51 protein-coding genes, 3 tRNA genes and 1 pseudogene are annotated in these 50,418 nt (G+C 70.0%); 31 read left to right on the forward strand and 24 right to left on the reverse strand.

The genetic code is table 11. The features are described from left to right. Positions 1-325: 325 nt before the first annotated feature. Both ABZ793_RS29110 and ABZ793_RS29115 read right to left on the reverse strand, forming a co-directional pair. Positions 326-958 (reverse strand): MBL fold metallo-hydrolase, encoded by a 633-nt coding sequence (locus ABZ793_RS29110; RefSeq protein WP_357462708.1) that lies wholly within the window; start codon positions 956-958, stop codon positions 326-328. Beyond that, a complete protein-coding gene (locus ABZ793_RS29115; RefSeq protein ID WP_357462839.1) occupies positions 955-2,040 on the reverse strand; it encodes an S-(hydroxymethyl)mycothiol dehydrogenase in 1,086 nt (361 codons plus the stop codon). Before ABZ793_RS29115 ends, ABZ793_RS29110 begins: the two co-directional genes overlap by 4 nt. Positions 2,041-2,157: 117 nt before the next feature. Here ABZ793_RS29115 and ABZ793_RS29120 point away from each other — a divergent pair, with 117 nt between their 5' ends. Beyond that, the gene (locus ABZ793_RS29120) at positions 2,158-3,393 is read left to right on the forward strand and encodes a LuxR C-terminal-related transcriptional regulator (RefSeq protein ID WP_357462711.1); all 1,236 of its coding nucleotides are present in this window, start codon (positions 2,158-2,160) and stop codon (positions 3,391-3,393) included. A gap of 122 nt (positions 3,394-3,515) precedes the next feature. Here ABZ793_RS29120 and ABZ793_RS29125 read toward each other — a convergent pair whose 3' ends face one another. Continuing rightward, on the reverse strand, positions 3,516-4,274 hold the full coding sequence (locus ABZ793_RS29125) for a hypothetical protein (protein ID WP_357462714.1): 759 nt from the start codon (positions 4,272-4,274) through the stop codon (positions 3,516-3,518). Positions 4,275-4,283: 9 nt separating this feature from the next. Continuing rightward, entirely contained in the window at positions 4,284-4,736 is a 453-nt protein-coding gene (locus ABZ793_RS29130; protein WP_357462717.1) for a hypothetical protein, read from the reverse strand. Positions 4,737-4,878: 142 nt separating this feature from the next. Here ABZ793_RS29130 and ABZ793_RS29135 point away from each other — a divergent pair, with 142 nt between their 5' ends. Both ABZ793_RS29135 and ABZ793_RS29140 read left to right on the forward strand, forming a co-directional pair. Continuing rightward, a complete protein-coding gene (locus tag ABZ793_RS29135; protein ID WP_357462720.1) occupies positions 4,879-6,060 on the forward strand; it encodes a sensor histidine kinase in 1,182 nt (393 codons plus the stop codon). 5 nt (positions 6,061-6,065) lie between these two features. Next, on the forward strand, positions 6,066-6,713 hold the full coding sequence (locus ABZ793_RS29140) for a response regulator transcription factor (RefSeq protein ID WP_357462723.1): 648 nt from the start codon (positions 6,066-6,068) through the stop codon (positions 6,711-6,713). Between the two features lie 197 nt (positions 6,714-6,910). Here ABZ793_RS29140 and ABZ793_RS29145 read toward each other — a convergent pair whose 3' ends face one another. From ABZ793_RS29145 to ABZ793_RS29165, 5 genes and pseudogenes are all read right to left on the reverse strand, one after another. After that, entirely contained in the window at positions 6,911-7,273 is a 363-nt protein-coding gene (locus tag ABZ793_RS29145) for a YbaB/EbfC family nucleoid-associated protein (RefSeq protein WP_357462726.1), read from the reverse strand. Then, positions 7,273-7,686 (reverse strand): hypothetical protein, encoded by a 414-nt coding sequence (locus ABZ793_RS29150; protein WP_357462728.1) that lies wholly within the window; start codon positions 7,684-7,686, stop codon positions 7,273-7,275. Before ABZ793_RS29150 ends, ABZ793_RS29145 begins: the two co-directional genes overlap by 1 nt. Beyond that, the gene (locus tag ABZ793_RS29155; RefSeq protein WP_357462730.1) at positions 7,683-8,411 is read right to left on the reverse strand and encodes a hypothetical protein; all 729 of its coding nucleotides are present in this window, start codon (positions 8,409-8,411) and stop codon (positions 7,683-7,685) included. Before ABZ793_RS29155 ends, ABZ793_RS29150 begins: the two co-directional genes overlap by 4 nt. Before the next feature lie 59 nt (positions 8,412-8,470). After that, positions 8,471-8,773 (reverse strand): hypothetical protein, encoded by a 303-nt coding sequence (locus tag ABZ793_RS29160; protein ID WP_357462732.1) that lies wholly within the window; start codon positions 8,771-8,773, stop codon positions 8,471-8,473. A gap of 538 nt (positions 8,774-9,311) precedes the next feature. Continuing rightward, a pseudogene (locus ABZ793_RS29165) lies at positions 9,312-10,328 on the reverse strand (IS701 family transposase). Positions 10,329-10,645: 317 nt separating this feature from the next. Between ABZ793_RS29165 and ABZ793_RS29170 the strand changes: the two are divergent. The 3 genes from ABZ793_RS29170 (at position 10,646) to ABZ793_RS29180 (ending at position 13,073) form a co-directional block, all read left to right on the forward strand. Continuing rightward, on the forward strand, positions 10,646-11,449 hold the full coding sequence (locus ABZ793_RS29170; protein ID WP_357462734.1) for a hypothetical protein: 804 nt from the start codon (positions 10,646-10,648) through the stop codon (positions 11,447-11,449). A gap of 193 nt (positions 11,450-11,642) precedes the next feature. Next, positions 11,643-12,317 (forward strand): uridylate kinase, encoded by a 675-nt coding sequence (locus tag ABZ793_RS29175; protein ID WP_357462736.1) that lies wholly within the window; start codon positions 11,643-11,645, stop codon positions 12,315-12,317. 405 nt (positions 12,318-12,722) lie between these two features. After that, on the forward strand, positions 12,723-13,073 hold the full coding sequence (locus ABZ793_RS29180) for an Lsr2 family protein (protein ID WP_357462739.1): 351 nt from the start codon (positions 12,723-12,725) through the stop codon (positions 13,071-13,073). A gap of 1,090 nt (positions 13,074-14,163) precedes the next feature. Here ABZ793_RS29180 and ABZ793_RS29185 read toward each other — a convergent pair. From ABZ793_RS29185 to ABZ793_RS29200, 4 genes are all read right to left on the reverse strand, one after another. Beyond that, positions 14,164-15,159, reverse strand: a complete 996-nt coding sequence (locus tag ABZ793_RS29185) for a hypothetical protein (RefSeq protein WP_357462742.1) — start codon at positions 15,157-15,159, stop codon at positions 14,164-14,166. Beyond that, positions 15,156-15,521, reverse strand: a complete 366-nt coding sequence (locus ABZ793_RS29190) for a helix-turn-helix transcriptional regulator (protein WP_357462744.1) — start codon at positions 15,519-15,521, stop codon at positions 15,156-15,158. The genes ABZ793_RS29185 and ABZ793_RS29190 overlap by 4 nt, the downstream gene beginning before the upstream one ends. A gap of 853 nt (positions 15,522-16,374) precedes the next feature. Further along, a complete protein-coding gene (locus tag ABZ793_RS29195; RefSeq protein ID WP_357462747.1) occupies positions 16,375-18,417 on the reverse strand; it encodes an NACHT domain-containing protein in 2,043 nt (680 codons plus the stop codon). 831 nt (positions 18,418-19,248) lie between these two features. After that, positions 19,249-19,623, reverse strand: a complete 375-nt coding sequence (locus tag ABZ793_RS29200) for a nuclear transport factor 2 family protein (protein WP_357462749.1) — start codon at positions 19,621-19,623, stop codon at positions 19,249-19,251. A gap of 69 nt (positions 19,624-19,692) precedes the next feature. Here ABZ793_RS29200 and ABZ793_RS29205 point away from each other — a divergent pair, with 69 nt between their 5' ends. Then, positions 19,693-20,289 (forward strand): TetR/AcrR family transcriptional regulator, encoded by a 597-nt coding sequence (locus ABZ793_RS29205; RefSeq protein WP_357462752.1) that lies wholly within the window; start codon positions 19,693-19,695, stop codon positions 20,287-20,289. Between the two features lie 1,023 nt (positions 20,290-21,312). Here the strand turns inward: ABZ793_RS29205 and ABZ793_RS29210 are convergent. Beyond that, positions 21,313-21,385, reverse strand: a tRNA-Arg gene (locus ABZ793_RS29210). A gap of 36 nt (positions 21,386-21,421) precedes the next feature. After that, a tRNA-Ser gene (locus ABZ793_RS29215) sits at positions 21,422-21,512 on the reverse strand. Between the two features lie 758 nt (positions 21,513-22,270). On the opposite strand from ABZ793_RS29215, the gene ABZ793_RS29220 reads away from it, so the two are divergent. After that, a complete protein-coding gene (locus tag ABZ793_RS29220; RefSeq protein WP_357462755.1) occupies positions 22,271-23,392 on the forward strand; it encodes a hypothetical protein in 1,122 nt (373 codons plus the stop codon). Between the two features lie 131 nt (positions 23,393-23,523). On the opposite strand, the gene ABZ793_RS29225 is transcribed toward ABZ793_RS29220, so the two are convergent. Next, positions 23,524-24,294: a CPBP family intramembrane glutamic endopeptidase gene (locus ABZ793_RS29225; RefSeq protein WP_357462757.1), complete on the reverse strand. Its 771-nt coding sequence runs from the start codon at positions 24,292-24,294 to the stop codon at positions 23,524-23,526. A gap of 143 nt (positions 24,295-24,437) precedes the next feature. On the opposite strand from ABZ793_RS29225, the gene ABZ793_RS29230 reads away from it, so the two are divergent. Beyond that, positions 24,438-25,556, forward strand: a complete 1,119-nt coding sequence (locus tag ABZ793_RS29230) for a globin domain-containing protein (RefSeq protein WP_357462760.1) — start codon at positions 24,438-24,440, stop codon at positions 25,554-25,556. Positions 25,557-25,821: 265 nt separating this feature from the next. On the opposite strand, the gene ABZ793_RS29235 is transcribed toward ABZ793_RS29230, so the two are convergent. After that, on the reverse strand, positions 25,822-27,339 hold the full coding sequence (locus tag ABZ793_RS29235; protein WP_357462763.1) for a peptide deformylase: 1,518 nt from the start codon (positions 27,337-27,339) through the stop codon (positions 25,822-25,824). A gap of 285 nt (positions 27,340-27,624) precedes the next feature. Here ABZ793_RS29235 and ABZ793_RS29240 point away from each other — a divergent pair, with 285 nt between their 5' ends. Beyond that, complete coding sequence (locus tag ABZ793_RS29240; protein ID WP_357462766.1) at positions 27,625-28,404, forward strand: ferric iron reductase; 780 nt, start codon at positions 27,625-27,627, stop codon at positions 28,402-28,404. Between the two features lie 22 nt (positions 28,405-28,426). Here ABZ793_RS29240 and ABZ793_RS29245 read toward each other — a convergent pair whose 3' ends face one another. Beyond that, positions 28,427-30,247 (reverse strand): hypothetical protein, encoded by a 1,821-nt coding sequence (locus tag ABZ793_RS29245; protein WP_357462768.1) that lies wholly within the window; start codon positions 30,245-30,247, stop codon positions 28,427-28,429. Positions 30,248-30,458: 211 nt separating this feature from the next. On the opposite strand from ABZ793_RS29245, the gene ABZ793_RS29250 reads away from it, so the two are divergent. Beyond that, complete coding sequence (locus ABZ793_RS29250) at positions 30,459-31,169, forward strand: class I SAM-dependent methyltransferase (RefSeq protein ID WP_357462771.1); 711 nt, start codon at positions 30,459-30,461, stop codon at positions 31,167-31,169. Between the two features lie 118 nt (positions 31,170-31,287). Here ABZ793_RS29250 and ABZ793_RS29255 read toward each other — a convergent pair whose 3' ends face one another. After that, positions 31,288-31,821 (reverse strand): YbhB/YbcL family Raf kinase inhibitor-like protein, encoded by a 534-nt coding sequence (locus tag ABZ793_RS29255; protein WP_357462773.1) that lies wholly within the window; start codon positions 31,819-31,821, stop codon positions 31,288-31,290. Between the two features lie 153 nt (positions 31,822-31,974). Between ABZ793_RS29255 and ABZ793_RS29260 the strand changes: the two genes are divergently transcribed. Continuing rightward, positions 31,975-32,682 carry a hypothetical protein gene (locus ABZ793_RS29260; RefSeq protein ID WP_357462776.1) on the forward strand — a complete coding sequence of 236 codons (708 nt, stop codon included), beginning with the start codon at positions 31,975-31,977 and terminating at the stop codon, positions 32,680-32,682. Positions 32,683-33,072: 390 nt separating this feature from the next. After that, positions 33,073-33,597, forward strand: coding sequence for a hypothetical protein (locus ABZ793_RS29265; RefSeq protein ID WP_357462779.1), 525 nt, complete (start codon positions 33,073-33,075; stop codon positions 33,595-33,597). Here ABZ793_RS29265 and ABZ793_RS29270 read toward each other — a convergent pair. Beyond that, positions 33,586-34,338 carry a glycosyltransferase family 2 protein gene (locus tag ABZ793_RS29270; protein WP_357462842.1) on the reverse strand — a complete coding sequence of 251 codons (753 nt, stop codon included), beginning with the start codon at positions 34,336-34,338 and terminating at the stop codon, positions 33,586-33,588. The genes ABZ793_RS29265 and ABZ793_RS29270 overlap by 12 nt on opposite strands. Continuing rightward, the gene (locus ABZ793_RS29275; protein WP_357462782.1) at positions 34,338-35,129 is read right to left on the reverse strand and encodes a GntR family transcriptional regulator; all 792 of its coding nucleotides are present in this window, start codon (positions 35,127-35,129) and stop codon (positions 34,338-34,340) included. Before ABZ793_RS29275 ends, ABZ793_RS29270 begins: the two co-directional genes overlap by 1 nt. A 404-nt stretch (positions 35,130-35,533) precedes the next feature. Here ABZ793_RS29275 and ABZ793_RS29280 point away from each other — a divergent pair, with 404 nt between their 5' ends. From ABZ793_RS29280 to ABZ793_RS29345, 14 genes are all read left to right on the forward strand, one after another. After that, positions 35,534-35,782, forward strand: a complete 249-nt coding sequence (locus ABZ793_RS29280; protein ID WP_357462785.1) for a DUF6284 family protein — start codon at positions 35,534-35,536, stop codon at positions 35,780-35,782. Next, on the forward strand, positions 35,782-36,156 hold the full coding sequence (locus ABZ793_RS29285; RefSeq protein WP_357462788.1) for an RRQRL motif-containing zinc-binding protein: 375 nt from the start codon (positions 35,782-35,784) through the stop codon (positions 36,154-36,156). Before ABZ793_RS29280 ends, ABZ793_RS29285 begins: the two co-directional genes overlap by 1 nt. After that, on the forward strand, positions 36,153-37,022 hold the full coding sequence (locus ABZ793_RS29290; RefSeq protein WP_357462791.1) for an ABC transporter permease: 870 nt from the start codon (positions 36,153-36,155) through the stop codon (positions 37,020-37,022). The genes ABZ793_RS29285 and ABZ793_RS29290 overlap by 4 nt, the downstream gene beginning before the upstream one ends. A 91-nt stretch (positions 37,023-37,113) precedes the next feature. Beyond that, positions 37,114-37,545 (forward strand): DUF3307 domain-containing protein, encoded by a 432-nt coding sequence (locus tag ABZ793_RS29295; protein ID WP_357462794.1) that lies wholly within the window; start codon positions 37,114-37,116, stop codon positions 37,543-37,545. After that, on the forward strand, positions 37,542-37,949 hold the full coding sequence (locus ABZ793_RS29300) for a hypothetical protein (protein WP_357462797.1): 408 nt from the start codon (positions 37,542-37,544) through the stop codon (positions 37,947-37,949). The genes ABZ793_RS29295 and ABZ793_RS29300 overlap by 4 nt, the downstream gene beginning before the upstream one ends. Before the next feature lie 32 nt (positions 37,950-37,981). After that, positions 37,982-38,149 (forward strand): hypothetical protein, encoded by a 168-nt coding sequence (locus tag ABZ793_RS29305; protein WP_357462800.1) that lies wholly within the window; start codon positions 37,982-37,984, stop codon positions 38,147-38,149. A 97-nt stretch (positions 38,150-38,246) separates the two neighbouring features. Then, a complete protein-coding gene (locus ABZ793_RS29310; RefSeq protein WP_357462803.1) occupies positions 38,247-40,442 on the forward strand; it encodes a cell division protein FtsK in 2,196 nt (731 codons plus the stop codon). A 141-nt stretch (positions 40,443-40,583) separates the two neighbouring features. Then, positions 40,584-40,835 (forward strand): hypothetical protein, encoded by a 252-nt coding sequence (locus ABZ793_RS29315; protein WP_357462806.1) that lies wholly within the window; start codon positions 40,584-40,586, stop codon positions 40,833-40,835. Continuing rightward, a complete protein-coding gene (locus tag ABZ793_RS29320; protein ID WP_357462809.1) occupies positions 40,832-41,134 on the forward strand; it encodes a hypothetical protein in 303 nt (100 codons plus the stop codon). Before ABZ793_RS29315 ends, ABZ793_RS29320 begins: the two co-directional genes overlap by 4 nt. 197 nt (positions 41,135-41,331) lie before the next feature. Then, the gene (locus ABZ793_RS29325; protein WP_357462812.1) at positions 41,332-42,318 is read left to right on the forward strand and encodes a bifunctional DNA primase/polymerase; all 987 of its coding nucleotides are present in this window, start codon (positions 41,332-41,334) and stop codon (positions 42,316-42,318) included. Continuing rightward, complete coding sequence (locus tag ABZ793_RS29330; protein ID WP_357462815.1) at positions 42,315-43,874, forward strand: hypothetical protein; 1,560 nt, start codon at positions 42,315-42,317, stop codon at positions 43,872-43,874. Before ABZ793_RS29325 ends, ABZ793_RS29330 begins: the two co-directional genes overlap by 4 nt. A gap of 447 nt (positions 43,875-44,321) precedes the next feature. Beyond that, complete coding sequence (locus tag ABZ793_RS29335) at positions 44,322-44,489, forward strand: hypothetical protein (RefSeq protein ID WP_357462818.1); 168 nt, start codon at positions 44,322-44,324, stop codon at positions 44,487-44,489. Further along, positions 44,486-44,692, forward strand: coding sequence for a helix-turn-helix domain-containing protein (locus tag ABZ793_RS29340; RefSeq protein WP_145774200.1), 207 nt, complete (start codon positions 44,486-44,488; stop codon positions 44,690-44,692). The genes ABZ793_RS29335 and ABZ793_RS29340 overlap by 4 nt, the downstream gene beginning before the upstream one ends. Continuing rightward, positions 44,689-46,098 carry a tyrosine-type recombinase/integrase gene (locus ABZ793_RS29345; RefSeq protein ID WP_357462821.1) on the forward strand — a complete coding sequence of 470 codons (1,410 nt, stop codon included), beginning with the start codon at positions 44,689-44,691 and terminating at the stop codon, positions 46,096-46,098. The genes ABZ793_RS29340 and ABZ793_RS29345 overlap by 4 nt, the downstream gene beginning before the upstream one ends. 122 nt (positions 46,099-46,220) lie before the next feature. Here the strand turns inward: ABZ793_RS29345 and ABZ793_RS29350 are convergent. After that, positions 46,221-46,309, reverse strand: a tRNA-Ser gene (locus tag ABZ793_RS29350). Positions 46,310-46,406: 97 nt separating this feature from the next. On the opposite strand from ABZ793_RS29350, the gene ABZ793_RS29355 reads away from it, so the two are divergent. Then, positions 46,407-46,946: an AAA family ATPase gene (locus ABZ793_RS29355; protein ID WP_357462824.1), complete on the forward strand. Its 540-nt coding sequence runs from the start codon at positions 46,407-46,409 to the stop codon at positions 46,944-46,946. Between the two features lie 9 nt (positions 46,947-46,955). Next, complete coding sequence (locus ABZ793_RS29360; protein WP_357462827.1) at positions 46,956-47,933, forward strand: NAD(P)H-quinone oxidoreductase; 978 nt, start codon at positions 46,956-46,958, stop codon at positions 47,931-47,933. On the opposite strand, the gene ABZ793_RS29365 is transcribed toward ABZ793_RS29360, so the two are convergent. Next, positions 47,920-48,114, reverse strand: coding sequence for a hypothetical protein (locus ABZ793_RS29365; protein ID WP_357462830.1), 195 nt, complete (start codon positions 48,112-48,114; stop codon positions 47,920-47,922). The genes ABZ793_RS29360 and ABZ793_RS29365 overlap by 14 nt on opposite strands. Positions 48,115-48,134: 20 nt before the next feature. Beyond that, a complete protein-coding gene (gene soxR / locus ABZ793_RS29370; RefSeq protein ID WP_350712442.1) occupies positions 48,135-48,599 on the reverse strand; it encodes a redox-sensitive transcriptional activator SoxR in 465 nt (154 codons plus the stop codon). A 46-nt stretch (positions 48,600-48,645) separates the two neighbouring features. On the opposite strand from soxR, the gene ABZ793_RS29375 reads away from it, so the two are divergent. Both ABZ793_RS29375 and ABZ793_RS29380 read left to right on the forward strand, forming a co-directional pair. Further along, on the forward strand, positions 48,646-49,389 hold the full coding sequence (locus ABZ793_RS29375; RefSeq protein ID WP_357462833.1) for a transketolase: 744 nt from the start codon (positions 48,646-48,648) through the stop codon (positions 49,387-49,389). Positions 49,390-49,391: 2 nt separating this feature from the next. Continuing rightward, positions 49,392-50,294 carry a transketolase gene (locus ABZ793_RS29380; protein WP_357462836.1) on the forward strand — a complete coding sequence of 301 codons (903 nt, stop codon included), beginning with the start codon at positions 49,392-49,394 and terminating at the stop codon, positions 50,292-50,294. Positions 50,295-50,418 lie beyond the last annotated feature (124 nt).

A 50,418-nucleotide genomic window follows, 5' to 3' on the forward strand; every position in this document is an offset into this window, starting at 1 on the left:
ACGTGGAAGGACGGTGTCGAGGCGCTCTGGATCCTCGGCCGCGAGCGCACCCGCCGCCGTCCCCTCGGGGCCCCGACCCGCTGACCCGCCGCCGAGACGGGGCTTGACCCCTGATCTTGAAGACGGTCTCGGCGGCTGGGCCAGCGTGACCGGTGCCGGTCGGGTGTTTCTCTTAGGTGATCGGGGATTGCTGTCCGAGCCGGGAGTGGCGTCGGACGGTGTTGTAGCGGTACGGCCGGCGGAGCGCCGCCTGGTCGACAACGGCGAGCGCACCGGCAACGTCGACCCGGTGGCCCGGTGGCCCCGGTGGGCCGACGTGCCCGAGTCAATGACCGCGGGCGATCCACTCGTCCAGGTGCGGGGCTTCGGCGGCGATCGTGGTGCCGTCACCGTGACCGGTGTGGACCCGGGTGTCGCCGGGCATGGTGAGCAGCCGTTCCCGGATCGAGGAGATGATCGTCGGGAAGTCCGAGAACGAGCGGCCGGTGGCGCCGGGGCCGCCGGAGAACAGGGTGTCGCCGGTGAACAGGACCCCTGCTTCGGGCAGGTGCAGGCAGATCGACCCGGGCGAGTGCCCCGGGGTGTGGATCACCCGCAGTTCCGTGCCCGCCACGGCGATCCGCTGCTCGTCGGTCGCCGGCCAGAACTTCTCGTCCGGGTGGCTCTGCCGCCACAGCTCCTCGTCGCCGGGGTGCAGCAGGACCGGCGCGTAGCACTCCTTGCCGAGACGCGGCGCGGCGGTGACGTGGTCGTTGTGCCCGTGTGTGCACACGACGGCGACGACGGCACGGGAGCCCACGGCCTCGATGATCGGCTCGGCGTCGTGAGCGGCGTCGACGATGACGACCTCGTCGTCGTCGCCGACGAGCCAGACGTTGTTGTCCACCTCCCACGTGCCGCCGTCGAGCTGGAACACCCCGGAGGTGACGACGCGGTCGATCCGCAGCGTGCCGCTCACAGCATCACGACCGAGCGCAGCACCTCGCCGGCGTGCATGGTGTGGAACGCCTTCTCGACGTCGTCGATCGCGATGCGTTCGGTGACGAACTTGTCCAGCGGCAGCCTGCCTTGCAGGTACAGGTCGATCAGCATGGGGAAGTCCCGCTCAGGCAGACAGTCGCCGTACCAGGAGGACTTCAGCGCGCCGCCGCGGGAGAAGAAGTCGAGCAGCGGCATCTCCAGGCGCATGTCCGGGGTGGGCACGCCGACGAGCACGACGGTGCCGGCGAGGTCGCGGGCGTAGAACGCCTGCTTCCAGGTCTCCGGGCGCCCGACCGCGTCGATCACGACGTCGGCACCGAACCCGCCGGTCAGCTCCGTGATCGCCGCGACGGCGTCGGTGGCTGAGGCGTCGACGGTGTGGGTGGCTCCGAGTTCTCGGGCCCACTCGAGCTTGCGTGCGTCGCGGTCCACGGCGATGATCGTCGAGGCGCCGGCCAGACGAGCGCCGGCGACGGCGGCGTCGCCGACTCCCCCGCAGCCGATGACGGCCACGGAATCCCCGCGTCCCACCGCACCGGTGTTGATCGCCGCGCCGATGCCGGCCATGACCCCGCAGCCGAGCAGGCCCGCGACGGACGGGTCGACGGACGGGTCGACTTTCGTGCATTGGCCGGCGTGCACGAGCGTCTTGTCCGCAAATGCGCCGATGCCCAAGGCGGGGGTGAGCTGCGTGCCGTCGGTCAGGGTCATCTTCTGGGTCGCGTTGAACGTGCTGAAGCAGTACTGCGGGCGACCCCGCTTGCAGGCCCGACACTGACCGCAGACCGCTCGCCAGTTCAGGACGACGAAGTCGCCGGGTCGCACCGACTCGACGCCTTCGCCGACGCTCTCGACGGTGCCCGCGGCCTCGTGGCCCAACAAGAACGGGAACTCGTCGTTGATCCCGCCGTCGCGGTAGGTCAGATCCGTGTGACACACACCGCAGGCGGCCACCGCGACCACGACCTCGCCGGGACCGGGGTCGGGGATGACGATGTCCGTCAGCTCGACCGGCGCACCCTTGGAACGGGCGATGACACCGCGCACCTGCTGTGGCATGGGGATGGTTCCTCTTTCGATCGGTGGTTCATGCGACAGCGACATTAGCTGCGCTTTCCCTGTACGCGCCCTGGCCGGCGGACGAGAGAAACCTGGTCTTCCGGCTAGGGTGTTCGAATGGGAACGGAACTTGCCGGGCTGCGTGAGGTGATCGAGGGGCCGCTGCACGAGATCGCCGGGCGGTTCTCCCGGTACCTGGCCGACCGCTGGCCGCATACCGCACTGATCATCTTCACCCGCGAGTGCACCGGCCGCCCTCGCAAGGTGGCCGGGGCGATCGAGACGATCAACAAGGTCACTCTCGCGGAGTTGGAGGACCTCAAGGCGCGCACCGAACCCGGCCGTCCGCTCCGCACCACGGCGACGATAGCCGGAGAGGCCCGCGCGGTGTGGGTGGTGCGGGATCCGGTGGACACGCTGCTCGTCCTCGTCGCCCGCAGCGCGGCCAGGCACTTTCCTCAGTCCGAGGTCCTGGCGGAGGTCTTCGGTATCGTCGCGACGTCGATCCGGCAGCAGGTTGCCCAGGCCAGTCCGGACTACCTCGCTGAATCGCGCGCGGCGTCGACCGAGCGGGCACGCACGATCGCGGAGATGGCCGCGGCCCACGAGACCGCGCTCGTCACCATTCTCACGACGCTGCGTTCCACCGGCCTCGACGATCGCCGCGCCCGTCTCGCCGCCACCGACTCGGCGTCCGCCGCGCTCGTCGCGTTGCGCACCGCTCAGGAGTCCGACCTGGCCTCGTCCGAGGAACCAGCGCCGGCCGTGTTCGCCAAGTTGCGCAAGGAGATCCGCCAGGTGCTGCGCCACCACGACGCGCAGCTGGATTTCGTGCCACCGCCCAAGGACGTACGCCCGGTGCCCGGCGAGATTGCCCGCGCGGCGCACGCCATGACCCGTACGGTCGTGCTGGCCTTCACCGCCCAGCCGGGACTCGCCCGGTTGCGTATCGCCTGGGACTGCGACGGCACGTCGCTGCGGGTCGATGTGCGCGACCAGGGCGGCGGCCGCCTCGACACCCACGCCTTGCGCCGCGAGCTCGACGGCCGGGCCCGTACGCTGGGCGCCACCGTCGAGTTCGACGCCGTGCCCGACTGGGGCAGCCGCGCCACCATCAGCCTTCCACTCGCTCCAGCTCCCGACCGTTCCGGCGGACGCAAACTGAGCAGCCTGAACCGGCGGGAACTCGAGGTACTTCGCCTTGTCACCCAGGGGAAGCGCAACAAGGCCATCGGCATCGAACTCGGCATCACCGAAAGCACCGTGAAGTTCCACGTCGCCGGTCTGCTGAAGAAGTTGGAAGTCAGCTCCCGCGGTGAGGCGACGGCGCTGGCGCTCGACGCGGGCATCTAGTACCAACGCCGTTCGGTCAGGCCGGTGGGTGGCTTGTCAGGGCGCGTCGGATTTCCATGACGCGTACGACGATGGTGGTGGCGGGCCGGTCCGTTGGAGGAAGACGCCCGCTCGGCCGCCCCCTACTCGGCTGGAGGCTGGGCGGCTCGGCGTTTGGCGTTCCGCCACATGAGGCGGCCGAGGACCATGAGCCAGAGGGATTCCAGCGGTAGGACCATCACGAAGAGAAACAGGTCGGTGCCGCCGGCCGGCGCCAACCCGATCCCGGCGAAGGCCAGCAGGCCATTGGTGAGCACCAGCGCGCCGGCGATCGCCCCGGCGACCGCGAACCAACGGGGATAGCGGGCATCGAGGGCGACCGCCAGCCCGGCCAAGAGCATGGTCAACCCGTAGAACACGACGATTTCGCTGTGGAAGGTGCCGTTGAGGAACCAGATTCCGGTTTCGGCCATGCGTAGCAGCGCCTCTTGTTCCGGGCCGGTAGCGGTTGCCCACTCGTCGGCCAGGACCTTGAGCGCGTAGCCGTCCACGCCGTAGTCAAAGACGACGAAGAGGCTCCCCACGATCGCGCTGGGTATCAGGAACCGGCCGACCGCGCGGGCGGCGCCCGGCATCAGGGTGTTCGCGAGTGCGACGAAAGCACCGAGCCAGATGAGCCCAGCCACGATCGTGCCCAGATGGATGAGCAGCCAGGTCTGGTGATCGGCGATGAACCGCAGGGCCACGGCCTCGCCTACGAGACTCTCCTCGCGCGTGGGGAGATCACCGTGCGGGGCCAACGACGCGCCGAGCACAAGTGGCCCGGCGATCGCGCACACCGCGCCGATCCGGAGCAGAATCCGTTGCTCGGAGTTCACCGACCCCGCCGTCGAGAGCGTCATACCTGTCTCCTACGGGTGGGTGCGTCGGTCTTCGTGGCCTGGGGCATGCGCGGTGGCGTGCCGGCCGTCGCGCAGCCGCCGTACGAGCACTGCCAGCCCGCCCGCGATGAGGCCCCACATCATGTTTGTGACGAACAGCGGGATGACCGCGAACGGCATGGCGAGCGGGCCCTGAAGCTCTCCGGTGAGAATCGGCGAGAGCACTGCGCTGAGCAGGATCGCCGCGGCCGCGTAGGTGAGCCCGGCGGCCACGAGGGTCAGCAGCGGCTCGCGTACCCGGCTCAGGCCCACGATCAGCACCCAGGCCGAGGTGATGGCGATGGTGAGGATGAGCGGTGTTGCCGGCTTCCCCAACACATCGCTCAGGCCGACGATGGAGAAGAGGGGCCGGACGAGCGCCAGCGCGGCAAGGCCAATCACCAGCGGCCAGTTGAGGCGTCGAAGAACTGAGGCAGGTTCCATGTCTTCACGCTAGGGTCGCCTGCTCGGCCGGCCTGTCGGTCGAGTCTCGTCACTTTCCGGTGGGCGCTACACCGTGGGGCGACATGGGACGTCGTTCCTCGACGTACACGTCGCCCGGCAGACGGATGCGATCATGTCGTTCATGTCCATGACCCGTGGCGCGGGCGACAATGAGGTGCCACCGTGGGTCCTCACCGCTCTGGTCGCCGCCGGCCAGGCCATCGCGGTCGCGCTCATCATCGCGATCGGCTCGCACGACGGTGGGCGACACGACGTCGGGGCGTACGTGTTCGCGGCCGGCTTCGGTGCGCTGCTGCTGCTCCGCAGCCGGCTGCCGGTCGCCGTGCTGATCACCGCGGTTCTGCTCGTGTTCGCCTACTACGCCGGCGGGTACCCACCGATCGGCATGGCGCTGCCGCTGGTCGGGGCCTTCTACAGCGCCGCCGAGCGGGGGCACGCAGCCGTGGCCTCCGTTGTCGGAGCGGTCCTGCTCGCGGTGTCGTTGTACTTCCGCACCACCGACGGCGAGTCCAGCGCCGTCCTGGCCTACGACCTGATCACGAACGTGGCCCTCATCGGCTGCGCGATCGCCCTCGCCCTCGCTGTCCGCAGCACACGCGCCCTGCGCAACCAGCAACGCCGCGTGGTCGCCCTGGAACGTCACCAACAGCAGGAACGGGCAGCCCGCCACCTTGAGGCAGAACGCCTGCGTATCGCACGGGACGTCCATGATTCGATCGGCCACGCGCTGTCCCTGGTCTCCGTCCAGGCACGCGTCGCGCAGCAGTCGCTCGGCACGGACGACGCAGCCGTCGCGCGGGCCCTCGACAACGTCGTCGACGCCACCCGGTCATCCCTGGCGGATCTGCGCCGCACCCTGGCGATCCTCCAGTCCGATCGCGAGGACGCGGGCCGGGCCCTGCTCACCCTGACCGGCATCGAACGCACGGCGCAGGCGGCCCGCGACGCCGGACTCGACGTGACGGTCTCGATCGACGTCGACGAGGCCGCCATTCCCGCGCCGACGGCAAGCACAGCCTTCCGGATCGTGCAGGAGTCGGTTACCAACGTGCTCCGCCACGCGAGCGCCAACCGTGCCACGATCACCGTCCGGAGCAGCGAAGACGAGCTGCGCGTACGCGTCACCGACGACGGTCACGGCGCGCGGACGGAACCCGGTCTCCGGTCCACCCGGGGCGACGGGGGGCGGGGAATCGACGGCATGCGGGAGCGGGCGGCACTGCTCGGCGGCACCCTCACGGCCGGGCCCACCCCCACAGGATTCAGTGTCGAGGCGGTACTGCCGATCGGAGGAGCACGGTGATCAGGGTGGTCATTGCCGAAGACGAGGTACTGCTGCGCGGCGGCCTGAAGGCACTGGCCGAACATGACGGTGACATCCAGATCGTCGCCGAGGTGGATCAGGGCGGGGCTGCCGTCGCCCGCGTACGCGAGCTGCGACCGGACGTGGTTCTCATGGACATCCGCATGCCCGGCCTCGACGGCATCGCAGCGACCCAGATCATCACCGAGTCCCCCGCTCTCGCTGATGTCGCCGTGCTGGTCCTGACCACCTTCGCTGAGGAGCAGACCGTGCTGGAGGCGCTGCGGGCGGGCGCGGCCGGCTACGTACTCAAGGACATCGCCCCGGAGGAGTTGCGCGAGGCGATCCGGGCGGTCGCTGCGGGGCGGCCGGTCCTGTCCCCCGATGTCACCACGACCGTCATGCGGGCCGCCGTCAGGTCCCGGTCCGGGCCCGACCCGGACCTCATCGACCGGCTCGCACCACGGGAACTCGAGGTCCTCGCCGAGATCGGCCTCGGACTGAACAACGCCGAGATCGCCGAGCGGCTCTTCATCAGCCCGGCGACCGCTCGGACCTATGTGAGTCGGCTGCTCCACAAGCTGGACGCCCGTGACCGTGCCCAACTGGTCGTGATCGCGCACCGCGCCGGCCTCGTCGACACCCCTCGATGAGAAGTGCTGAGCAGAAGATACGTGCGAGTCGGGGTCGCCCCGCCGCGGATCCGGTGTCGAACTCCGCCAGCCAGCCCTCGGCGTTAACGCCGTGCAGCGGCCGCCGCACGACATCCGATCGTCTCCACAAGTCATCGAAATCATCCGGCAGCCGTCTGAATGCTCGTGGACCGCGCCGTCCCGCGGACGGGTGCGGCTCAGTGCCCGGGCTGGAAGCGGGACAGCAGTTGGCCGGGGTCGCGCAGGACGTCACCGACCGCGAACCCGCCGATGGACGTTCCGTCGAGCAGCTGCGCCCGCGCGTCATCGGCCCGCAGCTCGGCGGCGCGGATCGTCTGCGTCACCAGTTCGCCGAGCGTGAGGTTGTCGACGGTCCGTTTCGCCCGCGTGTCGATCCAGATCTCCAGCAGCTCCTTCGCCCCGGACACCCGGACGGTGACCTCCCCGCCCGGGGAGGTGGCCTCGTACTCGGCGTGCGGCGCCCGTTCGGCGAACTCGGCGGCCCGGGTCATCGCCGCCACCATGTCGCCGCAGATGCGGCGCAACGAGTCGACGTCCATCACCGGATCCGCTCGACGGCGAGTCGCATCTGGTCGAGCGCCGCGCTCAGGTCCATGGGCGGCGGGACGTCCGCGTCGCCGGAGATCCCGGCCAGGCGCTGGGTCAGCCGCTCGCCCATGTTGGTACGGGCTGCGGCGATTGCCTCCTGGCAGGCTGCGCCGAGCTCCGTGGCGTCGAGCGCGGCCATCGCCTGCGGGCTGATGTAGACGTGTTCGACGCGATAGTCGCCGGTGACGCGGGCGGCGACCAGCTCCAGGCTGTCGCAACCCTCGGCCGACTCGTCGGTCAGCGCCGCGATCTCGGCGGCGAAGCCGTCAACCGCCTCGGTGACGCGCCGCATCGACTCCCCGGCGTAGCCCTGCCGCTGAGCCTCCCGCGCCGAGCCGCCGATCTCCCCTATCCAATCCGTCACTGCTGCTTCTCCCACTCCTGCGGCTTCGAGATCGCGATCCGAACCGGTTCGGGCAGGGTGAGGCTGCCCGCGTCGATCTGCCCGTCCTTCTCGCCGAGCTTGTTGGCCAGCGCGTCGTACGCGTCGCTCACGGTCTTGGAAGTCGACCAGAGCACCGCGACGAACGAAACGAACAGGCCGATCAGGCCGGCGACGAAGGCGGCCCAGGCCGCGAAAATCGCCATCTTCACCGCGGGCGAGGCCGGGCCGGAGGCGTTCGCCGCCATGGCCGCGACCGCCGCGCTGGCGGCGGCGACGAGGTAGGAGGCGATGACGCCCGCCACGCCGGCGCCCATCTGGAAGCAGGCGGAGTCCATCAACGCGCAGGTCTCGGAGAGTCTCTTCAGGATCGGCTGCAACTCGCCGGTCACGAACCCGTTGAACTCGTTGGCCGCGCTGTCCTGCCAGCGGCTCTTCGCCTCGGCAATCCTGCTCTCCAGGTCGCCGTGCATGCGATCGTAGGCGTTCTTGAGCTCGCCCCACGAGCCCGAACTGCGGAACCACGCCTCGGGATCGACCACGTTGGGCAGGACCAACGCGTGTCCGACGGTGAACGTCGCCGCCGACGCGGCGATCGCGTCCGGAAGGAAGGACGCGGCCAACACCCCGTTGACCCCGAACAGCACGGACTGCCAGGCCTTGCTGTCGTCAGCGTCGTCGTCCAGCAGTTGTTTGCCCTCGTGCACGGGCAGGTCCCTCCCCTGTTCAAGTCCTCGTGGTCCGAATCTCAAGCCCCGCTGAGCTCTTAACCGTCGCGGTAGCTGAATCCGCTGCCCTGCTGCTCTTCCATCTCCTCGTAGTGGGCAGCGACCCGGGTCAGCGCGACGCCGATGGTGTCGAAGATCTTTCCCATGGCGACGGTGACGTCCTCGACGCCGGAGCGCACCTGCTCGTAGTCCGTCGGCGCGCCCACCGCGTACGCGGGGAACACCTCGGAGGGGAGGGCCAGCCCGAGAAGCACCTGCTTGGTGTCCCGGTCCAGTTGGTCGGAGTGCCTGGTGAACGCCTCACCCAGCCCCCGCAGGGATGTGATGTGTATCGACGGCATGCTGCGCTTCCTTGATCATCGCCTGCCGGGGCAGCTTGGCAGTGATCTTCATCTGGCCCGGACGGGTGCCAGGATAGGGACGCGTGGCCGTCGCGAGCGCTGGCTCGGCCTGTCCGAATGTGGCCATGGCCGCAGCCGGACAGCTCATCAGGCCTGGCGTCGCGCGGCGAGAAACACACCACCTCGTGGGCGCCTTGCAGCGCGTCGGACCGCGCCAGATCGCCACTCATGTTCCACAACTGGTCGAGCGCCGCCTGGGCGCGGGCAGCATCCCGGTTGGCCAACGCCCGTCCCGCTGCTATCAGCTGCTCCGACAGCCGACTCATCGCGGGTGCTATCACGGTGCCGAGACCTACGCCGGCGATGAGTTCGACGACCGACGGAGGCGTTGCCCCACCGCCGCGGCCCACCGTGGCGACAGCGGCGACCGGCGCGAAGACAGGATTACGCATACTTGTCCCGATCTGGCACGCCACGATCCATGCCAGGCCAGCAGCCAGCCCCGCCTGCACGGCGATCACCGACTAGTACTCCAACGTCACTTGACCTTCCGGCTGCCGTGGTGACCGAGTCTGCGCTGGTAGTGGGATCGTCGGGCTCGGGCTTGGGATGTTCGTCGCCAGGTTGACCAGTGCAGGGTGCGCTCTGGTGGGAGTGGTAGGGCGAGGACGAAGGCGTTGAGGAGTCGGCGGATCTCGGCGACGGTCAGCGCGATGATTTCCGGGTCGGTGTCGGGCTGCCGGGCGGCGAGGATGGTCAGGACGGCCAGGGCCAGCATGGCCAGGGTGACGTGCCGGTGCCAGCCGGTCCAGCCGCGGACCTGGTAGTGGTCCAGGCCGACCTGGCCCTTGCCGGTCTGGAACAGCTCCTCGATGCTCCAGCGTGAGCCGGCAACGGTCACGAGGGTGTGCAGCGGCACCGGGCGGGGTGACCAGCACAGGTAGAAGGCGAACTCGCCGGTGGTCCGGTTGCGGCGGATGAGCAGCCACCCATGCTCACTGTGGCTGGTGGCGGTGGTGATCCAGGCCCACAGGTAGTCGCGGGGGCCTTTCGCACCCGGCCCGCAACTGTGCAGCTGCCACTCGCCGGTGGGGATCCGCTCGGCGAGGTCGTCAACGCGGATCAGGGTGCGGCCGTTGTTGACGTGCACGCGTCGGTCGCAGCCGACGGCCAGGACGTAGCCGATCCCGTGCTGTTCCAGGTCGGCGCGCAGGCCGGGGTCGGCGCCGTAGACCTCGTCGCCGGTTACCCAGCCGACTGGGACACCTGCGTCCACTGCGGCGGTGATCATCTGCCGGGCCAGGGCCGGTTTCGTGGCGAACTCGACCTGGTCGGGGACACCGGCGGCGGCCAGGCGGTCGGGGCGACCGCATCAGGTCGTCTCGGGCAGGTAGAGCCGGCGGTCGATCAGCGCCCGGCCCGCGGGTGACACGTAGGCCAGGAACACCCCGACCTGGCTATTCTCGACACGACCGGCGGTGCCGCTGTACTGCCGTTGGACCCCGATCGAGCACACGCCCTTCCGACTACCGCCTGGCGCGGATGCGGCCGGCATCTACATGCCACGGTCAACGCGCGGTCATGGTGCGAGCCCGGCAGCGACCGTGAACCCGACCCGGGCCGCCGTGCTACACCGGCACCTCAAACCCCGTTTGCCCTGGACGGCCGACACCACAAGGCGTACCGGTTCGCGTCGGCGCCTACGCACAGCGGCCACCACTCGCGTGCAAGTGCGGCGAAGAGGTCGCCGCTGCGGAAGAAGTTGCCAACGATCGGGAAATGAGGTGGCATCGGTGCTGCACTGCCGGACCTCTATGCTCTGCCTGCCTCCCGACCGCGAGGCCCTTTCCGCTCCTGTGAGGTGACTCGGCTATGCAGACACGACGTTTTGCCGCCACCATGCTCGCCGTGGCCACCAGCGTGGGCCTCGGTGTCACCGGCTGCGGGCCGGCCACCTCGAAGAACGACAGTAGCGGCCCGCTGCCCACCTGCAGCCCCACCAATCCGAACGCGGCGGGACGGCAGGCCGAGGGAAAAGCGGAACTGACCTCCGCCGCCGGGTGGGTCACCGAGCAGACCGTTCGCGTCGCCACCGAGGATACGGAAACTACCGGCGGGGCAGTGACCCATGCGCAGGAGCGCAGCGGGTCGGTGCACTTCAAATTCCGCAAGACTGACCGGACGATCCTCATCACGGTGTTCGGGGACGACGTCTACTTCAACATGCACAACGTCCCGGGGATCAGCTTCGGAACGAGCTACACGCTGTCCAGGTCTCAGGTGCCGGTGGGCAGCCGCCTTGACTTCGCGCCGGAAGACCCCGGCAACGTCAGCCGGCTCGTCAACGCGGTAGTGGATGTATGCCGTGACGGCGCAGGCAAGGCCGGAGGGAAGAGTGGCTTCGCCGGTGAGCTCGACCTGATGGCCACCCCACACGCCGATGAGGCCCTCTGCCGGAAGTACGGCCGCAAGGTCCATGCCGTCCCGTTCACTGCGGCCACGGACGACCAGGGCCGACTGGTCGAGTTCGCCATCCAGATGAACGCCCTCGGACCCGACCTGGGCACCGCGCGCACGACCTGGCACAAGGTCGACGGACAAACCAGCCCACTAAAGCCAAGAAACATCGAACCGGCTGGCGACGTACTCGCCCTACTCAAGGCGCTAGAAAGCTAGCGCCGCAAAGACACATATTTAACACCAACCACGGCGAGTCTCATCGGATAAAGAATTCGCCGTCGTACGCATGCTCATTTCAGCATCGAGCAGCGGCGGCCTCCGCCGATTGTTGATCACGTCGGCGGCCTGCGGCGTTGTGAGCCGCTCGGCGCGACATCGCGACCTTCGTGAGACTTAGGAGCGAGAGGACATGGACCAAGGCACCCGCGACGAGTTGCTCGGCCGCCTGACTGAGGCAGTCGGGTCGGTCACCGTTGCCCACCCGACGCGGGTTGCCATTGACGGACCCCCCGCCGCAGGCAAGACCACCCTCGCCGACGAGCTGGCCGACGTCTTGCGCAAACAAGGCCGCGACGTCATCCGCGCGACAATCGACGACTTTCTTTTCCCCCGGGCACAGCGCTACCCGCGCGGCGAGTACTCGGCCGAAGGCTGCTACTTCGACACCCACGACTACAGCGCGCTGAACCGGGTTCTGCTCGATCCGCTCGGCCCAGGCGGAGATCGACGCTTTCAACACGCGGTCTACGACCGCACTGCGGACACTGCCCTGTCCCAACCGGTCAGGACCGCCCCCGCCGACGCCGTGCTGGTCTTCGACGGCGTCTTCCTCATGCGCCCGGAACTGATCGATCGGTGGGAACTGCGCATCTTCGTGTCGACCGCGCTCGACAAGACCGTAGATCGTGCCGTGATCCGAGAACGCCGGGTGTCATCTCCGGCCGAAGTCGAACGGCGCTGGCGCGAGCGCTACATCCCCTCCCAACAGCTCTACTTCGCTACGGTCCGCCCGACCGATCACGTCGACATCATCGTGCACAACGACGAGCCCCAACAGCCGGCCTGGGAGATACAAACACACTGACCGCACTCGACTCGACAGATCCGGATGCCGACGCAAGTCCGTCGCAGCTACGGTGCGTGACGCGCCCCTACGGCGGCCGGCCTGCCCGCGGGAACTCACATCGGACGAGTACGCACTCCTGCCAGTCAAGGCCACTGAAGGCCACCACAGCATGGAGGCTGCCATCCTGCGAATCGAACAAGGGCAGGTGATGGCAAGGTTCAGCCCTTCAGCCAACTCAAAGTGGTCATCCGCCTACTCGGCAGTGACCCTCTTGCCAGGGGTTCCAGAAACGATTCTCCCATCGGACTGCCGGGGAGTCGTCGCTGTCGGCTCTTTACCGCGTCCTGTTGATGCGGCAAGTGTCTGACGGGCTATCGTGCTTGCGGGTTCGTAGGCACACCCTGCCCGGAAGGAATGTGGGACGTGGCCAAGCAGATCATTCATAAGCTGGTCGATGACCTGGACGGCGGGGACGCTGACGAGACCGTCAAGTTCGCGCTCGACGGCGTTCAGTACGAGATCGACCTGTCGAGCTCGAACGCCGAGAGATTGCGGGACGTTTTCGCTCCGTACGTCGCCCACGGTACGAAGGTGGGCCGGGGCGGCGTGGTCGTGGGCGGCCGGGCCGCCCAGCGTCGGGGCGGCACGACCGTCGACCGTGAGCAGAACAAGGCGATCCGGGCCTGGGCCAAGAAGGTTGGCAAGGAGATCTCCGACCGGGGCCGGATCCCGCAGGAGATCGTCGACGAGTACCACTCGAAGGCAGGCCGCTGACTCGATCAAGCAATCGCGGCCAGGGCCTGTGTTGAGTCGGCGATAAGTACGGGTGAGGAAAATCGAGTCGCCATTCCCAGGGCCTGGGTGGATGGGGCGGCGCCGCAGCGGTGATCTGGTCGGTCGCATGACGCGGAACTGCAGCGAAGCTCACCGCCGTGGGCGAGTTTCTTGGAAGAGAAGTTCTATCGAGGAAGCCGCGCGCGACAGCCGTTGGGTGGGCAGGACGCGCTGCCACCGAACGGTGCCCATGCGCGCTTGCGAAGGAGGGAGTGGCGCCGCAGCGGAGGAGGCATCGCCGGGTCGGCCTTGTCAGTCGGTCGCCTTGTCGGTCTCGGGCCAGATCCGAACTGCCCGCGCGGCGGCGTCGAGTATCAGCTGGCCGTCGATTTCCACCCGTGACTCGGGGACGCCGTATCCCGGCCACTCGCAGACAAAAGGTGACCGGCCCAATCGGCGGGAGCGGCCAGACCCAGTAGCGCGCTACCCGTCGCCGGTCGTCCGCCTCGGCGCTGCCCGAGATCAGTAACGGGCCAGCTGGCTTGGCCTCCGGCGGCGGTAACGCGTGCCGGTCGATGTTAGTGATGCTGTTTCCATCCGCGAATTGCACTCCCACCCGGAGGAATTCGGCCGGCAGAGGTCGGCCGGTCCCGCGCCACGTGCTGTGAATGCCGTGGTGCGGAAGGTCGGGCCGGCGGGCCGGCTTCCGGAGCACCGCGGTCACGGTGAACTCGAAGCCAGTGGGGTAGGCAAGTAGGCCATTGATCGCAATTGCGACGCTGCCGGTGTGGGCCAGCACGTGGTGCTCGGCCACAACGCCGGGGAACACGGCCTCGGGTTTCATCCAGGCGGGACGGGGCGGGGTAGACGGTTCCGGCTCGGGGACCAGCGCGGCGACCTGACGGTCAAAGAAACCCATACGGCCACCTTCGCACAGTCCCGTCCGTCGCGACCCCACACCGCAACCAGCGGCCAACCACCCATCATTAGGTTGACCAACCTCCCTGGGCAGTACACCTAGGCCGTGACCCGCCGTCGGCTGCGCCCGCTCGGTACACCGCGCGCCCCAGTAGCCACGATTAGTGGACCGCTACTTGCCGCAGGTTGGGCAGCGGTCGTGAACAGAGATTGTCGGAATGCTAGCCGTCGCGCTGGAACGTGCGCGGATCGCGAGTGCCGCAGCCAGGGTCATCCCGCCCAGGATGAATGTGGCGGCGGTGGTCCCGGTGATGACGCGGTAGTCGGCGTATCCGGCGCCCACGACCGGGGCGACGTTCTCGGTCAGTGGGTACAGAGCGAGTAGTCCGATTGGGGTGAGCAGGACAAGAAGAGCCCACAGCCCTCGGGCGTCACCGCGCAGAGACAGTACGGCGGCGGCGAGCATGGCGGTCAGCAAGAGGACCGCGCCGGTTTCCGGGAGGATTGCGGCCCCATAGCTGAACCGGTAGAACCAACTGCTTCGCCCGGACAGGGCTCCGACTGCGATGAGGGCCGCCGCCGGTGCGATTGCCAGGGGTATGAGGCGATGGTGCTGCGCCGTGTGGGATGGAATTGCCAGTGCCAGCAGGCCCAGCGTTGCCTGGGGAAGCAGAACGAACATGTACGGGCGGGGCAGGTCGGCCAGAGCGGCGACCGGCACCACGGCGACGGTGAGAAACAGTGCCAGCCCGATGGCACCGCGAGCCCACCGGGCCGGGGCGAGGATATGAACGACGGCGGCCAGCAGCCAACTGGCCCATACGACGATGCCGGTGGTAGCGAATGGCCCGAATGCCGGCGAGCCCCACGCACCCGAAGTGGTGACCACTTCGGCGGCGGCCCAGAAGCCAGCGAGAGCGGTCGCGGTGATGTAGCTGAGGAAAGCGGCGAGACGTACGCCGGGTATGAGGTCGGCAGCGCCGGCGGCGCGGAGGCGCTCACGGCCACCCCCGGCCAGCACGTCCGCCACGTCGAGGATTGACGGCCAGCGGCGGTCGGTTCCGGCCAGGTCGAGATACGTGCCCACGATTTCGGCGCTCCGTGCCTGGCGGTAGCCGGCGGGGTAGGCCCGCAACAGTCGCCGGTAGCGGCGTTCCAAGTCCCTCATGCCAGTCCTCCCACGGCGCGCGGGGCGATGGGCCGGGCGGCGGGCGGCGGGTTGCCCAGGCGGGCGGTCGCTGCCTCCACGTTGCGTCGCAGGCGTTCGGTCTCACCAGCGAGGGTGGCACTACCGGTGCTGGAGAGGCGGTAGTAGCGGCGCAAGCGGCCGTCAACGACCTCCTCCCGGTCGGCCTCAATGAGGCCCGCATCCACCAACCGGTCGAGCGCGCCGTACAAGGTGCCAGGCCGCATGGACAGCCGGCCCTCGGACAGGGCAGCCACCTCCCTGATGATCCCGTAGCCGTGCAGTGCCGGACCGGCGAGAGCGGTGAGTATCCAGAAGGTCGGTTCCCGCAGCGGTGTGTCCACTCCCGGAATATATCGACTGCGAAGGTATAGAAGGGGCAAACCGCCAATCAGGGCCTAATCCAGCTGGTCTAGGTCGCCATGCCAACCACGTGCCGGTAACGCTCCAAACGATCGCGTCCCGGTGAATGCCGCGGCCACTACATCGGTGCTCGCGTTGATCCGGTGATCATCTGCCCCGGGCTCCGATGGACCGGACCGGACGCCATGGAACCCACCGGACAGGGCAGGACGTAGGGGATGCTCGTCGGACGAGCAGCCACCGAGCAGCCACGCGTCCACAAGGGACAGACAAGCGAAGGGCCTGACCCGCGTGTCCGCAGGTCAGGCCCTTCCAAACTTGTGCGCCCGAAGGGACTCGAACCCCTAACCTTCTGATCCGCAGTCAGGTGATCTTGCGGGGAGTGGCAAGCATGCGATTGCGTCCGGTCGCTGTCCGAGCCAGTCCGGCAGTATCCCCCGCAGACCCTGCCACATATCGGTCATCTTGGATTTCTTGACTCCGCGCCCGGACAGGTGAAATCCAGCTCAGTCCCGACATGTCCGTGCCAGTTCGTCGACGTTCGACCAGCCACGGAGCAGCCAGGAGCTATATCCCCGCATGCTTCGGCATCCCCAGCGCGTCACCGTCCGCCCCGCCGTCGATTGTTGGGCCGGACCGCGAGCAGGGGGAACCTCATCAGAAGCAGGCCCGCGACACGTGGCGGCGCGGCTGGCGGGAGCACTTCGGTCTTGCCAGCTCCGGCACCTGGATATTCATCGAATGGTTGGGTCCATTTCTAAATCGTCATGATCCGGAGCGTCCGTCCACCCACCGTCCACAACTGTCATATCCCTGCCTTACCGGAGCCCTGGATCAGGCCCGGTCAACCCTTGACAAGTAATGCTGGAGCCGTGCATGGCGGAATTGGTAGACAGCTCCAATCTGACGCAGCACACCGCGGTCTCGCGCGTCTGAGAGGAAGGCGAATGTACGCCACGGCAGTCGGCCTTGCAGGGGCAGCCAGAACCGAATCAAAACCAGCCATTGTCCCCACGCACTCGTGAGCGCCCACATGAGCCCGGTCGCGAGCCCGACCATAATACCATAGATAGGTCCGGATATGAATGAAGCGAAGACGGATACAGCGCAGCCCAGAGAGATTCCGGTTATGATTGTGTGTCTCCGATCGCCAGACAGCGCGCTTGCGGGACTGGCCTCCGTGTCGATGTCGATCCAGCTGTGCGATGCGACCGTGACTGCCATGGACAGCCCGAGAGCCAACCCGAATGCGATCACGAATGAAAACCCAATCGGGGGTCCGACTAGCCATCTGAGAGTGATGCCGGACGTCAGACCTACTATGAGCCCAAGCCAGAGCATCCTCACAATGTGCGAGAGGCGATGGCGGAAGTCGAAATGAGTGCGGGCGGGGTCTGGTCCTTCCGCGGGCCGACAAGTAATATTGGCCAGCACTTGTGCCACCAAGCCCCCAGTCAGGATTCCTACGAATGTAGCTGGCTCGAAGTGAAGCGCCAGCGACAGCCCGACCCCGCCGAAAACCGCTACGGGAAAGAACGCGACAAGGAAGGCCCAAAAGCGGTGAACTTTGGGTATGCCGTTCCGTAGCCGCCACCAGGCAATGTCGCGGCTATCGGACTGTTCGAGGTGCATGACGAGGTGAGCCAGCCAATGGTGGGCGCGCTCGGGGGGCCATCTATGGCCATTCTTGCCAGTGTGTTCGTATACGGCGGGCAGGTAAGCAGCGATCAGGTGTCGTTCGATGGTCTCGCGGTCAGGAAACTGGGCTACGTCTAACAGATCAAGCGGATTGTGCTCAGGTGTATCCCCATAGACAGTGCGGGCTAGGGAGATCATGAGTGGCGTGGACAACGCCTGTCGTAACGCGCTGTTCGCGCCGTGCAGCGGCTGTTCGCGAAGCCTAGCTAAGACTGGATCCCACACTCCACAGCGGCCCCCATCATGGAGGAACTCTCGGCGGGTGCTGCGGGAGAGGTAATCCTCTATATCGTGAAGATCGAGTTCGGCCAGCTTGATACCGGCCGCCCCACTGAGAACGCGACCTCTAGTGATGGCCGCGGTGTACTCGTCGGGCCGGCTAGTGAGGACCAGGGGCATACCTGGGGTAGCGTTAAGTCGCTTCAGAGCACGGTTGTGCAAACCCTTGGAGATCTCATCGAATCCGTCCAGGATCGGCAGAATCATGCGGGCGTTGAGCAATTCAGCGGCCAAGTTTGGGAGCCCCGCCCGTGCTGGAGCCAAACCTGGATAGTCACGTGCAAGTTGCGCGGTCAACCAACTGAACAAATCCGTGGTAACCGGGTTCCAGGCGGCGACGCTAACGATGACCGGCACTCGGTCGCCGGGTTGGCGCACCTTCAGTAGCTCCAACGCCAACCGCGCGGCTAGGACCGTCTTCCCCGAACCGTCGGCACCCAGAATGACCAGCCGTCTGGACGGAATGCTCAGGTATACCTGTGCGATCTCACTAAGTCGCCCATCGAGCTTGATCGGCCGAGGTCGTGCGCCTGCGGGAGACCGGCCGATGTTCTTCCTGTGGTCAAAGAAAGTGTCGACGGTCTTCCAGCGCAGGGATAGGGCTACCGGATCGTGGATTCGACGACGTTCTTCCTCCCCTTCCCACTGACGCTGCACCGCCTCGGCGAGTTGTTCGGCGACGTCGGCTGTCGAAGGCACGCTCAACGTTGCCGAACGGGATACCTGCCGGTGCTGCACCCAGACACCGATGCTGGACACCAGCAGGCTCGCAATGGCGACCCAGAGGGCAGCCACGCTGCTCATCTGGTCACGTGTAGGCAAGTCTGCGTTAAAGTAGCCGCCGACAACTGGCCCCATCAAGTACCAAGCCAGCGCCACCATGCCGACACCAGCGAGCACCCAGGGCCACCGTCGCGCCGCCCCCTTCCGGTGTGGACCTTCTGTCGATCTCATCGCTGCCTACGGAGTGTGCGCCAGATAGGGCGCGTCCCTGACAAGGCGCACACGGGTGCCGACATGTGGTGTCGCATACCAGCAACGCTCTCCTTGACCGCGACGGAGCTCACGACGAACTATGCCGAGCACGACAGCCAGAGCAAGTCTACGAACAGGTTAGTCGAGACATCTCGTCATCCAAAGGCCCGGGCCGCAGGGCTCCGGCAAGGTAGGGGTATGACCGTCGTGCACGGTTGAGTGTGGACGCTCCGATCAGGGCGGTATGGAGAGGGGCATGACCCTTTGACGATCACCAGGTGTCGAGGCTGGGAAGATCAATAAGAACCGCGCCCGTTGGGATCATGACCGCTGATTGATGCGTTGGCCACGCACACGGACGGTCTAGGTGACTGGTGTTAAACGATGACTGCAATCGGCGCGACGGTCATCGCCGCACATCCATCCATAGTAGTTTGCTGGGATGACGTTGGGCAGAGCGTCGCAGCAGTTGGACCTCCTCGATCCGGTCAGCCGGTTCTGCGCTGGGCCGCTTCGGCTTCTGACGTCGACGGATGGCGGCTCTACGAACCTAGTGGGGGGAGTCCGCCGGTCCGGTAGCTGTCGTGTGTGGACCCGGGCGCGTAGGCGCTGGTTGTTGGGGCCGCGGAAGCCGTAGGCGTCGCGGGGACGGTTTTGATCACTCGGTTGGTGCCTTCCAGCCAGAGCCCCAATTGGGCGGGCACGAACCTCACTGAGGTCATCAGCGTCGAGGCGCCGCTTGACGTACCTGTGGAACTATTCGGATGGGATCGTCCGGGTGGCTTGGATGGCCCGGCGCAGCCGACCGTCAGCAGCCAACTCTCCGAACATGTAGATCTCCGTGGTGATGGTGCCGCCCTTACGCAGCTCCGCGATGAGCCGGTACCGGGCGGCGACATGGTCGCCGTCCACCAGCGCCTGCTCCACCTCGACACGGAGACCAGCTGCCCGGTTGCGGGCCGGACAGATGTGATCCAGCAGCCGCTTCCGGTCCAGCAGCACGCCGTCGTTGACCAGCTCATAGTCCGGCGTGTGGTAGCGGTCAAGCACAGTCGCCGGATCCTCGTCGCCCAGCCCCGCTTCCTGCGGATAGTGGATTAGATAGCTGGTCAGATCGGTACGGGGCGTCATTTGATCTCCCTGAAACGACCTATCTTTGACAGGGTGTCCACGATAACGGCGTGCGGTAGATTAGACAACATGTCAGAGATAACGGGTGGTCGGCGCCGCCGGCGGCGTTCGGACGCCGAGCGCAGCGCCGCCGCTGTACTCGACGCCGCCGTCCAGGTGCTCGGTGGGCATCCGGACGCGAAGGTGGAACAGGTAGCCGCCGCAGCTGGCGTCACCCGCCAAACCGTTTACGCCCACTACCCGTCCCGGCCGCTGCTGGTGGCCGCGGTCATCGACCACATCACCGCCGAAGCCGTCGCCGCCCTCGACGCCGCCGACGTTGACAGCGGCACCGTCACCGAGGCGCTGCTGCGCTGGCTGGACGTCACCTGGCGGCTGTTCGACCGGTACCCGCTGCTCCTGCACCCGTCGGTGACCGCCGTTAACCAGGCGGACTCCGAACGTCAGCATGCCGCAGTCAACGAGCGCCTGGAGCGGCTGATCAGGCGCGGCCAGGCCACCGGCGAGTTCGACGGCACCCTCAGCCCGGCCTGGTTGGTCTCCGCGACCATCGCGCTCGGACATGCGGCCGGCGGCGAAGTCGCCGCCGGGCGCATGACCACCGCGCAGACCGCGGCAGCGCTACGCCACAGCATCCTGCGCCTCTACGGTGCCCGCGAGCCCTGATCAGCGACGGTCTCCTGCCACTCCCGGGTCCACTCGATGTTCACCGGTGCACCCAGCCCGCCAGCACACGAACCTCCATGCCGCGGTCGAGGGGCCGCGGACCGCCGCTCACGCCAAGGCCCGGCCGCGACGGTTACCGAAGCCCGCGACAGATAGCTGCAGAACTGGCTGACACCGTTAACTTCGCAGAGCCATCATGGCGGCCGCGGATGCCCCGTAGTAGATCCAGTGAGACGTTGCCGCTCCACTGGCCGCGGCCTCCGCAGCGAGGCACCCCTGCGCAACGGCGGCGAGGACAGCGAGGAACGCTGCGGCCACCGTACGCAGACGAGGGGTGCACAGCGAGCGGCGGGCCTGAACCCGCGACTTCGCCCCCAGCGCAACCCATCAACACCACTCGTCCATCATGGCTCAACACATCAAGGCCAGGACCCCGCCAGGGCCGACCGGGACCGAGCGCACTGAGATCGACAAGCTTGCTCTGCGGAGAATTCTCCGAGTCGTCCAGGCCCAGGCCCAAGACGGCGGTGCTGTCGCGGGTGACCGTGATGACGGCCTCCCAGTAGTTGCGGGCGCGAACGTAGAACGAAAAGCAGCCTGCCGCGTCTCCGTTCCGGGCGAGGTCCGCGAGCGCTCCTGCTTCCCCACTCCTAGGACCGCGCCAGAGTGGTGTACCGGTGACAACTGCGACTGAAAGTAACAACACAGCACTATCCCCCAGGTCGTAGCACTGCACCCGCACCCTGATGCTGCACCCGACGGCGGGCCGAACCACCGGACGCGACCCGCAGAAGAAACATCCGCGCCACCCAGGCCAGCACCATCGGCAGTCAACGAATGGCCCGGTGATCGTCAACGCCGGTGCCCGTCGGACCGAACCGGACGCCCCGGGATCCACAGGGATCGCGCGGGACGGAGGGGATGCTCGTCGGACGAGCAGCCATCGAGCAGCCAAACGTCCACAGGGCCAGACAAGCGAAAGGCCTGACCCGCGTTTCCGCAGGTCAGGCCTTTCCGATCTTGTGCGCCCGAAGGGACTCGAACCCCTAACCTTCTGATCCGTAGTCAGATGCTCTATCCATTGAGCTACGGGCGCTTGGTGCTCGGCCAGTCTACACAACCGGCTTTCGCGCGGAGACTCCGGGATTCGAACCCGGGAGGGGCTTTAAGACCCCAACCGCATTAGCAGTGCGGCGCCATAGACCAGACTAGGCGAAGTCTCCCTGGTGGCCCCTGCAGACCACCGCGCCCGAGGATACATGCCCGCAGCGATCAGGAGCAAAGCGACTTCCCCGTACGACCGGCCGCCCGGTGTGCCGGAGCGCGTGGGGCCCGGCCGGGTCTCGGCTTTCCCGGCTGTGCGCGAGCCTGATCGGGACTAGGCTTCATCGATATGCAGGAGCAGCCGCCGCGGGAGCCGACCCGACGAGAGCCTGCTGAGGGGGCGCGGCGGCGCTCCCCGAAGCCGACCTTCACGCCGCCGCCCGCGCCACCGGAGCCGGCACCGCCCGCGCCATCGCCGCCGGCCCGGCGACCGGAGGATGCCGAGGAGCGCCCCCGGCGGGTGAAGCCGGCCCCGGCGGTGCTCTTCCAGCCACCTGCGGACGACCCGCCGCTGCCTCGCCAGGCCGATCGTTCGGGCGGTCCGGCGCCCCGGGGGCGCGCCGACCGGGCCGGGGCGGTCGGGCGGAGTGACGTCCCGCACACGAGCGGCGCGGATCCCGTGACCACCGGAGCCCGTCAGGGGGCACCGACCGACGTCCCTGCCGGGACGGCGGGGACGAACGGTCCGGGCGAGGGCGAGGGCGAGTCAGCGGGGCCGGTGGCGGCGCAGGCGCGGAGCGCGCCGGGCGAGGGGCCGCCCGCGCCGGCCGCCGCGGAGCGAACGCGCCGCGCCACCCCCGCCAGCAAGACCCCTGCGAGGAAGGCCGCCGCCGGGACCCCGGTCGAGGAAGTCGCCGCAGCGCGGGCCATCAGCCCAGTGCGGGAGGCCGCCGCGGGCACCGCCACCCCGGCCAGGAAGACCGGGGCCAAGAAGACCACCGCCAAGAAGACCCCTGCGAGGAAGACGGCCGCCATGAAGGCCCCGCCGGCCGAGCAGCCGCGAGAGGCCGTCGACCTGCCGCCGGCCGCGACGGCAGACACGTCCGCCGCGACGAAGGTCACACCCGCTCGGAAGGCGACGACCGCGAGGAAGGCCACACCTGCGCGTACCGCAGCCACCGGCACGAACGCGCGGGAGGTGAGCAGCACAGGCGTGGGCACGAACGCGGAGGAGACGAGCACCGCGAACGTGGGCGCGAGCACCGCCGTTCGCAGCGCCGCGACCCCCGACATCGCCGAGGCCGGGACCGGGAGCGCCGACACGCCGACCGCCGCCCCCGGCGCCCTGGTCGAGAGCGCGAGGGCCGGTGTGCCGAGCACCACAGCCGACGCCGGGCCGCCGAGCACCCCGTCGGACCGTACGCCGGAACCGGCCCTGCGGGGGATCACCTCGCGGGTGCTCGGCCATCCCGGGTTCGCTCCGGAACTGCTGGCCCTGGCCGCCGTCGAGGTGCTCGGCCCGCGTGCCCGTGACTGGGCGCAGGGGCTGCGTGACGCGTACCCCGATGCGGGTGCCGACGGGCTGGCCCGGCTCGCGACCCGGCGGTTCGTGCGACAGGCCGGGGCGGGTGGGGCGACGGCCGCGCTGGCGGGGCTGTTCGCGCCGCTGGCCGAGCTGGCGGCGGTGCTGTGGACCCAGGCCAACCTGGTGCTGCACCTGGCCGCGGCGTACGGCCGGGACCCGGCCCATCCGGACCGGGCGGTGGAGCTGCTGGTGCTGACTCGCGTGCACCCGGATGCCGGGAGCGCGAAGGCGGCGCTGGCGGCGGCCCGGGCGGCGGACGGGCCCGGTGAGGCGCCGTGGCCGCGGGCGGCGGAGGCGGCGTGGCGGCTGGCCGCGCCGCTCGCCGCCCAGGCCGGTGGCTGGCTGGCGCTGCGGGCGGCGTCCCGGCTGCTGCCGGGCGCGGCGGTGCTCGCGGCAGCGGCCGGCGACGCGGCGGGGGCCGAGCGGCTCGCCGCCCGCGCGATCAGCACCTACCGGCGGACAGCGGCCGGCTGAGCCCGCGCGATCAGCGCCCACCGGCGAACGGCGGCTGGCTGAGCCGATGACGGCCGGTCGGGTGCCGGCGGAAGGGCGGAAGCTGGCGGGCAGGCGGCGGCGCGGACCGGCTCACAGCCAGCGGACGGGGCTCACAGCCAGTCGAACCACTCCCTCGGCAGCAGGGAGTAGCCGACGAAGGCGAACACGTCGAGCAGGGTGTGCGCGACGACCAGCGGCATGACCCGGCGGGTGCGCAGGTAGAACAGGCTGAACACGACGCCCATCACCACGTTGCCCACGAAGGCGCCGAAGCCCTGGTAGAGGTGGTACGAGCCGCGCAGCAGAGCGCTCGTCGCGATGATGGCACCGAGTCGCCACCGGAGCTGACGCAGCCGGGTGACCAGGTAGCCGACCACGATCACCTCCTCCAGCACCGAGTTCTGCACGGCGGCCAGGACCAGCACCGGCACCGTCCACCAGAGTTCGGGCAGCGCGGCCGGCACCAGCGTGGCGTTGACGCCGAGCTGGGCCGCCACCCAGAACAGCGCCAGGCCGGGCAGGCCGATCAGCGCGGCCAGCCCGGCGCCCCGGGCCAGGTCCTGGCCGGGCCGCCGGGCGTCCAGGCCGAGCGTCCGCGCCGGGTCACCGGGGTCCCGCGCCAGCAGGTGTACGGCGAGCAGCACCGGCAGCAGCGCGAAGCAGATCCCGAGCAACTGGTACGTGAGGTCCAGCCACGGCCGGGGCGACACCGAGGTGTTGAGCGCGGCGGTCTGCTTCGACAGCGGCCCGTCGGCGGTCAGCTTCGCGACGATCGACACCGTCGCGTAGACGGCGGACTGGCCGAGGGACAGGCCGAGCACCAGCAGCGTCTCGGTGCCGAGCATCCGGTGGGTCGCCGGGCGGTCCAGCTCAACGGTCACCGCACCACTGTGCCCGACGACGACGCTCGGCGGCAGCGCCGAACCAACCTCACGAGCCGGTCGCACACTCTGTGCGACCGGTCGACACGCTCCGTGGACATTCTATGGGCGCCCGATCCGCCGTCAGGAGAAGGAGCGCGCCTGTGGACGACTTCGCACGGCTGCTGAAGGAGAGCTGGACCCTGGTCGAGGAGCACCGGGAGCGGCTGGGCGGTCACTTCTACGCCCGGCTCTTCCTCCTCGACCCCGAGCTGCGGAAGCTCTTCCCGGTGCAGATGACCGGGCAGGGCGACCGGATCCTGGAAGCGATCGTCACCGCCAGCCAGACGGTCGGCGACCCGGAGAGCTTCGACGAGTACCTGCGCTCGCTGGGCCGGGACCACCGGAAGTACCACGTCGAGGCGGCGCACTACGAGACCATGGGCGTCGCGCTGCTGGACGCGCTGCGCAGCACCGCCGGCGACGGCTGGAACCTGGAGTACGACCAGGCGTGGCGGGACGCGTACGCGGCGATCTCGGAGAAGATGCTCGCCGGAGCGGCAGCCGACGACAACCCGCCGTTCTGGCACGCGGAGGTGCTGACGCACGAGCGGTACGGCACGGACACGGCGGTGCTCACCTGCCGGGCGTTGCAGCACCCGCTGCGCTGGAGGGCCGGCCAGTACGTGAGCGTCGAGGTGCCCCGTCACCAGCCCCGGGTGTGGCGCACCTACTCGATCGCCAACGCGCCGAACGACGACAACGTGCTGGAGTTCCACGTCCGTACGCCGGCGGGCGCCGGCTGGGTCTCGGGGGCGCTGGTCCGCCGGGTGAAGCCGGGTGACCTGCTCCGGGTGGCGGCGCCGATGGGGTCGATGACGCTGGACCGCTCCTCCGAGCGGGACGTCCTCTGCGTGGCCGGCGGCGTCGGGCTCGCCCCGGTGAAGGCGCTCGTGGAGGAGCTGGCCAGCTACAACCGGACCCGGTGGGTGCACGTCTTCTACGGCGCCCGCACGGAGGCGGACCTGTACGGCCTCGCCGCGCTCCGGGAGTTGGTGGCGGCGCACCCGTGGCTGTCGGTGACCCCGGCGTGCAGCGACGACCCGGACTTCGACGGCGAGTTGGGCGACATCTCCGACGTGGCCAGCCGGTACGGGCCGTGGACGGCGCACGACTGCTACGTCTCGGGTTCCGCCCGGATGGTCCGGGCCACCCTGCGCGTCCTCGCCGAGGACGACGTCCCGCCGGAGAACACCCGCTACGACACTTTCGGCGGCCTCTAGAAGCGTTCCTCCCCCCAAACCGGGGCGCGTGCCCCTGCCCCCTGGGGCACGCGCCCCGGTCCCCGACGGGCGGACCGGCACCGCCCCGCCCGACCACGTCCGCCCGGCCGTCCTTCCCACCCGGGCGGACGTGGTCGCGCACCCGGGGAGCCGACCGGCACGCCAGCACGGCACGAGAGCACGGCGGCGGGAGGACACCGGGTTGTCGTTCGCGGTGCGGGAGGCGGAGGACCTCACCCTGCCGGCCACGACGCGTGGACGGGCGTCAGTAGCGCCAGGGGTGGCCGGTCTCGCGGTACTCCTCGACGGGCACCAGCGGCACGCCCGGCGCCATCCGGTCCACGTAGAGCCGCCCCTCCAGGTGGTCGATCTCGTGCGCGACGAGCCGGGCCATGCCGAACTCGAACGAGGTGATGATCCGGCTGCCGTCGTACTGGGCGTGCTCCACGTCGATCCGCAGTGGCCGGGGCACCAGGCCACGGTGGTCGAAGAAGGAGAGGCAGCCCTCGTACTGCTCGTCGGTGTCCGGGGAGGTGTCGACCACCCGGGGGTTGAGCAGCACGACCGGCTCGGCCGACCGGTCGGGTGGTCGGACCACCGCCGCGGCCCGGCCTAGGTCGAGCTGCGGGGCGGCGATGCCCACGCCCTTGCTGAACGGGTGCAGCTCGTCGAGCCGGACCAGGGCCGCGCAGAGGCGGTCGACCACGTCCCGGGCCGCCTGCTCCTCGCCGGGCAGGTCGAACGGGCGCGCCGGCTGGCGGAGCAGGTCGCTGCCGCGCTGCACGATGCCGATGCCGCGCATCCGGTCGCTGGGCCGGACCCGCCCGGCCTCCTCCGGCTCGGCGTCGGGCCGGCCGCGGAACCGCCACTGCAACCGGTAGCGCGCGTTGAGCGGCGGATCGTCGGTCGCCCAGTCGAAGATCACCCGGTCGGCGTCGTCGCGGCGGGTCACCGGCGTGCGCAGCGGGCCCTCCTCCGCCGAGAGCGAGGTCTCCGCGCCCCAGACCTGCGGGTCGAGGGCCGCCGGGAGGTCCAGGCGTACGGCCATCTGCCGGGTGGGCAGCCGGACGGCCCGCTGGAACCAGGGGCCCCACTTGTCGTGCCCGACGCAGTACGCGTACTCGATGGTGGCCCGGTCGCCGGGGTAGAGCGGGAAGCGTCGGTCGGCGTTCTCGAAGAGCAGCCAGATCTCCTTGAAGGCGTCCCGGTCGTGCTTGGCCCGCCAGTGCATCGCCTCCTGCTCGCCCGCGTCCTCCCGGACGGCCCGCAGCCGCAGCTCGGCGAAGGTGAGCGGATGCTCCCGGTGGTGCCGGTTGGACCGCCCCGGGTCGTTCGGGTAGCGGTCGACGGCGACCCGCACCAGGTAGCGGGTGACTGGCTCGGTGCCGGCGTTGTAGAGCTCCCGCCGGATGACGCAGCGGTACTCGTCGCCGAGGTGGGTGAGCGTGGCGAGTTCCCGCTCGACGATGAGCCCGGTGCCGGGCGGCATCCACTGCCCGGGGACGGGCGGCTCCCGCAGGGCCCGTTCGGCGCGGGCGTGGCGCAGCTCGTCGTACTCCCTGAAGCGCTGCCAGATCGCGCCGCTGGCCTCCAGCACGGCCTCGGCGCGGCGCGCGAAGTCCTCGGTGGGGCGGTGCCGCCGCCCCTCGACGTGGCTGACGTACGACGGGTCGAACCCCATCAGGGTGGCGAGCTGCTTCTTGGACAGCCCCCGCCCCGTACGGTGCCGGGCGAGCTCGGCAGCGAAGGAGTCGGCAGCCCGATCGAGCGGTGAGGTCGTCATCAGCTTCCTCGTGGCCGGGAGTATCAGTTTCACGTTCTGTGGCCACGCACACACGGGAAGTGCCGTCTTGCCGACACGAGCCTTGACATCGAGCGATGTTCTTCGATACTGTGCGCCGGCGTTTCCCGCCCCGGCCCCCGGGTAGTACGCCGCACGCGGCGGAGTGATCCGCACCTCCCGATCCGGCGTAGGTGAGGCTTCCCTTAGCCCGCGAGCTGTGGTTAGGCTAGCCTTAGCTCGGCGACGGGCGCTTCGAACGGGGGGATGAGTCGGATGACAGCGGTGATGCCTGGGCGTCAGGTCGCCGCCGCGCCGCTGGCCCCGGTCACCGCCGCCCTGCGGGCCATGTTCGGCACCGACGACGTTCCCGGCCTCGCGCCCGGCCTGCTGGTCGCCGACGAGTTCGGCTGGGGCCGGGCCAGCACCCTGGTCGACGGCACCCGGCTGCCGGAGTTCCTGCACTCGGCCACCCGGCGCTGGGGTGGCACCCCGCACGCCTGCGCCGCGCTGGCCTGGAAGTCCTACAGCTACTGGACGGCGCTGCCCGTGGTGCTCGGCTGGGCCTCCGCCCGCCGGGTGCCCCTGCTCGACCCGGCCGACGTGCTGATCCACTTCGAGGACCACCGCCCGCTGCTCACCCTTGGCCTGCGCCGCTCGACCACGGTCGCGGTGCTGCCGGGCGACCCGCTGGCGCTCTCCGGGCTGCCCGAGGTGCGGGTCGTCGCCGACGAGGCCGAGCTGCTCCGGGTGCTCCGCGCCTCGCTGCTCGACGCCCACCTGGCTCCGATGATCGCCGCGATCCAGGCCGAGGTCCGGATCGGCGCGCGCACCCTGCTCGGGTCGGTGGCCTCCGGCATCGCCCACGGCATCCTCCGGGCCGCCGACGGCCTGCCCGGCTCCTCGGTCGAGACGATCGAGACCCTGCTCGGCGCGCTGGACCTCGCCGACCTGGTGGAACTCGTCCCCGGCCCGACGGGCGAGCCGACCGTGCAGCGCCGCACCTGCTGCCTCGCCTTCACCCTCCCCAAGCCCAAGATCTGCCAAGGCTGCTGCGTCCGCCCGTAGCGCCCGACCTCCCGGTCCCGCCTCAATCGGTGAGCGTACGGACGTCCCAGAGCCAGACCCCTCCGGTGTACGTGGGGCGGATGCCGGTCAGCTCGGTCATCCCCCGGCGCAGCGCGTCGGCGTGCCGGTGCGGGCCGAGGACCACCGCCCCCGCCCGCCAGTACCGCAGGTCCCCGACCGCGTCGACCCGCGCCTGCGGGGTGATCGGCGGCACCGCGCCGGTGCGCCGGATCTCGGCGAAGAACTCGCTGGTCGGCCGGGGCGGGGCGGAGAACAGCGCGACCCGGTCCCGCCCGGGACGGGTGTCCGGGCCGAGGAAGTAGCCGCGGGCGATGGGCATGTCCAGCCCGGTCCGCGCCGACCAGCGCAGCGGGTCGGCGTAGTGGGTGTCGGGCAGGGGCAGCGCCACGATGCTCCGCCCGCCGGCCGCGTACGGCCGCCAGGCGCCGGAGGTGACGAAGGCGGGGACGGGGTCGAGCCGGGTGGTGGGCAGCGGGGTGGGCAGGATCGGCAGCAGCGCCATGGCGAGCACCGTGGCGGCGGCGAAGCGGATCTGCGGTCGGGCCCGCGGGTGCCGGGCGGCCAGGACGCGCACGTGCTCCGCCCCGTAGGCGAGCAGCACCCCGACGATCGGGGTGATCGCCAGCGCCCACCGGGTCGGCACCACCGAGTGCAGGATCGGCAGGCCCTCCAGCGCCGCCCACGGGCCGGGCACCCCGGTCCCCCTCCCGTTGAGCTGAATCTCCCGCCCCAGGGAGAGCAGGCCGAAGAGCAGCGTGAGGGCGGCCAGCCCGCGCACCACGACGTGCCGGCGCAGCCACCAGAGCAGGGCGACGACCAGCACGACCAGCGGCCAGCCGAAGAAGGCGTTCTCCTCGGTCGGGTTCTTCGCCAGCCCCTGCGCCGTGCGCGCGTCACCGGCGAGGGACTCCCGGGAGTACGCCACGAACGAGGCGAGGTCCGTGGAGTAGCCGCGGATCAGCCACGGCAGTCCGTGGTAGGCCCCGGGCCCGAAGAACTGGACGTACAGCGGGTACGCCAGCAGGGCGAGCGCCACCACGGCGGCGGTGCCCAGGCCGGCGAGGAAGGGCCGGGCCCGGCGGCGCAGTTCGGGCCGGCCGAGGGCGAGCGCCCCGACGACCACGCCCAGCCCGATCGCGGTCATCAGCAGAACTTCGAGGTTGATGAAGGCCTGCCAGACGATCGCGAGCGCGAGCAGCAAACCGTTGCGCAGCCAGCGCCCGGGCTCGGCGAGCCGCAGCGTGCGCCAGATGATCAGGGGCACGACGAACTGCGAGACGATGTTGGGGTGCGCGTTCGCGTGCGAGACCATCGCCGGGGCGTACGCGCAGAACGCCGCGCCGAGCCAGGCCGGCCCCCGGGAGCCGACGACCACCCGGGAGAGCAGGAGGTACCAGGCCGTCGCCGTGGCGATCATGCCCAATGTGAGGAACAGCAGAAACGACGCCCGCGTGCCGAGCAGCAGCGTGAGAGGCGTCATTGGGATAGATACGGATAATACGGACGTATTTGCCATCAGATTGACGCTGTCCGGCACGTTCATCCGGTCGGAGGTGAACGGATAAACGAAATCGGTCACCACCCGCGCGCCGTGCGCCATCATCCACTCGAACTGGGACTGGTCCGTACGGTTGTCCCGGATGCCGTGGGCCGGGCGCAGCCACAGCCGCGCGGTCACCCAGAGGCCGAGCAGGACGAAGCTCGCCGCGGCGGCGAGGTCCGTCCACCACCCCTTCCAGGGGCGTACGCCCCGGTCGGACCCGCTTTCCGGCGCTCCGCGTCCCGGCACGCCGGCGGGGAGGTCCGATTCAGGAGTAGTCATAACGATTCGTAGAGTAGTCAGGCTATGGCACCGCCGTGACATGTTTCGGGGTACTGGCGTACCATGTGCCGGGTTCGCCGACCGCCGATCACGTGCCCACCCCCCGACCGCAATTCGGCCACCCAGGTGCCCCGATTCTTCTGCCGTCAGCGCGGATGATTCACTCTGTCGGTCCAGGCGCGGGTCGAGTCATATCGTGAGGAATCGACGCATGGCAGAAATCACTGGGGATCAGCGCGTGCAGTCCGAGGTCCTGGAAGGCCTCGCGACCGCGGTCAACCACCGTCGCTGGTTTGTCGAGCTGGCGGTGCCGCACCTCGGTGACAACCCGATCGAGATCGGCAGCGGGCTCGGCGACTACGCCCTGGAGTGGGCGGAGCAGCTGCCCCGGTTCACCGCCACCGAGGCCGACCCGGACCGGCTCGTCTCCCTGAAGGAGCGGCTGGCCGACCAGCCGAACATCGAGGTCCGCCAGATGCTGCTGCCGCACTCGGAGCGGGGCGACTACAGCGCGGCCGTGTCGTACAACGTGCTGGAGCACATCGAGGACCACGTGGGCGCGCTGCGCAGCATGCGCGACCTGGTCCGGCCGGGCGGCAACGTCATCATCATCGTGCCGGCGTTCCAGTTCGCGATGAGCCCGGCGGACATCGCCACCGGCCACGTGCGCCGCTACACCAAGAAGACCCTGGCCGACGCGATGACCGCCGCCGGCCTGACGGTGGAGAAGATCCACTACGCGAACGCGCTCGGGCTGATCGGCTACTTCATGGCGACCAAGGTCTTCCGGCTGATGCCGAAGGAGGGCCCGATGGTCAAGGTCTACGACACCCTCGTGCTCCCCGCCACCAAGGCGGCGGAGCAGCGCGTCCGCCCCCCGTTCGGCCAGTCCGTCTTCGCCGTCGCCCGCGTCCCCGCCTGACCCTCCTCCCTCTGCCCGCCCTGCCCCGCGATCTTGCACCTGCCGCCCCGACGGGGCGAAAGCCGCGAGACAAGGCCGAAGTGCAAGATCGCGGGGCAGGGAGAGGGAGGGGAGGGGGTTACTGCTTGACCTGGTAGGTGGGCCGGATGACGGCGCGGGCCAGGGTGTGGAAGGCCAGGTTGAAGCCGACCGCGGCGGGGGTGGCGTCGGGGGTGACGTCGAGGCGCTCCACGTCGAGGGCGTGCACGGCGAAGACGTAGCGGTGCGGGCGGTCACCGGCCGGCGGCGCGGCGCCGCCGTAGCCCTGGTCGCCGTAGTCGTTGCGGACCGTGAAGGCGCCACCGAGATCCTCCGCGCCCGCTCCTCTGGGCAACTCGGTGACGCTCGCCGGCAGGTTGACCAGCACCCAGTGCCAGAACCCGCTCCCCGTCGGGGCGTCCGGGTCGAGGCAGGTCACGACGAAGCCCCTGGTCTCGGCCGGGAAGCCGGACCAGGCGAGTTGCGGCGAGACGTTCCCGCCCCCGACGCTGCCGTGGGCGTACGTGGCGTCCATCGGCTCGCCGTTCTGCACGTCGTCGCTGGTCAGGGTGAACGACGACACGGTCGGCAGCAGCTCGTACGGGTCCGGGGCGATCGGTCGTTCCAGGGTCATCTGGACAGGTCCTTCCGGTGAGCGCGGTTGTCCTCCGCACCCTTCATACCCCGCCGACGCCCGCGATCGAACCCGAGGCGCCCGGCGTCCCGTACGAGGCGGCTCCGGCCCGAGCCGACACGTCACGTGCACGGTGGGCAAGAATGCCTCCCCATGGGCCTTGATCTCTACGTCGGACCGCTGACCCGCTACCACCTGAACGACTGGCTGACCATCGCACAGCAGATCGGCGCACGGGACGGATACGACGTGCGGATCGTCCGGGCGCACGAGGACGAGGACCCCGAGACCGACCCGGACATGGTCCAGAACGCCGTACGGGAGTGGCAACAGTGGCTCGGGGAGGCGCTCGGCGGCCCCGTGGACTGGCCGGAGAGCGCGACCCAGCCGTACTGGACCGACAAGCCCGACTGGGACGGTTTCGGCGCCGTCCTGCTGTTCGCCGCGTACGACGAGCGCCCGGACCTGCGTCCGAGCCCCTGGGACAAGGAAGACCGCCCGCGCGAGTTCGCCGACGCTCCCGCGTACCAGGCGGCCTCGGCCCAGCCCGAGCGCTACCTCACCCTGTTGTCCGGAGTGGAGTGGTGGTTGCCGCTCGCTGAGGATCCGCTCGTGATCGAGGCGTCCCGACCGACGGGTCAGCCGACCCGGATGGGTTCGATCGACCGGCTGGCCGCCGAGCTGCGCCTGCTGGACGAACGCGCCGGTGTCCTCGCCGGGCACGACCCGGCCGAGCTTCGGCGGGGGCTGCCCTCCGATGACCCGACGCTGGCGGAGGTCGCACGTTTCGGCCTCGCGGTGATGCTCGATCTCGCCGAGACCGCGATCGAGCACCGGCAGCCCCTTCTTCTGGACTACTGACTCACCACCCGAACGGGCACCACGACGCCCCTTGGCCGGATTCGCTCCGGCCAGGGGGCGTCGTGCTGTTCCGGGTCGGATGGTGTGCACCGGCGCCGGCCGGGACGTGGCTCGAAACATGACGAGGCGACGGATAGGTCCGCCCGCCCCCTGACCAGCATTTGTACTGGTCAGGGGGGCGTTTTTGCTGTTCATCGGCGGAGGGTGTGGGATTCGAACCCACGAAGGACATCGCTGCCCTTACCGGTTTTCAAGACCACGCGGCTCATGAGCCTGACCTGCCACTAAGCGGTTACACCCGCACATGCCGACACGGATACGGCACAACGGCCCCTCAAGACCCAGCGACGCGGCCCCACGCGCCCATGATCCGGTAGGTAGTCTCCGCTCATGATCGCGCCGCCCCTCGCCTTGCGCTCATGGCGACTCCGCGCCGCTGTAGCCGTCGCGGTCGCCCTCGCAGCCTGCCTCGCCGTGCCCGTCGGATGGGCCGCCGTTAAGACCGTCGAAGCGGACCGGGGAGAGGCAACACCGGTTGCCGCCGCACACGCCTACCTCCTGGCCGTGTTCAACGGCTCGGGCGACGAGCTGGGTATCCGGCGCTGCCTGTGCGACGACCGCGAGGCGGAACTCATGGCGGAAGCACGCGCGTGGCGTGCCGAGGTCGCCGCAATGAATTCCGAAATCAAGGTGGAGTCTGCCGATTGGAAGACGGTAGGTAGCGATGGCACCGTTTCTGCGACGATTGCCTTTCGCTTCACGCTGACCGATCAAGCTACCGGCAGCGTCACCTTTGTCCGGGGCAGTGAGCATGAATGGAGTTTTCGCGTAAAGCAAGAGCGGGGCGTCGGCGGCGGATGGAAAGTTTGCCGCGTCGACGCCCCGCCGCTTTGTGGCTCCCACCTACGTTGCTAGCATTCGGGCGAGAATCTCCGCCCGCTCGATAATGAGTAATCTTCGCGCCTGCATTGGCGCTGGGTCCGTGTGATACCCCTGAGCCGTAACCTGTTGCGGATGCTTTCGGTAGAGAACGCTTGGCCGGCCGATAAAGTAGCCGTCACTAATGACACTTGCGGCCATCAAAAGCGCCGTGTCTTCAGCAGTGGTTAGTGCCATCCAGCCCCCCAAAGCAATCACCAGCTCCCGGCGCATGCACATGGTCATCGGATGAACGGGGAGACGCCAATCGTTCTGACGCCAGAAGTCGAGTATGAAGCCTTTAGGTAGAATGCCCTCATCTGGGTCAGCATGTTCCCAACTGACAACTTCCCCGTTGGGTAGCAGGTCAAGCGCGCTAGAAGTGGTCCACCCGATTTCCGGATTTTCGGAAAGGGTCGCGATGTCTCGGGCAAGCGCGCCGCTATCCGCGAATAGGTCGTCAGAGTCGAAGGTTTTGATGAGCGACCCTCGGGCGCGAGTCAAGGTGTTCGTACGTGCTACCGCTGGCCCGCCGGCTCGGGCCATGCCAAGGCTAATTCGGGGATCGTCCATCGAAAGAGCTGCGCCGACCTCGCCCGTCTCGCCGTCTTCCTGGACCAGCCACTCCCACTCCCACCCATCCGGCAGTACTTGCTGAGCAAGCGATTCGTAGGCATGAGGCAAATACTTCGCGTTCGGCGCATGTGCCGCCGTAACGACAGAGACAATGTTCGACATTAGTTCCACGCCTTCAACTTGGTGTTATAGCTCAGCTTGATCCGACTACCGGGCCAGATAGCATCAGCTACCTCTACAACCCGGCCGGTCGTGTCGATAGAGATTTTTCGTAGAACGAGGACAGCCGACCCGCTTGGAATATCGAGAACAAGCGCCTCATCAGGCGTAGGCGTTCGCGCGACTACCTCGTCAACAATCTCGCCTACCTCGATACCGACCGTAGAAAGCTGGTGCTGGGTTCCACCCGGCCACGGTTCGTTTTCCGCGTTCAGCAGGTCCGGGTTTCGTGCAATGTGGTCATACACAAGGTAGGAGGCTCCCGTTCCCATTGGTGCCCGTTCTGAGCGCTTCCGGGTGTGGTAAACCCTCCGAAGCAGGCGGGTGCCCTCGGGCACGTTAAATACTGCGGCAATCTCGGCGGTTGCTGGTATCTGCGTGTACTCGGCGTAGAAGTCGAGATCATCGCGGTTGAGGCCGGTATCGCGCTCCGTCGCACCCGCCGCGCGCCGTTCATCCGCTGGAAGCCGGACCCGATCCTTTTCCCACTGGTACCGCTCAGTGGTTCTCACCATCGGCGGCCGTTGCTGTCGTACGTAGTTGCCAGCCCCCTGGCGCTTATCGATCAGCCCCTCTTGAAGCAGCAGCTCCAACGCTCGCCGCATGGTGTTGACCGTCACCCCATAGTCGCGGGCCAGGTCAGTCTCTGCCGGTAGGCGCGTGTCCGGCGCGAAGCGACCCGCACGGATCTTGCTGCGCAGGTCAGCCGCCACCCGGTCGTACTTGCTCGACATGCCGGTTCCCCTCTCACGGTCGCGCCACAAGTCTAAGTCCTTCAAAGGTCTTGACACAGTCGGAACGTGACGGAAGACTCCCCTCCAAGTCCTTTAAGGGACTTGAGTGACATAGCCGAGCGGGAGCCGGGGAAGGTGGCGCACTGCGCTGCACGCCCACGGGCCGGTCGTGTGGTCGTTCATTGAGAACTTCACAGCAGAAGCGCCGCGTAGATCCGTCTGCGGCATCCCCGCCTTGAGCCACACGGTGGTCGACCCCGGTAGGTCCCGGGCGAGCGGGGCGAGCGGGCCGGGTCTTGGCGCGCGGTTTGGGCTTCTGCCTCTTGTTCCTGTTCGTCCCGGGGTGCAGCCGGTCTGGTCGCACCCCGGGCCTTCCTACTTCATCGACTCCCTGGAGGTTTTCCGTGCGAACGCACCTCGCCCCCGTCACCGCCGAGCCGACCGCCGCCGACCTGGCCGCGATCGACATGGAGTGGCCGCTGATCGCGGCCGAACTGGACGTACTCGACGCCGAGATCACGATGCTCTACGCCGAGGACCACGGCGGCCCGACCGTGCTGGACTGGCGGCGGCTGCGCCGCGCCGAAGCCGGCGTCACCCGCGCCGCCGCCGAGCTGGCCGACCGCACCGCCGGCCCGCGTCGCGCGGCCTGATGTCTCGCATCCGCGCCGCCTACTTCGATCCGGACGGGGCGCGGTACGGCATCCCCACCTACTGGTGGCGAGGTGCCCCGCCTGGCTATGCCACCCGCCGCCAGCTCCGCGCCGCCGGCCTACGGCCCGGTGGTCAGCCGGTCGCCGCTCAGGTGCTCTGGCGCGGCGTCGGCGGCACCCGCGCCGCCTACCTGTACCGGGTCGACCTGGCCCGCCCCAAGCGCACCGCCACCCCCGCCCAACGCGCCGCCATCGGCAAGGCGCTGACCGCCCGCCGGACCTGCCCGACCTGCGGCACGGTCCGGCCCTACTACATCCCGCGCTCGCTGGGCGAATGCCTCGCGTGCGCCTTCCCCCAGGAGGCCGCAGCATGACTGCCCCCACCATCAACGGCACCCGCTACCCGCAGCCCATCGAGGCCCTGTTGCCCGCCGCCCGCGCCCTGGACCTGCCCGAGGGACAGACCCTCCCATCGCGCAACCGGCTCATGCGAGAGTTCCGCATCGGCGCGCCCAAGGCTGACGAACTGCTCGCCCGTCTCAAGGCCGAGCACGAGCAGCGCACCCGCACCGAGCAGACCCGTACCGCGATGATCGTCCGGGGCGCGCTCCTGACGCCCCCCACCGACCCGGCCCCGGTGCCGCTGGACTACGCCGAGCCGATCGGCCCGCACCCGGCCCCCGCACCGGCCGCACCCGAGCACACCCCGCCGGCCGACCCGACCCCGACCACCCCGCCGAAGATCACGCCCGCCGAGCCGGCCGAGCAGGTCACGGCGGTCGGTCACCCGGACACGTCCGCCTCGCCCACGCCGGCCCGTCCGGCGGTGGTGTGGCCGGTGATCCTGCTGGCCCTGCCGGCGTTCGTCGCGATCTGGGGCGGCTGGGTTGGCCTCGGCGGACTCACCGGGTTCGGGAAGGTGAACCTACTGCCCGGCATCGGGTCCGGCTGGACGATCGACACCGCGATCACCCTCCCGATCGGCGTCGAGACGTACGGCGCTTATGCGCTCTACGTGTGGCTGTCCGGGCGGGTGCCGGACCGGGCGCGCCGGTTCGCCAAGTGGTCCGCCATCGCGTCCCTCGCGGTCGGCGCGCTCGGCCAGGTCGCCTACCACCTGTTGGTGGCCGCCGGTATGACCTCGGCCCCGTGGTGGATCACCACCGCCGTCGCGTGCCTCCCCGTCGCGGTGCTCGGCATGGGCGCTGCCCTCGCGCACCTCGTGCGGTCGCACGACTAGTTCCGCCCGGCAGCGCGGCCACCTGGCTTCCCAACCTGCGCCGCGCTGCCGGCCCTCACCCCTCAGCCAACGACCTCGGGAGAGACCACCCATGTTCGCAGACCCCACCGGCCGGCACGCTGCCGCGTTCGCCGCCGTCTTCGCCGCTCTCTACGCCGCTCACCAGGTCGCCGACCACTGGGTGCAGACCCAGCATCAGGCCGACTGCAAGGGTGAGCCCGGATGGGCCGGCCGCCTCGCCTGCGCCGCGCACGTCGCCGCCTACACCCTCACCGCTCTGGTGGCACTGGTCACCCTGATCCTGGCGACCGGGTTGCGGCTGGACCCGTGGGGTGTCGGGGTCGGTTTGACGATTTCGGCGGTGTCGCACTACATCGCCGACCGGCGCACCCCGCTGCGCCGCCTCGCCGAGCTGCTCGGCAAGGACCCCATGTGGCTGACCCGGGGCGGCGGCATGTACGCCCTGGACCAAGCCTGGCACTACGGGTTCCTGTTCGTCGCGGCCCTGATGGCGGCGGCATGAGCCACCTCGACCGGCACCCCCTGATCCGCATGCTCCGCGCCTTGGACCTGCCCACCAGCGAGTACGTGGTGTTCGGGTCCGGGCCGCTACTGGCCCACGGTCTGCGCACCCAGCTCGGCGACCTGGACATCGTCGCCCGGGGCGCAGCCTGGCACCGCCTCGCCGCGATGAAGGCACCCGAGGTCGCCCCGTCCGGGCACGGGCAGATGGTGCGCCTGCAAATCGAGGCCGCCGACCAGTGGCTACCCGGCTTCGACACCGGCCACCTCATCGCCACCGCCGAGCATCACGCCGGTATCCCGTTCGCCCCGCTGACCGAGGTCATCCGCTCCAAGCGCCTCACCGGACGCCCCAAGGACCACCGCGACATCGCGCTCATTGACACCGCTACCCGCTGGCACTGACCGCCTGACCTCTCGCAAGGAGGAACCCCCTGATGGCAAGCATTTCGATCGGCAGCGCCGGACGCGTCACCACCGGCAACTCGCAACTGTGGTGCCCGGCCTGCGGCAACGAGAGCAACTGGCGAGACATCACCGCCGACAACGAGCGCACCTACGCCACCTGCGGCGGCTGCGGCAACCGCATCTCCGTCAAGAACTGACCCCCGCCCGGCGGCACGGCACCTGGCCTCGACAACCGCGCCGTGCCGCCGGCCCTCATCCCCCGACCCTCACGGATCAGATGGAGGAACCCCCATCATGACCTTCCCGCGAGATGACGACCGTTTCGACTGGCAGGCCGCAGAGCGCGACCTGCACGACAGCACCGACCGCGACGCCGACGTGGTGGACCTGGACGCCGCTCGGTCCCGCCGGCAGGCACCTGCCGGCCCGGATGACGGCGGCGATCTGGCCGACGGCCCCGGGCGGCTGGTCGACTCGCCCGAGGCGCAGCGGTCCCCGCGGTTCACCGTGGCGGGGTTGCAGGGTGCGAAGCGTCGGCCGATCGTGCCGGCGTGGCTGCGCTCGCGCGCCGAGCTGCGCGACGCGGCCCGCTGGACGATCGGGCACCTGTTCCACGCCGGGGCCTACCACCTGACCCGCACCCCGAAGTACGCCGGCAAGCTCGCGTGGCGCGCGCCGCGCGGCGCGGCCCGGCTGCTGACCGGCTGGGGGCGGTGGCTGTTCGACCTGCAAGGCGAGCACGTCCGCCAGCTCATGGCCGACAAGGGCGACGCCGAGATGTACCTCAAGGCGTCGAAGCTGCGTGACCAGCGCGTGCGGTGGCGTGGGTTCGTCACCGCCGCCGTGGTGCTCGGCGTGCTGCCCGCACTCGGCATCGCCTACGCCCTGGCCCCGCCCGGCGCGCGGTACGCCACCATCGCCGCGATCCTGGCCGCCCTCGGCGCGCTGGGTCGCCCGGCCGACAAGCCGCTGCTCGACACCGCCGTGGTGGTGCCGAAGGTGCAGAAGCTGACCTCGGATGTGGTGGTGCGGGCGCTGGGCAACCTCGGCATCACCGGCATCAACCAGGCCATCGCCAAGGGCGACCGGGGCAAGGACTGGTTCCCCGCCCCGATCACCCGCGACGGCCCCGGCTGGCGCGCCGACGTGGAGCTACCCAACGCCGTCACCGCCACCGAAGTCATCGACAAGCGGGAGAAGCTGGCCGCCGGACTGGGCCGCCCCCTCGGGTGTGTGTGGCCCGAGGGACAACCCGAGGTGCACCCCGGCCGTCTCGTGCTGTGGGTGGGCGATCAGGACATGTCCAAGGCCCGCAAGCCCGTGTGGCCGCTGCTCAAGGGCGGCACCGTGGACCTGTTCCGGCCGCAGCCGTTCGGCACCGACCCGCGCGGCCGGTGGGTCGAGCTGACCCTGATGTTCATGGCGATGGTCATCGGCTCCATCCCCCGCATGGGCAAGACCTTCACCCTGCGAGAGGTGCTGCTCATCGCCGCGCTCGATCCGCGTGCGGAGATCCACGCCTACGACCTCAAGGGCACCGGCGACCTGTCCGCCCTGGAACAGGTCGCCCACCGCTACCGCGCCGGTGAGGAAGACGAAGACATCGAGTACGCCGTGGCCGGCATGCGGGAGCTGCGCGAGGAGCTGCGCCGCCGCGCCAAGGTGATCCGCGACCTCCCCCGGGACCTGTGCCCGGAGAACAAGGTCACGCCCGAGCTGGCGTCGAAGAAGTCCCTTGGCCTGCACCCGCTGGTTATCGGGGTGGACGAGTGCCAGAAGTGGTTCGAGCACCCCGAGCACGGCAAGGAACTGGAGGCCATCAGCACCGACCTCGTGAAGCGCGGGCCGGCCCTCGGGATCATCCCCGTGTTCGCTACCCAGCGGCCGGACGCCAAGAGCCTGCCCACGGGCATCTCGGCGAACGCGTCCACCCGGTTCTGCCTCAAGGTCATGGGCCAGATGGAGAACGACATGGTGCTCGGCACCTCGCAGTACAAGCAGGGCGTACGGGCGACCATGTTCGCCTGGACCGACAAGGGCACCGGCTACTTCGTCGGTGAGGGAGCCGACGCCCGGATCACCACCACCGTCAACATCGACGGGCCGATGGCCGAGCGGATCGCCGCCCGCGCCCGCGCCGCCCGCGAGGCGGCCGGACGGATCACGGGGCACGCCCTGGGCGAGCAGCCCGCCGCCGCCCCGGCGCTGTCGTTCCACCTCCTGGACGACATCGCCGCCGTGGTGCCCGCCAACGAGGCCAAGGTGTGGTGCCGCACCGTCGCGGCCCGGCTGGCCGAGCTGCGGCCCGAGGTCTACGACGGGTGGGACGCCGAGCGGGTCACCGTCGCGCTCAAGCCGTTCGGCGTGAAGGTCGGGCAGACGTGGGGCACCGACCCGGACACCGGCAAGGGTGCCAACCGGGGCGGTTTCGAACGCGCCGCCATCATCGCTGCCATCGCGGAGCGTAACCGGAAGCGGGACGCGAGCTAGCCACGGATTGGTCCTAGGTCTAGGAGCAGAGGGCTCCTAGACCTAGGACCGCCCCTAGGACGCCATCCGAACCCTGATCAGGACGCTAGGAACCTAGCGGCCTCCCCCGAACACGCCCTAAAACCGGCCCTGGAGGCTGTCATGACCCCCCGCACCCTGCTAGCCACCGCCCCCTGCCTCATCCTCGCACTGCTCACGCTCGGTTACCTCGCCGTGTGTGTGGCCGCGCCGTTCGGTCGCTGCCGCACCTGCAACGGCACCGGCCGCAAGCGCTCCCCGCTCGCCCGTGCTCGGCGGGAGTGCCGCCGCTGCGCCGGCACCGGGCTGCGGCTGCGCGTCGGCCGGCACGCCATCAACCACATCAAGGACGAGTACGAGGCGGGCAAGCGATGAACCGCCGCGCCGGCCGCGCCGGTCACACCGACTGGTGCGGCCGGGACCACCGCTGCAACCTCGGCGAACACCGGTCGGAAGAGATCGTGGTCGACATCGCCGGCCACGCCCGCGCCGTGCTGGTGCGGGTGCGCACCGCTGCCGGCCGCGATCACGCCGAGGTGCGCGTCAGGGTCGCGCTCGCCCCAGGCGAGGTGGCCGCGCGGCGGCAGTTGGTCGGGCTGCTGGGTGACCTGCGGCAGGCCGTCACCCGCGCCGCCATCGTCGCCCGGCCTCGACCGGGGCGGGCCGCCGGGTGACCGCCGGCCGCACGGGGCCGGCGGCCCGGTGCGGCCACTGGATCGGCACCGCCGGCCGCTACTGCCACACCGCCCACGGCATCCGGCCCTACCTGCAAGGCCCCCGCTGCCCCGCCCACACACCCGCAGCGGTCGCCGGGCGGCCGGAGCCACCGTCCACACCCCTGTTCCCGCGATCGACCGAAGGAAGGGACCTCATGCCCGACCCTGACCTGTTGGCCGTTGCCCTTGCTCACGCCGCGCGCGGATGGCACGTCTTCCCGCTGCGTCCCGACGCCCGATCCGGCGACGAGGACGAGGCCAAGCGGCCTGCGTTCCCCAATCGCTGCACCGCCGAGCGCTGCGACCGTGCCGACCCGCGCTGCCGTGCCGCCGGCCGTCACGTCGGATGGGAAGAACGCGCCACGACCGACCCGGACCGCATCCGGCGCGCGTGGTCGACACGCCCCTACGGCGTCGGCATCGCCTGCGGCCCGTCCGGGCTGGTCGTGGTCGACCTGGACGTGCCGAAGCACGCCGACGACACCCCGCCCGCCGTCTGGGCCGGTGCGCGTGACGGCCTGGACGTGCTCGCCGCCCTAGCCGGCCGCCACGGCGGCACCGTCGACACGACGTACACCGTGACCACCGGCCGGGGCGGCAGCCACCTGTACTACCAGCACCCGACCAGCGGCCCCGAGCTGCGCAACACCACCGGAGACCGGGGCGGCCTCGGGTGGAAGGTCGACACCCGCGCCCACGGCGGCTACGTCGTCGCCGCCGGCAGCACCGTTGCCGGCCGCCCCTACGCGGTGGCGCTGGACTGCGACCCGGCGCCGCTGCCCGGATGGCTGGCCGGGCTACTCACCCCCGCCCCGCGACCCGCCTACCGGCCCGCCACGGTGGCGCTGCCGGCCGACCGGCGCGGCCCCTACGTCGCGGCGGCGATCCGCCGCCAGGTCGCCCACCTCACCGCCGCCCCCGACGGGCAGCGCAACCACGCGCTGTTCACCTCGGCGGTCGCCCTCGGGCAGCTCGCCGCCGGGGGCGCGCTCACCGACGACGACGTGACCGCCGTTCTCGAACCGGCGGCGCTGTCGATCGGACTGCGGCCCGCCGAGGTCGCGCGCACGATCGCCTCCGGCCTGCGCACCGGAGCACGCAACCCACGCCACCTCACCAACATCGGAAGGACGGCGGCATGACCACCCGCCTACAGATCGGCTCCGGCCCCGAAACCATCCGCGTGCTCAAGGCCGCGCTCGTCGACGGGCTGTTGCCCGACACCTACGTGTCGGCCGGGTCGCTGGTCCACATGGAGGCCGTCTCCGGTGGCCTCGCCACCGCCGCTGACGAAGACTCGCCGCTGCCGGTGTCGGCGAGCATGGTCAACCCCGCCGGACTGGCCGGGCTGCTCGCCGAACACGCCTACGTCTACCGGCTCAAGACCCGCAAGAGCGACACCGGCGACCCGGAGATGTTCGAAGACGAGGTGACCCCGCCCCGCGACATCCTGTCGTCGGTGCTGGCCGGCAAGACGTGGCCGGGCGTGCCGCCGCTGCGCGGGATCATCGGTGCCCCCGTGCTGCGCCGCGACGGCACCCTGTTGCAGCGGCCCGGCTACGACCCGGCAACCGGCCTCTACCTCGCCTCCAAAGTCGCGCTGCCGCCCGTGCCCGACGAACCGACCCCCGAGCAGGTAGACGAGGCGCGTACGTTCCTGCTCGGCCGGTTCCTGCGTGACTTCCCGTGGGCCAGCGCCGCCGACCGGGCGAACTACGTGGCGCTGCTGGCCACGCCGATCCTGCGGCACTTCACCCGCAGCCTGACGCCGTTCGCGCTCATCGACGCGACCATGCCGTCATCGGGGAAAACGATCCTGACGGCCGGGCCGGGAATGCTGTACGGGCAGCGCGTCATGACCTGGGCATACTCCGACGAAGAACTCCGCAAGAGCATCACCGCGGTGCTGGCCGAGCAGGTCGGCGTGGTCATCTGGGACAACCTCGCCGAAGGAACCGTCATCGACTCCGCAGTGCTCGCCCAGCTCGTCACGAGCGGCGTGTGGTCCGACCGGCAGTTGGGCGCGTCGCGCAACGTCGCCACCGTCAACGACCGGCTGTGGATGGCCACCGGCAACAACCTGCAAGTCGGCGGAGACATGGCGAGTCGCACCGTGCGCGTGCACCTCGACCCGAACATGCCCCGCCCCGAGCTGCGCGACCAGCGCGGGTTCGGCATCCCGCACCTCGACCAATGGATTACCGACCCGGCCAACCAACTCACCGTCCTGTGGCACCTCCTGGTCCTCGTCCTCGACTGGACGCGACGAGGAGCACCCCGGGTCACCGGGTTGTCGATGCGGCAGTTCACCCCGTGGGCGCAAGCCCTTGGCGGGTTCCTCGCACACCACGGCATCGACGGGTTCCTCACCAACGCCGCCGACGTGCGGGAGATCGATGAAGACGAAACGCGCTGGCGCGCGTTCCTCACCTGCTGGCACGACCGCCACGGCGGCCGTGCGATGACCGCCGCCGAACTCAGGCAAGACGCAGAGCCGATGCACCTCGGCAGCGACGTCAACGACCCGTGGGACGGGCAGTTCATCACCACCCACAACGGCCGCCTACCCAACCCCCTGCAACTCGGCCGACTGTTGACCGGGCAGGCCGGACGCTGGCGCGGCGATCACGTCATCCGGGCCGGCAAGAACGACCGGGGCGACCGATCCGTGTTCTGGGTCGAACGCCACGAGGGGTAAACCCGCTGAACCATCTCCGCATCTCCGCAACGCCGCACCAACCCCGCTCTACCAGGGGAAACACTCTGCGGAGATCCGAACCTAGAGGATCATCGATCTCCGCATCTCCGCAACCACTGCGGAGATGACACCCCCTTTGCGGAGATGGCCCCTCAGTAGCTCTCCGCATCTCCGCAAGCATTTGCCCAGCTCACAGGCACGTTTGCGGAGATGCGGAGATGCGGAGATGGTTCAGCCCTCCCGCGCAGGAACGCACCGGCCACCCGCCGCCGATCGACGTAGGACCGGCCCGCTGAGAGCCACACAGACACTCCGGTGCATCCCTTAACCCCAACCCACCGCAGATCTTGGCTCTACGGCGCTCTCAGCGGGCCGTTCTACGCCCCCCTGCCGAACCGGCCGCCCGAATCACGACTGGACCCGCCCGACGACCGAAAGGCCGCCAGCATGCGAATCAGGCTGCATGGCACCCCCGCAGAAACCACCGCCACCCTTGCCGCGCTTGCTCGCGTCCTCACCATCCGCGCGGTCAGCCGGCCCTATCCCGACCGGCCCCCGTCCACCCGGCACCGCATCTACCTCGACGCCACTCCGAGGGAGGACACCCGCCCATGACCACCCGCCGCACCCCGACCGGGAACCTGCTCACCCTCGCCGAAGTCCTGGACGAACTCCGCGTGCCCCGGTCGACCTTCTTCCGCTGGAAGGCCACCGGCCGTGCACCCCGAACCATCAAGTACCCCAACGGCAGCCTGTACGTCCGCCGCCGTGACCTGGATGCCTGGCTTACCGACCATGAGGAAGAGGCAGCCGCTTGAGTAGCTATAACGTGCGAATTCACGCGATCCTGACCAACGAGTTGTCCGGCAAGACGAAGTCGTACACGGTCCGGTGGAAGGTCGCCGGCAAGCCGTTCCGGAAGACGTTCGCCACCCGCGCACTGGCCGAGAGCTACCGGTCGAAACTGGTCGTGGCGCAGCGCGAGGGAACGGCGTTCGATGAGAAGAACGGGCTACCCGAACCGATGGCCCGGGAACTGAACAGCCGGAATTGGTACGACCTGGCTGTTGCATTCGTGGACATGAAGTGGCCGCGTGCCGCAGCCACCCAGCGCAAGAGTATCGCTGACGCGCTCACCACTGTTACGCCCGCGCTGCTCGCCACATCGCGCGGAGCGCCGGCCGAAGCGGACATCCGCCACGCGCTCTACGTCTGGGTATTCAACAAGTTGCAGCGCGACCGCGACAACCATGTGCCGCCCGAGCGCCTTGCACCGGTTGTTCGGTGGCTCGGCGCGAACACGCTGCCACTGTCAGAGGTGGCGAATCCGGCCACCATCCGAAAGGCGCTCGACTTGCTGACGACTCGGATTGACGGACGGCCGGCCGCCGCAAATACCGTCGCCAGAAAGCGCGCAGTGTTCTACAGCGCCTTAAAGTACGCAGTAGAGCTGCGTTACCTCGACGCCCACCCGATGGACTTCATCCAGTGGCGAGCGCCGAAGAATACCGATCAGGTCGACCGAAAGGTGGTGGTCAACCCGAAGCAAGCCCGCGCACTGCTCACGGCGGTACGGGAACGCGATCCACACTTGGAAGGCTTCTTCGCCTGCATGTACTTCGCCGCCCTCCGGCCGTCTGAGGTGATCCACCTACGCGCCGACGAATGCGAGCTACCCGAGAAAGGGTGGGGGTGGCTACACCTCAGCGGCTCTACACAGCAGGTCGGCGAGGATTGGAGCGACACCGGCCGATCGCTGGAAGACCGGGAGTTGAAGCACCGAGCCAAGAAGGCAACGCGCGACGTGCCAGCCTGCCCGGAGTTGGTTCGCATCCTGCGGCACCACCTCCGCGAGCACTGCCGCGATATCAACGGCCGGATGTTCAACGCCGCTGGCGCTCGGGTGGCCCCGGTGTCGAAGAGCACCTACCTGCGTGCCTGGCGGCAAGCGCGGGAGGCGGCGCTGACGCCGGTTCAGCAGCGCTCGCCGCTGGCGCACCGGCCGTACGACCTGCGGCACGCCGCCGTGTCGCTCTGGCTCAACGCCGGAGTACCGGCTACCCAGGTCGCTCAGTGGGCCGGTCACAGCGTGCACGTGCTGTTAAAGGTCTACGCCTCGTGTATCGACGGGCAGGACGAGGCGGCGCGGAATCGGATCGAGGGAGCGTTGGGCACCGAGCAGCCGGAAGTGGCCGAGGGAGAGCCGGGAGACGCCGACACGTAAACGACACGACCAGTGAGACGCGGCGGCCCCGAGCGAGACGAAGTGAGACCGATTCACCATCCATAGACACGCCCCCTGACCGGCGTTTGCGCTGGTCAGGGGGCGTTTTTGCTGTTCATCGGCGGAGGGTGTGGGATTCGAACCCACGAAGGACATCGCTGCCCTTACCGGTTTTCAAGACCAGCGCCATCGGCCACTAGGCGAACCCTCCCGGGCCGCGCCCCGCAGGGGTACGCGACCGTGCCTAGTCTGCCACGGCGGCGCACCGGGCGAGCGGGCACGGCACCCGCGTTGAGATGATCGGCGGCGTGTGGGAGACCCCGTCCGTCGTGCTGATCACCGGCATCATGGCCGCCGGCAAGTCCACTGTGGCCGAGGCGCTGGCCGGGCGGCTGCCGCGTGCGGTGCACCTGCGTGGCGACGTCTTCCGGCGGATGGTGGTCAGCGGGCGGGAGGAGATGACCGCCGAGCCGTCGGAGGAGGCGTGGCAGCAGTTGCGGCTGCGCTACGACCTCGCGGCGTCGGCGGCGGACCGCTACGCCGCCGACGGCTTCACCGTGGTGCTCCAGGACGTGGTCCTCGGCGCGGAGCTGCCGGCCATGGTCGACCGCATCCGGCACCGCCCGCTGGCGGTCGTCGTGCTCGCGCCGAGCCCCGAGGTCGTCGCCGCCCGCGAGGACGCCCGGGAGAAGACCGGGTACGGCGACTGGCCGGTCGCCGACCTGGACGCGGGGTTCCGCGCGGAGACGCCCCGTATCGGGCTCTGGCTGGACACCTCCGCGCAGACGCCGGGGCAGACGGTGGACGAGATCCTGGCCCGGGCGTGGACCGACGGGCGGGTGGGGTAGACACAGGGCATGCGCGCGATGACGATCCCGGAGCCCGGCGGACCCGACGCACTGGTCTGGAGCGAGGTGCCCGATCCCGAGCCCGGCCCCGGCGAGGTGGTCGTCGACGTGCGGGCCACCGCCGTGAACAGGGCGGACCTGCTGCAACGGCAGGGGCACTACCCGCCGCCGCCGGGCGCGCCCGCGTACCCCGGGCTGGAGTGTTCCGGGGTGATCAGCGCGACCGGGCCCGACGTGGCCGGCTGGGAGGTCGGCCAGGAGGTCTGCGCGCTGCTGGCCGGCGGCGGGTACGCGGAGCGCGTCGCCGTGCCGGCCGGGCAGTTGCTGCCGGTGCCGGCGGGGGTCGACCTGGTCGACGCGGCGGCGCTGCCCGAGGTGGCCTGCACGGTCTGGTCGAACGTCGTGCAGCTGGCCCGGCTCGCGAAGGGCGAGACGCTGCTGCTGCACGGCGGCGGCAGCGGGATCGGCACCTTCGCCGTTCAGCTCGGGGTCGCGCTCGGCGCCACGGTGGTGGTCACCGCCCGGGCGGCCAAGCACGAGCGGCTGCGCGAGCTGGGCGCGGCGCACACGATCGACTACCGCGAGCAGGACTTCGTCGAGGAGGTCCGGCGGGTCACGGACGGTCGGGGCGCCGACGTCATCCTCGACATCATGGGCGCCTCCTACCTGCCCCGGAACGTGGCGGCGCTGGCCACCGACGGCCGGCTGGTGGTCATCGGCATGCAGGGCGGCCGCAAGGGCGAGTTGGATCTCGGCGCGCTGCTGGCCAAGCGGGGCACGGTCGCGGCCACCGCGCTGCGGTCCCGGCCCCGGGAGCAGAAGGCGGAGATCGTCCGGGGCGTCCGCCAGCAGGTCTGGCCGCTGGTCGAGGCCGGCGCGGTCAGGCCGATCGTGGACCGCCGGCTGCCGATCACCGAGGCGGCGCAGGCGCACCGGCTGGTCGAGTCGAGCGACCACGTCGGCAAGGTGCTGCTCACCACCGGCTGACGCGTCGACCGGGCCGGCGCAGCATCACGAGCTGGCCGGCCGGCGGCCGGTGCCGCGCCGCGCTGTGCCCGCCACCGTCGTCCGCCGCGTCGCCGTCGTCCGCCGCCGGGTCGCCGTCGTCCGCCGCCGGGTCGCCGTCGTCCGCCGCCGGGTCGCCGTCGTCGTCCGCCGCGCCCGCCATCGTCGGCCGCCGGGTCGCCGTCAGGCGGCCGGCGCCGGGTCGGCGGCCGGGCGGGGGAGCATCAGGCGCGCTCCCGAGCCCTCTCCGGAGAGCGAGTCGTCCGGGTTGTAGAGCGTGCAGCGCCGCAGCGACAGGCAGCCGCAGCCGATGCAGCCGTCGAGGTCGTCGCGCAGCTTGGTCATCAGCCGGATCTTCTCGGTCAGGCGCTCCCGCCAGGCCGCGGAGAGCCGCGCCCAGTCCTCCGCGCTGGGGGTACGGGAGGCCGGCAGCGAGTCCAGCGCCTCCCGGATCTCCTCGAGCGAGATGCCGACCTGCTGGGAGATCCGGATGAACGCCACCCGGCGCAGCTCGGTGCGGGCGTACCGGCGCTGGTTGCCACCCGTCCGCTCGGCCCGGATCAGCCCGAGCCGCTCGTAGTAGCGCAGCGCCGAGGGGGCCACGCCGCTGCGGGTGGAGAGCTGGCCGATGGTCAGTGACTCGTGCATCACGTCGCCTTGAGTTGAAGCGGACTTCAACTTGCAGGCTAGCGGCATGACCACGATGACCGCCAACGCGGGTCGGGTGGCGACCGCCCCACCGCCGGACGACCCGACCGTGCCGCCCCTGCCGGGGCCCGTCGCCCCGCTGTACGAGCGGATCCGCGCAGGACGGGAGTTCGGCGCGAACGTCCGTTCCACGGTCGACGTGCTCTGGGTTCTCTACGACCGGATCCTGCGGATCACCCCGGAGACCGTCGACGCGCCGGAGCGGGACCGGTTCCTGCTCTCCAAGGGGCACGCCGTCGCCGGCTACTACGCCGTGCTCGCCGCGAAGGGCTTCGTCCCCGCCGACTGGCTGGACGACCAGGGTGGCCCGGGGAGCCGGCTCGGCGACCACCCCGACCGGATGCTGGTGCCCGGGGTGGAGATCGGCTCCGGCTCCCTCGGCCACGGGCTCGGGCTCGGCGTGGGCACCGCGCTCGGCCTGCGCGCCCAGGGCCTGCTCACGCCCCGGGTCTTCGTGCTGCTCGGCGACGCGGAGCTGGACGAGGGATCCAACCACGAGGCGATCGCGTACGCGGGCGCGACCGGGTTGGGCAACCTGACCGCGATCGTGATCGACAACGGCTCCGCCACGCACGGCTGGCCGGGCGGCGCCGCGGCCCGGTTCACCGTCAACGGCTGGACCGCCGCCACCGTCGACGGGCGGAACCACGACGCCCTGCACACCGCCCTGACCGGGCAGGACAACCACCGGCCGCACGTCGTCGTCGCGGTCGTCGACCAGGGGGAGTGACCGTGCGGGACCGTTTCGTCGACACCACCACCGCGCTGCTCGCGGACGATCCGCGTACGGCGCTGGTGCTGGCGGACATCTCCGCCGCCGCGTTCGCCCCGGCCGCGCGGCGGCACCCGGACCGGGTGCTCAACGTCGGGATCCGCGAGCAGTTGATGGTGGGCGTGGCCGGCGGGCTGGCGCTGACCGGGCTGCGGCCGATCGCGCACAGCTACGCCCCGTTCCTGGTCGAGCGCGCGTACGAGCAGCTCAAGTTGGACCTCGACCACCAGGGTGTGGGCGCGGTGCTGGTTAGCGTCGGCGCGTCGTACGACCGGGCGGCTGCCGGGCGCACCCACCTCTCGCCGGCGGACGTCTCGCTGATCGACACCCTGCACGGCTGGACCGTGCACGTCCCCGGCCACCCCGACGAGGTGCCGGCGCTGCTGCGGGACGCGGTGGCCGCCGACGGCTCGGCGTACCTGCGGCTCTCCACCCAGCACAACGACCGGCCGTACGGCGGCGACGGCGCGCTGCGCGTGCTCCGGGACGCGGGGCCGGGTGCCCCGCTGCTGGTCGCGGTCGGCCCGGTGCTGGACGCGTCGCTCGCCGCGGCGGCCGACCTGGGCGTCACGGTGGCGTACACCCACCGGCCCCGGCCGTTCGACACCGCGGGGCTGCGGGCACTGGCCGGCACGGAGGTGATCCTGGTCGAGCCCTACCTGGCCGGGACGTCGGCGCGGGTGGTGTCGGCGGCGCTGGCCGACCGGCCGCACCGGCTGCTGGCGCTCGGCGTCGGGCGCGAGGAACTGCGCCGCTACGGATCGGCCGAGGACCACACCCGGTGGCACGGGCTGGACGCCGCCGGGCTGCGCCGCTCGGTCGGCGGGTTCCTGGAGTCGGCGCTGGCGCCGGCCGGCCGCTGAGCCCGCGACGACCCGCCGCGGGGCAGGTTTCGGCGGCGGGTCAGCGGGTCGGGGCCCCGAGGGGACGGCGGCGGGTGCGCTCGCGGCCGAGGATCCAGAGCGCCTCGACACCGTCCTTCCACGT

Origin of the sequence: Micromonospora sp. NPDC047465 (genome assembly GCF_040643125.1) — a bacterium.
Classification (GTDB): domain Bacteria; phylum Actinomycetota; class Actinomycetes; order Mycobacteriales; family Micromonosporaceae; genus Micromonospora.

Excerpts from the sequence above, each read along its gene's own strand:
- ABZ793_RS29115 (WP_357462839.1), bottom strand. The coding sequence starts at position 2,040 with ATGCCACAGCAGGTGCGCGGTGTCATCGCCCGTTCCAAGGGTGCGCCG.
- ABZ793_RS29120 (WP_357462711.1), top strand. The coding sequence starts at position 2,158 with ATGGGAACGGAACTTGCCGGGCTGCGTGAGGTGATCGAGGGGCCGCTG.
- ABZ793_RS29125 (WP_357462714.1), bottom strand. The coding sequence starts at position 4,274 with ATGACGCTCTCGACGGCGGGGTCGGTGAACTCCGAGCAACGGATTCTG.
- ABZ793_RS29130 (WP_357462717.1), bottom strand. The coding sequence starts at position 4,736 with ATGGAACCTGCCTCAGTTCTTCGACGCCTCAACTGGCCGCTGGTGATT.
- ABZ793_RS29135 (WP_357462720.1), top strand. The coding sequence starts at position 4,879 with ATGTCCATGACCCGTGGCGCGGGCGACAATGAGGTGCCACCGTGGGTC.
- ABZ793_RS29145 (WP_357462726.1), bottom strand. The coding sequence starts at position 7,273 with ATGGACGTCGACTCGTTGCGCCGCATCTGCGGCGACATGGTGGCGGCG.
- ABZ793_RS29160 (WP_357462732.1), bottom strand. The coding sequence starts at position 8,773 with ATGCCGTCGATACACATCACATCCCTGCGGGGGCTGGGTGAGGCGTTC.
- ABZ793_RS29170 (WP_357462734.1), top strand. The coding sequence starts at position 10,646 with ATGCAGACACGACGTTTTGCCGCCACCATGCTCGCCGTGGCCACCAGC.
- ABZ793_RS29175 (WP_357462736.1), top strand. The coding sequence starts at position 11,643 with ATGGACCAAGGCACCCGCGACGAGTTGCTCGGCCGCCTGACTGAGGCA.
- ABZ793_RS29185 (WP_357462742.1), bottom strand. The coding sequence starts at position 15,159 with ATGAGGGACTTGGAACGCCGCTACCGGCGACTGTTGCGGGCCTACCCC.
- ABZ793_RS29200 (WP_357462749.1), bottom strand. The coding sequence starts at position 19,623 with ATGACGCCCCGTACCGATCTGACCAGCTATCTAATCCACTATCCGCAG.
- ABZ793_RS29205 (WP_357462752.1), top strand. The coding sequence starts at position 19,693 with ATGTCAGAGATAACGGGTGGTCGGCGCCGCCGGCGGCGTTCGGACGCC.
- ABZ793_RS29235 (WP_357462763.1), bottom strand. The coding sequence starts at position 27,339 with ATGACGACCTCACCGCTCGATCGGGCTGCCGACTCCTTCGCTGCCGAG.
- ABZ793_RS29240 (WP_357462766.1), top strand. The coding sequence starts at position 27,625 with ATGCCTGGGCGTCAGGTCGCCGCCGCGCCGCTGGCCCCGGTCACCGCC.
- ABZ793_RS29245 (WP_357462768.1), bottom strand. The coding sequence starts at position 30,247 with ATGACTACTCCTGAATCGGACCTCCCCGCCGGCGTGCCGGGACGCGGA.
- ABZ793_RS29250 (WP_357462771.1), top strand. The coding sequence starts at position 30,459 with ATGGCAGAAATCACTGGGGATCAGCGCGTGCAGTCCGAGGTCCTGGAA.
- ABZ793_RS29255 (WP_357462773.1), bottom strand. The coding sequence starts at position 31,821 with ATGACCCTGGAACGACCGATCGCCCCGGACCCGTACGAGCTGCTGCCG.
- ABZ793_RS29260 (WP_357462776.1), top strand. The coding sequence starts at position 31,975 with ATGGGCCTTGATCTCTACGTCGGACCGCTGACCCGCTACCACCTGAAC.
- ABZ793_RS29265 (WP_357462779.1), top strand. The coding sequence starts at position 33,073 with ATGATCGCGCCGCCCCTCGCCTTGCGCTCATGGCGACTCCGCGCCGCT.
- ABZ793_RS29270 (WP_357462842.1), bottom strand. The coding sequence starts at position 34,338 with ATGTCGAACATTGTCTCTGTCGTTACGGCGGCACATGCGCCGAACGCG.
- ABZ793_RS29275 (WP_357462782.1), bottom strand. The coding sequence starts at position 35,129 with ATGTCGAGCAAGTACGACCGGGTGGCGGCTGACCTGCGCAGCAAGATC.
- ABZ793_RS29285 (WP_357462788.1), top strand. The coding sequence starts at position 35,782 with ATGTCTCGCATCCGCGCCGCCTACTTCGATCCGGACGGGGCGCGGTAC.
- ABZ793_RS29290 (WP_357462791.1), top strand. The coding sequence starts at position 36,153 with ATGACTGCCCCCACCATCAACGGCACCCGCTACCCGCAGCCCATCGAG.
- ABZ793_RS29295 (WP_357462794.1), top strand. The coding sequence starts at position 37,114 with ATGTTCGCAGACCCCACCGGCCGGCACGCTGCCGCGTTCGCCGCCGTC.
- ABZ793_RS29300 (WP_357462797.1), top strand. The coding sequence starts at position 37,542 with ATGAGCCACCTCGACCGGCACCCCCTGATCCGCATGCTCCGCGCCTTG.
- ABZ793_RS29305 (WP_357462800.1), top strand. The coding sequence starts at position 37,982 with ATGGCAAGCATTTCGATCGGCAGCGCCGGACGCGTCACCACCGGCAAC.
- ABZ793_RS29310 (WP_357462803.1), top strand. The coding sequence starts at position 38,247 with ATGACCTTCCCGCGAGATGACGACCGTTTCGACTGGCAGGCCGCAGAG.
- ABZ793_RS29315 (WP_357462806.1), top strand. The coding sequence starts at position 40,584 with ATGACCCCCCGCACCCTGCTAGCCACCGCCCCCTGCCTCATCCTCGCA.
- ABZ793_RS29320 (WP_357462809.1), top strand. The coding sequence starts at position 40,832 with ATGAACCGCCGCGCCGGCCGCGCCGGTCACACCGACTGGTGCGGCCGG.
- ABZ793_RS29325 (WP_357462812.1), top strand. The coding sequence starts at position 41,332 with ATGCCCGACCCTGACCTGTTGGCCGTTGCCCTTGCTCACGCCGCGCGC.
- ABZ793_RS29330 (WP_357462815.1), top strand. The coding sequence starts at position 42,315 with ATGACCACCCGCCTACAGATCGGCTCCGGCCCCGAAACCATCCGCGTG.
- ABZ793_RS29335 (WP_357462818.1), top strand. The coding sequence starts at position 44,322 with ATGCGAATCAGGCTGCATGGCACCCCCGCAGAAACCACCGCCACCCTT.
- ABZ793_RS29340 (WP_145774200.1), top strand. The coding sequence starts at position 44,486 with ATGACCACCCGCCGCACCCCGACCGGGAACCTGCTCACCCTCGCCGAA.
- ABZ793_RS29360 (WP_357462827.1), top strand. The coding sequence starts at position 46,956 with ATGCGCGCGATGACGATCCCGGAGCCCGGCGGACCCGACGCACTGGTC.
- ABZ793_RS29365 (WP_357462830.1), bottom strand. The coding sequence starts at position 48,114 with ATGGCGGGCGCGGCGGACGACGACGGCGACCCGGCGGCGGACGACGGC.
- soxR (WP_350712442.1), bottom strand. The coding sequence starts at position 48,599 with ATGCACGAGTCACTGACCATCGGCCAGCTCTCCACCCGCAGCGGCGTG.
- ABZ793_RS29375 (WP_357462833.1), top strand. The coding sequence starts at position 48,646 with ATGACCACGATGACCGCCAACGCGGGTCGGGTGGCGACCGCCCCACCG.